Source organism: Pseudoflavonifractor phocaeensis (assembly GCF_016901955.1).
Lineage (GTDB): Bacteria > Bacillota > Clostridia > Oscillospirales > Oscillospiraceae > Flavonifractor > Flavonifractor phocaeensis_A.
Window position 1 is genome coordinate 1 of record NZ_JACJLC010000006.1, and the last position, 57,671, is coordinate 57,671.

General features: G+C 61.7%; 44 protein-coding genes and 1 pseudogene (1 of these 45 running past the window's edge). 36 read left to right on the forward strand and 9 right to left on the reverse strand.

Annotated features, from left to right (window positions below; all coding sequences use genetic code 11):
• Positions 1–297: 297 nt before the first annotated feature.
• The 6 genes and pseudogenes from miaA to metF all read right to left on the reverse strand — a co-directional run bounded on the left by miaA (position 298) and on the right by metF (position 6,401).
• The gene (miaA, locus tag H6B51_RS02430; RefSeq protein ID WP_418055053.1) at positions 298–1,182 is read right to left on the reverse strand and encodes a tRNA (adenosine(37)-N6)-dimethylallyltransferase MiaA; all 885 of its coding nucleotides are present in this window, start codon (positions 1,180–1,182) and stop codon (positions 298–300) included.
• Positions 1,183–1,206: 24 nt separating this feature from the next.
• Positions 1,207–1,650 (reverse strand): annotated as a pseudogene (locus H6B51_RS02435) (low molecular weight protein-tyrosine-phosphatase); the annotation flags it as partial.
• 336 nt (positions 1,651–1,986) lie between these two features.
• Positions 1,987–2,424 carry a hypothetical protein gene (locus H6B51_RS02440; RefSeq protein WP_204882168.1) on the reverse strand — a complete coding sequence of 146 codons (438 nt, stop codon included), beginning with the start codon at positions 2,422–2,424 and terminating at the stop codon, positions 1,987–1,989.
• A 100-nt stretch (positions 2,425–2,524) separates the two neighbouring features.
• Positions 2,525–4,903, reverse strand: coding sequence for a homocysteine S-methyltransferase family protein (locus H6B51_RS02445; RefSeq protein ID WP_204882169.1), 2,379 nt, complete (start codon positions 4,901–4,903; stop codon positions 2,525–2,527).
• Positions 4,904–4,908: 5 nt separating this feature from the next.
• Positions 4,909–5,544 (reverse strand): Vitamin B12 dependent methionine synthase activation subunit, encoded by a 636-nt coding sequence (locus tag H6B51_RS02450; RefSeq protein ID WP_204882170.1) that lies wholly within the window; start codon positions 5,542–5,544, stop codon positions 4,909–4,911.
• Positions 5,541–6,401, reverse strand: coding sequence for a methylenetetrahydrofolate reductase [NAD(P)H] (gene metF / locus H6B51_RS02455; protein WP_204882171.1), 861 nt, complete (start codon positions 6,399–6,401; stop codon positions 5,541–5,543). Before metF ends, H6B51_RS02450 begins: the two co-directional genes overlap by 4 nt.
• A gap of 223 nt (positions 6,402–6,624) precedes the next feature.
• On the opposite strand from metF, the gene H6B51_RS02460 reads away from it, so the two are divergent.
• From H6B51_RS02460 to H6B51_RS02580, 25 genes are all read left to right on the forward strand, one after another.
• Positions 6,625–8,433, forward strand: coding sequence for a hypothetical protein (locus H6B51_RS02460; protein WP_204882172.1), 1,809 nt, complete (start codon positions 6,625–6,627; stop codon positions 8,431–8,433).
• Between the two features lie 52 nt (positions 8,434–8,485).
• Positions 8,486–9,322, forward strand: a complete 837-nt coding sequence (locus H6B51_RS02465) for a hypothetical protein (RefSeq protein ID WP_204882173.1) — start codon at positions 8,486–8,488, stop codon at positions 9,320–9,322.
• A gap of 22 nt (positions 9,323–9,344) precedes the next feature.
• The gene (locus H6B51_RS02470; protein ID WP_204882174.1) at positions 9,345–11,735 is read left to right on the forward strand and encodes a HAMP domain-containing protein; all 2,391 of its coding nucleotides are present in this window, start codon (positions 9,345–9,347) and stop codon (positions 11,733–11,735) included.
• 44 nt (positions 11,736–11,779) lie between these two features.
• Entirely contained in the window at positions 11,780–13,003 is a 1,224-nt protein-coding gene (locus tag H6B51_RS02475; RefSeq protein ID WP_204882175.1) for an MORN repeat-containing protein, read from the forward strand.
• Positions 13,004–13,032: 29 nt separating this feature from the next.
• Positions 13,033–15,081, forward strand: a complete 2,049-nt coding sequence (locus tag H6B51_RS02480; RefSeq protein WP_204882176.1) for a TolC family protein — start codon at positions 13,033–13,035, stop codon at positions 15,079–15,081.
• 1 nt (position 15,082) lies between these two features.
• Entirely contained in the window at positions 15,083–17,878 is a 2,796-nt protein-coding gene (locus H6B51_RS02485; RefSeq protein WP_204882177.1) for a hypothetical protein, read from the forward strand.
• A 27-nt stretch (positions 17,879–17,905) separates the two neighbouring features.
• Complete coding sequence (locus tag H6B51_RS02490) at positions 17,906–18,502, forward strand: Pvc16 family protein (protein ID WP_204882178.1); 597 nt, start codon at positions 17,906–17,908, stop codon at positions 18,500–18,502.
• A 3-nt stretch (positions 18,503–18,505) separates the two neighbouring features.
• Positions 18,506–19,276 carry a hypothetical protein gene (locus H6B51_RS02495; RefSeq protein WP_204882179.1) on the forward strand — a complete coding sequence of 257 codons (771 nt, stop codon included), beginning with the start codon at positions 18,506–18,508 and terminating at the stop codon, positions 19,274–19,276.
• Between the two features lies 1 nt (position 19,277).
• Entirely contained in the window at positions 19,278–19,661 is a 384-nt protein-coding gene (locus tag H6B51_RS02500) for a DUF4280 domain-containing protein (RefSeq protein ID WP_204882180.1), read from the forward strand.
• 115 nt (positions 19,662–19,776) lie between these two features.
• A complete protein-coding gene (locus H6B51_RS02505) occupies positions 19,777–21,459 on the forward strand; it encodes a phage tail sheath family protein (protein WP_335342089.1) in 1,683 nt (560 codons plus the stop codon).
• Between the two features lie 49 nt (positions 21,460–21,508).
• Positions 21,509–22,000 (forward strand): phage tail protein, encoded by a 492-nt coding sequence (locus H6B51_RS02510; protein ID WP_204882182.1) that lies wholly within the window; start codon positions 21,509–21,511, stop codon positions 21,998–22,000.
• Between the two features lie 113 nt (positions 22,001–22,113).
• Positions 22,114–22,476, forward strand: a complete 363-nt coding sequence (locus H6B51_RS02515; protein ID WP_204882183.1) for a phage tail assembly protein — start codon at positions 22,114–22,116, stop codon at positions 22,474–22,476.
• A gap of 32 nt (positions 22,477–22,508) precedes the next feature.
• Positions 22,509–22,703, forward strand: coding sequence for a DUF6760 family protein (locus H6B51_RS02520; protein ID WP_204882184.1), 195 nt, complete (start codon positions 22,509–22,511; stop codon positions 22,701–22,703).
• A complete protein-coding gene (locus tag H6B51_RS02525; RefSeq protein WP_204882185.1) occupies positions 22,703–24,193 on the forward strand; it encodes a coiled-coil domain-containing protein in 1,491 nt (496 codons plus the stop codon). The genes H6B51_RS02520 and H6B51_RS02525 overlap by 1 nt, the downstream gene beginning before the upstream one ends.
• 28 nt (positions 24,194–24,221) lie before the next feature.
• Positions 24,222–26,954, forward strand: coding sequence for a hypothetical protein (locus tag H6B51_RS02530; RefSeq protein ID WP_204882186.1), 2,733 nt, complete (start codon positions 24,222–24,224; stop codon positions 26,952–26,954).
• A gap of 24 nt (positions 26,955–26,978) precedes the next feature.
• Positions 26,979–27,800, forward strand: a complete 822-nt coding sequence (locus H6B51_RS02535; protein ID WP_204882187.1) for a CIS tube protein — start codon at positions 26,979–26,981, stop codon at positions 27,798–27,800.
• Between the two features lie 16 nt (positions 27,801–27,816).
• Positions 27,817–28,641 (forward strand): CIS tube protein, encoded by an 825-nt coding sequence (locus H6B51_RS02540; protein ID WP_204882188.1) that lies wholly within the window; start codon positions 27,817–27,819, stop codon positions 28,639–28,641.
• Positions 28,642–28,669: 28 nt separating this feature from the next.
• Complete coding sequence (locus tag H6B51_RS02545; protein ID WP_204882189.1) at positions 28,670–29,977, forward strand: phage late control D family protein; 1,308 nt, start codon at positions 28,670–28,672, stop codon at positions 29,975–29,977.
• Complete coding sequence (locus H6B51_RS02550; RefSeq protein ID WP_204882190.1) at positions 29,974–30,795, forward strand: phage baseplate assembly protein V; 822 nt, start codon at positions 29,974–29,976, stop codon at positions 30,793–30,795. The genes H6B51_RS02545 and H6B51_RS02550 overlap by 4 nt, the downstream gene beginning before the upstream one ends.
• A gap of 33 nt (positions 30,796–30,828) precedes the next feature.
• Positions 30,829–31,254 carry a GPW/gp25 family protein gene (locus H6B51_RS02555; protein WP_204882191.1) on the forward strand — a complete coding sequence of 142 codons (426 nt, stop codon included), beginning with the start codon at positions 30,829–30,831 and terminating at the stop codon, positions 31,252–31,254.
• Entirely contained in the window at positions 31,241–34,261 is a 3,021-nt protein-coding gene (locus H6B51_RS02560; RefSeq protein WP_204882192.1) for a baseplate J/gp47 family protein, read from the forward strand. The genes H6B51_RS02555 and H6B51_RS02560 overlap by 14 nt, the downstream gene beginning before the upstream one ends.
• A 40-nt stretch (positions 34,262–34,301) precedes the next feature.
• Positions 34,302–36,419: a baseplate J/gp47 family protein gene (locus H6B51_RS02565; RefSeq protein WP_204882193.1), complete on the forward strand. Its 2,118-nt coding sequence runs from the start codon at positions 34,302–34,304 to the stop codon at positions 36,417–36,419.
• Between the two features lie 13 nt (positions 36,420–36,432).
• Positions 36,433–37,530 carry a phage tail protein gene (locus H6B51_RS02570; protein WP_204882194.1) on the forward strand — a complete coding sequence of 366 codons (1,098 nt, stop codon included), beginning with the start codon at positions 36,433–36,435 and terminating at the stop codon, positions 37,528–37,530.
• A gap of 24 nt (positions 37,531–37,554) precedes the next feature.
• A complete protein-coding gene (locus H6B51_RS02575) occupies positions 37,555–37,854 on the forward strand; it encodes an STAS domain-containing protein (protein WP_204882195.1) in 300 nt (99 codons plus the stop codon).
• 450 nt (positions 37,855–38,304) lie between these two features.
• Positions 38,305–38,718: a hypothetical protein gene (locus H6B51_RS02580; protein WP_204882196.1), complete on the forward strand. Its 414-nt coding sequence runs from the start codon at positions 38,305–38,307 to the stop codon at positions 38,716–38,718.
• 84 nt (positions 38,719–38,802) lie between these two features.
• Here H6B51_RS02580 and H6B51_RS02585 read toward each other — a convergent pair whose 3' ends face one another.
• From H6B51_RS02585 to H6B51_RS02595, 3 genes are all read right to left on the reverse strand, one after another.
• Positions 38,803–42,420 (reverse strand): S-layer homology domain-containing protein, encoded by a 3,618-nt coding sequence (locus H6B51_RS02585; RefSeq protein ID WP_204882197.1) that lies wholly within the window; start codon positions 42,418–42,420, stop codon positions 38,803–38,805.
• Between the two features lie 318 nt (positions 42,421–42,738).
• Positions 42,739–44,430 carry an ABC transporter ATP-binding protein gene (locus H6B51_RS02590; RefSeq protein ID WP_204882198.1) on the reverse strand — a complete coding sequence of 564 codons (1,692 nt, stop codon included), beginning with the start codon at positions 44,428–44,430 and terminating at the stop codon, positions 42,739–42,741.
• 151 nt (positions 44,431–44,581) lie between these two features.
• Complete coding sequence (locus H6B51_RS02595) at positions 44,582–44,746, reverse strand: hypothetical protein (RefSeq protein WP_204882199.1); 165 nt, start codon at positions 44,744–44,746, stop codon at positions 44,582–44,584.
• A gap of 411 nt (positions 44,747–45,157) precedes the next feature.
• On the opposite strand from H6B51_RS02595, the gene H6B51_RS02600 reads away from it, so the two are divergent.
• The 11 genes from H6B51_RS02600 to H6B51_RS02650 all read left to right on the forward strand — a co-directional run.
• The gene (locus H6B51_RS02600) at positions 45,158–45,880 is read left to right on the forward strand and encodes a sugar transferase (protein WP_243421100.1); all 723 of its coding nucleotides are present in this window, start codon (positions 45,158–45,160) and stop codon (positions 45,878–45,880) included.
• Between the two features lie 37 nt (positions 45,881–45,917).
• The gene (locus tag H6B51_RS02605) at positions 45,918–47,051 is read left to right on the forward strand and encodes a nucleotidyltransferase domain-containing protein (protein WP_204882200.1); all 1,134 of its coding nucleotides are present in this window, start codon (positions 45,918–45,920) and stop codon (positions 47,049–47,051) included.
• Positions 47,052–47,157: 106 nt separating this feature from the next.
• Positions 47,158–48,309 carry a glycosyltransferase family 4 protein gene (locus tag H6B51_RS02610; RefSeq protein ID WP_243421101.1) on the forward strand — a complete coding sequence of 384 codons (1,152 nt, stop codon included), beginning with the start codon at positions 47,158–47,160 and terminating at the stop codon, positions 48,307–48,309.
• 27 nt (positions 48,310–48,336) lie between these two features.
• Positions 48,337–49,758 carry a hypothetical protein gene (locus tag H6B51_RS02615; protein WP_204882201.1) on the forward strand — a complete coding sequence of 474 codons (1,422 nt, stop codon included), beginning with the start codon at positions 48,337–48,339 and terminating at the stop codon, positions 49,756–49,758.
• 11 nt (positions 49,759–49,769) lie between these two features.
• The gene (locus H6B51_RS02620) at positions 49,770–51,563 is read left to right on the forward strand and encodes a diguanylate cyclase domain-containing protein (protein ID WP_204882202.1); all 1,794 of its coding nucleotides are present in this window, start codon (positions 49,770–49,772) and stop codon (positions 51,561–51,563) included.
• 12 nt (positions 51,564–51,575) lie between these two features.
• Positions 51,576–52,448 (forward strand): metallophosphoesterase, encoded by an 873-nt coding sequence (locus tag H6B51_RS02625; protein WP_204882203.1) that lies wholly within the window; start codon positions 51,576–51,578, stop codon positions 52,446–52,448.
• Between the two features lie 31 nt (positions 52,449–52,479).
• Positions 52,480–53,757, forward strand: coding sequence for a hypothetical protein (locus H6B51_RS02630; RefSeq protein ID WP_204882204.1), 1,278 nt, complete (start codon positions 52,480–52,482; stop codon positions 53,755–53,757).
• A gap of 32 nt (positions 53,758–53,789) precedes the next feature.
• Positions 53,790–55,028 (forward strand): glycosyltransferase family 4 protein, encoded by a 1,239-nt coding sequence (locus tag H6B51_RS02635; RefSeq protein ID WP_204882205.1) that lies wholly within the window; start codon positions 53,790–53,792, stop codon positions 55,026–55,028.
• A gap of 4 nt (positions 55,029–55,032) precedes the next feature.
• On the forward strand, positions 55,033–56,232 hold the full coding sequence (locus tag H6B51_RS02640; protein ID WP_204882206.1) for a radical SAM protein: 1,200 nt from the start codon (positions 55,033–55,035) through the stop codon (positions 56,230–56,232).
• Positions 56,222–57,277 (forward strand): glycosyltransferase family 2 protein, encoded by a 1,056-nt coding sequence (locus H6B51_RS02645; protein WP_204882207.1) that lies wholly within the window; start codon positions 56,222–56,224, stop codon positions 57,275–57,277. The genes H6B51_RS02640 and H6B51_RS02645 overlap by 11 nt, the downstream gene beginning before the upstream one ends.
• Before the next feature lie 24 nt (positions 57,278–57,301).
• Positions 57,302–57,671, forward strand: the 5' portion of a protein-coding gene (locus H6B51_RS02650) for a polysaccharide pyruvyl transferase family protein (protein ID WP_204882208.1). 758 nt of this gene lie beyond the right edge of the window; the window shows 370 of its 1,128 coding nt (coding positions 1–370); the start codon lies at positions 57,302–57,304; its stop codon lies off the right edge, out of view.

The following is a 57,671-nucleotide window of genomic DNA, read 5'->3' on the forward strand; positions in this document are numbered from 1 at the left end:
TAAAACGCCGTAAATATTTGGAGACCTCTGATTGCAAATAAACGAACCCGGTAGGATTGCAAGTCCTACCGGGTTTTGACTGTATACGGGTGGTTATTGAGCGCTTACGATCCTTGTCCGTCATACCATTTATGCAGAACACAAAAAAGATAGGTTGGACAGCCTCAAGAGAGGTTATCCAGCCTATCTTTTTTGCGTGTGGGACAAGATATCTGGCGCTCCCGCCCAATGACAAAAGAACTCCGAGTCTGTTTAACGGAACAGAGCCCGGCCAAAGGGGAGAAGCGCCGGGCGGTGCTACGGCGCTTGTAAAAACTGCTCCACTGCCCGGGTGGCCTGAGCGAGGAAATCTCCCTCCATATCCAGCCACAGCACATCCCGGTCCCGGTTGAACCACTGGACCTGCCGCTTGGCAAACCGTTTGATGGCCCGGCCCAGCTCGTCCTTCAACTCCTCCAGGGAGGAGAGCTCTCCTTTTAAAAAGCGCAGGATATAGCGGTACTCCAATCCGAGTCCATCCAGGAACTGGTCGGTGGCTCCGGCGGCCCGGAGATTTGCCACCTCCTGGATCATCCCGGCGTCGATCCGAGCCTGGAGCCGGTCGTCGATGCGCCGGCATACGGTCTCCCGGGGAAAGTTTACTCCCAACAGAAGGCAGCGGTACCGGGGCTTGGCCTGAGGGGGCTCCCATCCCTCCGCCAGGGCTTTCTCCACCGAGCGCACCAGCCGTTGATGGTTGTGCTCCTCTCCGTTGGACAAGGTCACTCCCGTTTTTTCCCGGAGAATGGCGTATAGCTCTTCCGCCGTTTTTTCCTCCAGCTCCGCCCGGAGGGCGGGGTCGGGGGTGACGTCGGCAAAGGCGAAGCCTTCGGTCACTGCCCGCACGTATAACCCGGACCCTCCTACCAGGAAGGGCGTTTTTCTCCGGGCGATGATATCGTCAATGGCGGCATAGGCTCCCGTCTGGAAATCGGCTACCGAGTAGGGCTGATTGGGTGCTACCACATCCAGCATGTGGTGGGGGATCCCCTCCATTTCTTCTTCCGTCACCTTGCCAGTGCCCAGATCCAGTCCGGTGTACACCTGCCGGGAGTCGGCGGACACGATCTCCCCGTTAAACCGCTTGGCCAGCTCTACCCCCAGGCCGCTTTTGCCGCAGGCGGTGGTACCCAGAACTACCACCAGCTTGGGCAGGCTTTTTTGGGTGAGAGCGGCCAGCAGTCCGGCGCACCCGGCGTTCACATCCTGCCAGGTGGCCTCAAAATCCCCGGTGTACCAGGGATCGGAGATATCCCGGTCCTGTCCGGCCCAGGACAGCAGAGAGGTAACCTTGCCCTCCGGGTCGCCGCCGAAGAGCCGCCGCATGTTCCGCAGATTGGCGCTGTCCATACCCAGGAAGTAGTCCCACCGGCCGTAATCCGCCGCGGTCAGCTGCCGGGCGGCGTGTCCGGCGCAGCTGATGCCATGCTGGGCCAGCTTCCGCCGGGCGGGGGGATAGACCGGGTTGCCGATCTCCTCGGTGCTGGTAGCGGCGGAGGCGATCTCAAATTCCGCCTCCCGGCCGGCTCGCATCACCAGATCCTTCATCACATATTCTGCCATGGGGCTGCGGCAAATGTTGCCGTGGCACACAAACAGTAGTTTTGTCATCCCTTCAAAGTCCCTTCTTATTTTAAGCCTTCAAACTCCCGTCTCTTTAATGGACGTTTCGCATGGATGACTTGATTGTACCACAAACGAGGGATATTTACATCATCATTACGGGACGCTTGGGGGATGGAGCGTGTATTTGCGCAAATTATATAAAGTGGTACCAAAGTGAGGAAATCTTTTGCGGGGTTTCAAATAGATAGAAAGAAAAGTTCACATTGTTGGCCGCATGAGACCGCTGGATACTGTGATAGGGGAGTTGACACAGGGATTGCAACATATCAGGTGGAACGGAAACGAGGCGTGACCCAATCTGGAACGTAACAAGGCAGGGAGCTAAAGTCCGGTCCACCCCACTGGGTCAGCCTCGGGGCAGGTGAGGCAGTCGGGGACCAGGCAGCGGTAGGGCCGCCCGGCCCAATGTACCACGTCCCCGGGCTGGTAGCCGTCCAGATCCCCCGCCGGGCGGCTCCACAGAGGGGTGCCGTCCCTGGCCAGGCCCAGGGGTTCATACAGCTCTGGGGCGGACTCCGGGGGCCGGTCTGCCGCCGACAGATGGTCCAGAGTGACCTGGTAGAGTTGGGGATCCCCCAGGGCGTTTACCCCCCGGCGAAGATAGGTTCCGGTCTCATAGCACATGCCGGGGGCAAATTCCGGGTAAACCCAGGCTATCTCCAGGGCCTGGGCGGGGGTGAGCTGGGCGGCGAAGAGCTGTGCCACCCGGCGCAGCTGTTGGAGCTCCCGGCCCTCGGGGGCAATGACGGCCTGTTTCATGGCAGTTCCTCCCAGTGCGGGCAAACACCCTTTTATTACTGGGGGGACAGGGGCAAAAGTTGTACGAAAGCGTACATCCAGTGGGAAAAATTTTAAAAAATTACTGTTTGTACACCTCTTTGGCGAAGCGGACGGTGGCCATGGCGTCTTTGGCGTAGCAGTGGGCGCCGATCTGGTCGGCGTACTCCTGGGTGAGCACCGCGCCTCCCACCACCACCTTCACCTGAGGGCAGGCGGCCCGGAGGCGGCGGATGGTCTCCTCCATGCTCACCACGGTGGTGGTCATCAGGGCGCTGAGCCCCACCAGGGCAACCCCCGGCTGGCAGGCGGCCTCCACCACCCGCTGGGGGGGCACGTCCTTGCCCAGGTCGATGACCTCGAAGCTGTAGTTCTCCAGCAGCACCTTGACAATGTTCTTGCCGATGTCGTGGATGTCCCCCTGGACGGTGGCCAGCACCACCTTGCCCTGGCTGGGGCGATCCTCCCCGGCCATGGCGGACTGGACCACCTCAAAGGCGGCCTTGGCGGCCTCGGCGCTCATGAGCAGCTGGGGCAGGAAGAGGGTGCCCTTCTCAAACCCCTGGCCCACCTGATCCAGGGCGGGGATGAGCACCCGGTCCACCAGCTCCAGGGGGGCGGCCCCTGCCGCCAGCTGGTCCCGGGCGGCCTGGGCGGCCCCCTCCCGGATGCCCCGGAGCACACAGTCCCCCAGGGAGAGGACGGCGGCGGGGGCGGGGGCCTGGGCGGCCTGGCCGCTGTAGGCGGCGATGTAGCCGGCGCACTGGGGGTCCCTGCCGGTGAGGGCGCAGAAGGCCCGCCAGGCACCCATCATGGCTCCGCTGTTGGGGTTGAGGATGGCGCAGCTCAGGCCCCGCTGGAGGGCCATGGTGAAAAAGGCGGTGTTGACGGTCTCCCGCTGGGGCAGGCCGAAGGACACGTTGGACACCCCCAGGATGGTGGCCACCCCCAGCTCCTGTCCGATGCGCTCCACCGCCTCCAGGGTGACCAGGGCGGCCTCCGGCTCGGAGGAGATGGTGAGGGTGAGGGGGTCGATGACGATCTCCTTTTTGGGGATGCCGTACCGGGCGGCGGTTTCAACGATCTTCCGGGCCACCGCCAGCCGGCCCTCCGCCGTGGGGGGGATGCCGGTCTCGTCCAGGGCCAGGCCCACCACCACGCCGCCGTACTTCTTCACCAGAGGGAAGATGGCGGCCATGCTCTCCTCCTTGCCGCTCACCGAGTTGAGCATGGGCTTGCCGTTGTACCGGCGCATGGCCCGCTCCATGGCGGCGGGGTCGGAGGTGTCCAGCTGGAGGGGGAGGGGGAGCACCCCCTGGAGGGCCTCCGTCACCTCCACCAGCAGGGCGGGCTCGTCGATGTCGGGCAGGCCCACGTTCACGTCCAGGATCTGGGCCCCCGCTTCCTCCTGGGCGAAGGCCTGGCCCAGCACATACTCCAGGTCATGGTCCCGGAGGGCCTGCTGGAACCGCTTCTTGCCGGTGGGGTTGATCCGCTCCCCGATGACCACCGGCCTGGGGCCGATCTCCACCGCCTGGGCGTAGGAGGACACCAGGGTGCGGTCCTTGGGGGCAGGGGGCGCCCAGGGCAGATCTTTACAGGCGGTAATGAGGGCTTTGATATGCTCCGGGGTGGTGCCGCAGCAGCCCCCCAGCACCTGGACCCCCAGCCCGGCCAGGTATTCCATGTGGACGGCAAACTCTGCCGGGCTCACGGTAAAGACGGTTTTGCCGTCCTCCTGCCGGGGAAGCCCCGCGTTGGGGTTGACCACCAGGGGCAGAGAGGTGAGGGAGAGCAGCTCTTCTACAATGGGGGCCATCTGGGCGGGGCCCAGGCCGCAGTTCACCCCCAGGGCGTCCACTCCCAGACCCTCCAGCAGAGCCACGGTGGAGGCGGGGGTGCCGCCGGTGAGCAGCTTTCCGTTCTCCCCGTACACGGTGGTGACCACCACCGGCAGGTCACAGCTTTCCTTGGCGGCCAGCACGGCGGCCTTAGCCTCGTAGGAGTCGCTCATGGTCTCGATGAGCACCAGGTCGGCCCCGGCGGCGGCGCCGATGCGCACCACCTGAGCGTACAGGGCCACCGCCTCCTCAAAGTCCAGGTCCCCCATGGGCTTCAAGAGCTTGCCGGTGGGGCCCAGGTCCAGGGCGATATATACGTCCTCCCGGCCGGACACCGCCCGGGCATCCCTGGCCAGGGTGACCCCGGCGGTGACGATCTCTTCCAGGGAGAAGGGACCCCCGGCGGGAAATTTCAGGCCGTTGGCCCCAAAGGTGTTGGCGCAGAGTATATTGCTCCCCGCTTCCAAATAAGCTGTGTGGACGGCTGTAATTTCCTCCGGCCGCAGCAGGTTCCAGGTTTCGGGCAGCTCCCCGCCCTTCAGACCCCGGGCCTGGAGCAGGGTGCCGGTGCCGCCGTCGCAGAACAGCCTCCGGCTGTGGAGAGCGTCCAGAAAGGTCATAGGTATCATCTCCTGAAGGTACAGTTTTCTTTAGAACAGGTGGCGCATCCTCCGGCGTGGCATTTGCCGGGGGTGGGGGCCACCCCGATCACCGCCGTCACCGATTTGACGGGAGCCAGCAGGTGGGCGGAAGTGGCGGTAAGGCCGATCTTCCTGGGAGCGTCCAGCCGGGCCAGCAGCTCCGGCTGAGCGGACAGAGGGAAGTCTCCATACCCCGGGCTGAACCGGGGACGGAGGTATTGCCCCGGATAGCGCCCGGCCAGCTGGTGGCAGGCGTCGTCGCACACCGCCTCGATGAGGGCGGCGGCGGCCGCCTGGTCCACGGCGGCCTGGGCCACCCGGCCCGCCGCCGACCGGGCGATGAGCCGGTCCACCTCCACTCCCAGGGTGGCGGCGAAGAGAAGGGCAGAGGTACAGCCCTCCAGGTGGGTGGCCAGCTTTTGACTTTGGATCTCCCAGGTCCCCAAAACCGCCCCAGTTTGGGACAGGGCCAGGGGGAGCTCCAGGGCGGTCCACCGGGGGACGGCGGCCCCCTCCACCGCTGCCGTCCGGGCGTCAATGAGGGCTGCAACCTGTCCCTCGGGCTCCATCCCCCGGTAGCCCAGATAGCGCAGGACCTCTTGCCGGGGGGCGTGGATCACTTGAGCACCTCCGACAGGCTGGCCTGGATACCGGCGGCGATCTCCGGCTTGTTCATGGAGTAGATGTGGATGTGCCTCACCCCGTTGGCCAGCAGGTCGATGATCTGGCCGGCGGCATAGGCGATGCCCGCCTGGTGCATGGCGGCGGGGTTGTCCCCGAACTTGTCCACGATGGCCTTGAACCGCTCGGGCAGATAGGTGCCCGACAGCTTGCAGATCCGGGCGATCTGCTTGCCGTTGGTCACCGGCATGATACCAGCCACCACCGGCACGGTGATGCCCTTCTCCCGGATACGGTAGAGGAAGTTATAGAGAATGTTATTGTCGAAGAACATTTGAGTGGTGAGAAACTGACAGCCCGCCTCCACCTTCTCCTTCAAGTGGTCGATGTCGGCGTCCTTGGTGGGGGACTCGGGGTGGCCTTCGGGATAGCAGGCCCCGCCGATGCAGAAATCTCCCTGGGCCTGGATATCCCGTACCAGCTGGGCGGCGTACTGGTAGTCATGGGCTGGGGCGCCCCCCTCGGGGATATCCCCCCGGAGGGCCAGCACGTTCTGAATGCCCTTTTCCTTCAGCTGGCCCAGCACCCTGGACACGTGGGCCCGGGTGGAGGACACGCAGGTCAGGTGGGCCAGCACGTCCACCCCATAAGTCTGGGAGATACCGGCGGCGATGCCCACGGTGTAATCGCTGGTGCCGCCCCCGGCGCCGTAGGTGACGCTCATGAAGTGGGGGCGGAGGGCGGCGATCTCCTGGGTGGCCTTGGCTACCGAGTCATAGCCGGCGCTGGTTTTGGGGGGGAATACCTCAAAGGACAGGGTGGGGCCGTCCTGCTTTAGAATGTCGGTGATCTTCATGGGCTCAGCTCCTTTATTCGCGCGTAAAAATATTGAGATACGGGGATTTGCGGGACATACCGGACTTTTTCAAACCCAAAAGGCTGGAGACGATAGTTTAAACGAATCTTTAGAAAAAAGTGGGGGGTGTTATGCTATAATATCCACAATGAACGGAAATTGCAAGAGATTGCGTCGAGAAATATGCCGGCTCCGCCGGCGGAGCATATGAGATGGGGTGTACATGGTGGAGAATAATCAACTGCTTCCCTTTGAGCGCAACCGGTATTATGTGGGCAAGCTGCTGACCTCGGCGGACTTCCAGGTGGAACAGGAGTACGGCATCCAGAAGCGGCGCTTCCTGAACGAGATGATGTTCGGCGACGGCGTGGTGTGCGGCCTGGGGGTGTACAGCCTGGACGACCAGAGCGTCATGGTGGACTCCGGCGTGGCCATCGACGGCCTGGGCCGGGAGATCGCCGTGGAGTCGGCGGTGGTGCGCAAGCTGTCGGCCATCCCCGGCTTTGAGGAGCTGGAGAGCGGCCGGGTTTTGCTCTGCCTGCAGTATCAGGAGGAGAACGTCCACCCGGTGTACGCCGTCCGCAGCCAGGAGAGCGGCGACAACTACGAGTGCAACCACACCAGAGAGGGCTGGAGCTTCTTCCTCCGGGATGCCGAGGCTCCCGGCGGAGTGATGGAGCTGGAGTCCGACTTCCTGGCCACCGCCGTCCTCTTTGAAAACAGCGACTACATGGTCACCCTGTCCATGCCTGCCTCTGCCAGCTGCGGCCGCCAGGCCCGGTTGGACATACAGGTGGAGTGCCTGGCGGAGGAGGCCGCCTCCTTCAGTTTGGATATGCTGCTTCAGACCCCTGCCTTCCTCTCCGACAGCGGGGAGCACGAGGTACATATCACTATGGAGGATCTGCGCCTGACCGCCGGGGAGCGGGTGAGCAAGAGCTACTGGCTTACCGCCCAGGCTACCCCCGCTCCCGATTCGGTGCTGATTGCCGGCAGCAATATGGTGAGCGTTCTGGTAGGCGAGCAGCGGGAGAATCTGGCGGAGAACTTCCTCATGCGGGTGGCCGTGGAGGACCTGACTCCCGACGAGCTGGTGGCCCGGGCCATTGGCCGCATCAGCCTGGAGAGCCGGGAGATAGCCGGCCGGTCGGACTGCGTGCCCCTGGCGGAGATCCGCCTCCAGCGGACCAAGAGCGCCTACCTCATTGAAAAGGTCATCGAGGACGGCGTCAAGCACTACGTGCAGACCAACGCCGCCGCCGCCCTGCGTACCGAATACGGCGGCTACTACGCTCAGCCCGCCCAGCGGCCGGCCGCCGTGGCGGTGGAGCGGGAGACCGGTCCTGCCGACAACGGCGCCCGGTACAGCGAGCCCATGTACGCCACCGGTATCTGCGAGATCCCCCTTAGCGGAGCCAAGCGGGGGGATGTGGTCCGCTCCGACGAGATCCTCCACGGCCTGGGCCGGGGCAACGTGCTGGTGGAGGTGGGTTTTGAGTACCTGGCGGAGGACCCCCGTACCAACGAACAGGCCCGCAACACCATCTATGGGGACGCTACCCTGTTCAACGAGCCCGAGCTGCCCATCACCCGGGCCTCCACCGGTGTGAAGGTGCTCAGCGAGCGGGGCAGCTTCATTGCCGCTGCCCGGCTGGAGCAGGACCCGGGCCAAGCGGTGATGGTGCTGCGCTGGGTGGCCATCAAGCTGCCTGCCGGGGAGGAGAGCTCCAAGCTGCAGCGCCTGGCGGGCAAGAGCATCGCCGCCGAGCAGCCCACCGTGGTGCTGGCCACCCGGGAGAGCCACTTCTTCAATGTGAGGTTCAAGAACATGGAGCCCTGTACTCTGAGCTACGAGCTTACAGAGCCGGACTCCGGCGAGATCACCGCCGACGGCATCTACACCGCCCCCGGTAAGGAGGGCGTGTACGAGATCCGCATCTCCTGCGCGGATATGCCGCTGGTCAGCACCTATGCCTACGCGGTGGTGAAGAAGCGTACCGCCGAGCAGGAGGAGGCGGCCGCCAACAAGTAAGTCAGTGAGGGGCTGGAGGGAAGACGCCGTGATCTATCAGGGTGGAAATCTAATGCTCAGTACCATATGGGAGGTCATGAAGGGCCCGGTGAACGATGTGTATGTCTGCCGGGATCTCAACTCACCTGTGGAGCTGCGCTATACGCTGCTGGTGGTCCACGACCGGGCCTGCATCAAAAAGCTGCTGGCCATTCTGGAGCAGTCCGAGCGGGAGTGGGGAGAGCAGCAGGCGGTGCTCACCAGCTTCGCCCACAACGAGGATATGTGCTTTGCCTTTGAGTACCGGCCGGAGCGGCGGCTGCCCGCCTTCGCTCCTGGCCAGATGACAGGGCTGAAGGTGCGGGAGGAGATCTGCATCAACCTGGTGATGGAGTGCCTGTCCTCTCCCTTGCCCTATCCCCTGCTTTACCTGGTACTCACCCAGGACAACGTCCACCTGAACCAGGACAACGGGGTATACTTTACCCACTTCCTGGATCTGTCCCAGCTGGACGAGAAAAACGACGAGTCCGCCTGCGTCACCTGCTGTGCCCAGATGCTGCTGGACCTGCTGGAGGGGGGCAACAAGGGCCGCCGGAAGCTGAACAGCTACGAACTGCTGCGGAAAAAGACGGCCAAGAACGCCTACAGCGCCTTTCCTGAGCTCTATCGGGACATCAAAGTCACCGCTCTGCCCGACAAAAAGCAGGGCCTCCGGGGCCGGATCAAGGCCTTCTGGCTGCGAAACAAGGACCGCATCTTCCATCTGCTGCTGGTGCTGTGCGTTATCGCGGTGATTCTGGCGGTGGTCATGCTGATTTCTCAGCTGATCTTTGGCGATATCCCGTTGCTGCGGCTGTTTGAACGGTGCTTTGAACAGATCGGGACAGAAGATCTGACTTTACGATAGAAAAAGGGGGAGCCAACTGCATATGAGAAAGTGGATCATAAGCGCGGCGGCCCTCCTGCTGGCGGCGCTGCTGCTGGTGCTCTGCACCCCTCTGGGATTGCCTGCCACCGCGGAGCTGGAGCCGGTGGCGGCTCAGAAGGACAGCGACACCCTGTACCTGACGGAAAATCGTACCATGCAGTCCCGGATCTATACCGCTGATGAAAAGGGACGGGTCCGGGAGGTCTATCAGGAGGGACGCCGGGGCGACGGCCTGGTAACCTCTATTACCCAGCTGGCCTGCGGAAGCGACGGGGTGTATTTCATCCGCCAGACCTGCCGGGAGGGCAGCCTGGCCAGCAGCGACTGGCAGCTGTGCCTGCTGGAGGAGGACGGTACCGTGACCGAGCTGGGAGGGGGCGAGGACGCCCTCCAGATGCGGGTCACCGGCCTGGGCGTCAGCTCCGGTACCATCCGGGTGGCCGGGGTGGATTCCCCCGGGCGGGCAGTGGTGTGCGCCCTGCCCGAGAGCGGCGGAGACTGGGATATCCAGATCGTGGGGGACATGGGACGGGTGGTAGCTGCCCAGCCCGACGGAGACGCCCTGCTGGTACAGCTGGGAGAGGGCGGAGCCCTCCGCATCAGCTCCGCCGGTGCCGCCACCGTTCTGGAGGCCTATCCCCAGATCCAGTTCCCCGGTCAGATCTCCATCAGCTTTTCCGCCCGGCTGGCCTGTAAATGGGATTTTCTGGCCGCCGCGGTGATCGCGGTGGCGGTGGTGCTGGTGCTGGCCCTGGCGGTCCGGAGGAGCACCCAGGCCAAGACTCTGGCCTTGCGCACCGCCTGCCTGACGGGCGTGTGCTTGTTCATTACTCTGCTGGTGGTCACCGCCGCTCTGGTGGCCGGTACCGGCGGGCTGCGCACCGGCGAGAACATGGACGGGGCAGTCTCCCTGACCCAGTCCCGGGCCAGGCTGCTGGAGCAGGCCGGGCCGGAGGCGGTGCTTCAGGAGGACTTCTACGGTTCCGTGGAAGCTGCCGCTCTGGAACAGCTGATGGGCACCGGCGACGAGCTGTACGCCGTCTCCGGGGGCGAGGCCACGGTGGCCCTGTCCCGGCAGGCGGTGTGGGGTAGTTCCGCTGCCGAGAACCTGACGGGAGCCTCCCTGGAGCTAATGGATCAGGTGCTTCGGGAGGAAAGCGCCGGGGCGGTTACCATCCGCTCGGGTGGCCGCCAGATCATCGTATCTGCCGCCCCGGTCAGCGCCAACGGGGTGCTGGTGGGAGTGCTGGTGAGCCGCACCGCCGCCGAGCTCAGCCTGGGGGATATGGTCTCCCTGCTGGGGGTGGTGGGCAGCCTGCTGGGTGGACTTTTCCTGGTTTCCCTGCTGCTGATCTACCTCTTCCTCCGGCGGACCACCCGGCCGGTGGCTGCCATCACCGAGCAGATGAAGGCGGTGAGCGAGGGCAACCTGCGCCCCGCCCCCATTTCCAAGCGGCGGGATGAGCTGGGCGAGCTCAACCGGGCCATGCAGGAAATGTGCATGGGACTGTCCATCCGGGACTACGAGGTGGACAGCGTCATCCAGGCCTATCGCCGGTTCGTGCCCTGGGGGATGGAGCGGCTGCTGGACCGGGCCTCCGTCATGGAGGTGAGCTTTCGGGACGCCCGCACCTTGACCGGCAGCATGGGCCTGTTCAGCGTCAACAACCGGGATCGGGCCAGACAGGCCCTGGAGGACGAGGACTATGTCCAGTTTGTGAGTAACTGCTTCCGGATGCTCCGGGAGAGCGCCAAGGCCCATCAGGGGCAGATGCTGGCGGGCAGCTTTGAGCTGGACGCGGCCCCCGTGTTCTATCCCGAGGATACCGGCAGCGCCGTCCAGGCGGGGCTGGATCTGATGGGAGAGCTGGAACGCCAGCCCGCCGTTCAGGGCTGGCGGCCTGATTACTTCCTGATGCTCCACTACACCAGTTTTCTTTACGGCATCGCCGGTACAGAGGACCGGGTGTTCCCCCTGATCTCCTCTTCCGAGATGGAGTTTCTGGGCAGCTTTGCCGACCGGTTCCGGTCCGCCGGCGTGCGGATGGTTCTCACCGAGGACATCCTCAACCGGCTCACCATCGGGTGCAACACCCGGTACATCGGCTACGTGGCCTCTGCCGACGGCCGCCACAGCTTTAAGCTGTACGAGGCCCTGGATACCTACCAGGATATCGAGCGCAATCTGCGCATCCGGTATGACCAGCGGCTCCAGGAGGGCATCCGCCTGTTCTATCATAACGACTTCTACCTGGCCCGGAACCTGTTCTCCTCTCTGCTGAAGGCCTGTCCTCAGGACGGAGTGGTGCGCTGGTACCTGTTTGCCTGCGAGTACTTTTTCAACAGTGATCCCGGTCAGGTGGATTACCGCCTCTTTGGGATCGACCAGTAAACTGACCGCCCTACGGGGCAGAGGCAGGGAGGTGCGTTTCCTCTGTGAATAAACTGTTTTCCACCCTGTTTTCCTCTCTGCGCGCCAAATTCACCTCGCTGTGGACCAGGCTGCGGCTGTGGGTATCCCCCACCTTCTGGAGGACGCGGGTCTTTACCTGGCTGCGGAGGGCCTTTTCCACCCTCTTTGATGTGCGGCCCAAGCACAAAAAGGACTACTACGTACTGCTCAACTGGATGGTGAGCAAGCGATTGGCCTTTGCCATCGTTGTGGTCCTGGGGGTGCTGTGCGTGTGGTTCATCCTGTCCATGCTGCCCACCCCCGCCAGCGCCGGCAATACCGGCGTCACCATCAATACCTACCGCTACAACTCCATCCCTCTGAAGTTCCAGAACGGCACTGTGCGCATCCTGGCCGCCGACGGCCATCTGGCCTATGTGGGCCAGGTCCAGGACGCCAAATGCGAGGGCGCTGGTACCCTGTACGACAAGGACGGCAACACGGTGTACGAGGGGGCCTTTTCCGACAACATGTATAACGGCACCGGCACCACCTACTACGCCGACGGTACGGTACAGTATACCGGCAACTTCACCGACAACCTGTATAATGGGGTGGGTAAGTATTTCCGGCCCACCGGAGTGCTGGAGTACGAGGGAGACTATGTGACCGGGGTGCGCTCCGGAAAGGGCACCCTGTACAACAGCACCGGCAGCTCCATTTTTACCGGCTCCTTCCAGAAGGACCAGATTGTATTTGGAGAGCTGGTGGACAAAGCAACCACCGACGTGGCTCAGATGTATACCGGCGTTTCCCAGGTGTACAGCAGCAGCAGCGAGTATTGCGTGTACATGGAGGAAATCGGCGCGGTGTACGCCGTGGCCGATGGGACGGCCGCTCTGGATGACAGCTGGAACGTTACCGGCGTGTATGTACTGGGGAGCTCGGCCCTTATCGAGGGCGAGATCTATTCCTCTATCAATCGAATCACCCAGGTCCTGGGCGATCCGGACTACTCCGGCACCGCCTGGGTGGACCTGGCCGAGGCGGTATGCGTCAACCAGCTGGTCCAGCAGGAGGCGGATACCGTGGAGGCGGTGGATATGGAGATCGCCTCCAGCTACGAGGGGGTGTACACCGTATCCGACTATGACCGGGACGGGGAGCTGTACATCTACTCCTACCAGCGGGACGGCCTCCTCTATACCTTCTATTGCACCGGCGCCGGGATCGATCAGTTCTTCATGTACGCGATCCAGACCGCCTGATCCGGATCCCCGAAAAAGGAGGGGCGAGCATGAACCCAAATCGTTCCATTATCCAGCGCCTGGCCTGCCTGCTCCTGTGCGGGGTGGTTGTGCTTGGCCTGGCCCCCCGGGCCCGGGCCGCCCAGAGCAAGACCTTCCTGCTCCAGCAGGCACAGACCATGGCCCTGGCGGGCAGCAGCGACATCTCCAAGGTGTATAACCAGATCCTGCTGAAGAAAATGAAGTACGTGGAGGCCGTGGAGGGCATCAAAGCCAAGGTGAAGAACAAGACCTCCTTCCGCTGGTCCCCCCTGCTGAGCTTTAAATTTCCAGAGCCTCTGAACATGATCGAGGAGCATGAGCTCAACGTGAAGCCTCTCACCCTCCAGGCGGAGATCCAGACCCTCCAGCACCAGATGGACGACCTCACCTACCAGGTGCTGGCTGATGTGAACAAGCTGTACACTCAGGCCTACATCTCTCAGGAGAAGATCGCCTTTACCCAGGAGCGGCTGGACGCCGCACAGGAGCAGCTGGAGCGCAACCAGGCCCGGCTGGTCACCGGTCAGGCCACCCAGAGCGACGTGGACACCATGAGCAAAAAGGTGGAGACCCTCACCACTGAGCTGTCCAACCTGAAGCGGACCTTTGAGACAGAGAAAGCCGAACTGACCGAGATGGTGGGGCTGGATGTGACCAGTGGCTACACCTTCCGCAACTCCCTCAACGAGCTGGCCATGCCCCGGGAGATGCTGGAGAGCATTATCACCTACACCCTGGACAACGACCAGACGGTGTATGAGGCCCGTACCACCGCCTCCACCGCCCTGATGAACCTGGAAAACTATGAGTCCCTCATGCGCAGCCAGTACGGCGGCAAGATGGATACCATCCAGGGGTACATCAACATGGTTAAGCAGGGCCAGGAGGTGGACTACGCCGCTTTCCAGATGAAGTATGAGGAATTCCTCACCGCCATTGACAGACCCTGGGCCGGCAAGATTCGCATCCTCTTCTTCACCTTCACCATGGAGTGGTTCAAGGGAGAGATCGACGGCTCCCGGTACATCGAGGACGAGATGTACGCGGTGTACACCGCCTGTATGGACTACGACAGCGCCCGGGCGGAGGTGGAGAGCACCGAGGCCTCCATCCGCAGCCAGGTGGAAAGCTCCTACGAAGCCCTGGTCAGCAGTTGGAACGCCTATCAGACCCTGGCACAGACCTGTGCCGAGCAGCAGGAGGAGCTGAGCAAGGCCGCTGCCCTGAACAAGCTGGGCCAGGTGGACTTCACCCAGGTGGACGACGCACAGTCCACCTATCAGGAGACCCAGCTGGAAGCCCTGGACGCCCTGGCCAGTTACAATGAGCAGCTGTACGATTTTGACCGGCTCACCTGCGGAGCGGTCACCAAGTACATGAGCGGGGAGTCCCTGGATATGGGCGCCGGGGAAGGGGGCGACAGCTTCTCCGACATCGATACCATCGACGAGCCCTACTATTATATTTACACCACCGTGGACGATCTGGTGTTTCATATCGGCGTTTCTATCCCCGAGGACTTCGAGCCCGCCGTCAACCAGTTTGAGGTCTGGAGCGACGGATACCAGATCGGGGAGCGAACCGCCATCGGGGAGGAGATCTCCCATCTGAGCTCGGACTACGGCGGCGGGGTGGACCTGGTGATCCGCCTGTACAATAGCGACGAATATGTTACCGAGTGCGCCATCGACGCCACCGTATCCCGAGATGTGCTCAACCTCCAGTCGGAGAGTGACGACGGACCTCAGGAGCGTACCATCGGCTCCTACCGGGCCTCCACCACCAACCGTGGCGATCTGAGCACCTCGGAGCTTACCATCAATATCAACGCCAGCGAGGGCGCCAAGAGCTATGCCGTCCGATACGGCGAGGCCGGGGTCTATTCCACCGACGTGATGGATCTTTCCCAGTCCTTCCAGTACCTCACCCTGCTGATCACCAGCCTGGAGGACGTGACCCTGGAGCTGTATGACGCCGACGGGGCGCTGCTGCTGGAAGCTCGCTTCGATACCGAACTTGGCACCATTGTAACTGACGCCCAGGAAGGAGGGGCCTGAGATGAGATATCGCAAACAGATCCTGGCGGCCGTCCTGGCCCTGATCCTGGCCATCGCCCTGGGGGCCCAGCTGCTGCTGGCGGGAGCCGTGTGGAATGAAGAGGAGGCCGTTCACATCAACCCGGACGACATTGAAAACTCCACCTTGGCCATCGGTACCCACCTGATCCATCTGTCCGCCCTTACCGACAGTATTTACGCCACAGCCCAGGAGTCCGCCGACGAGTCCGGCCAGAACCGGATCTATTACAAATCGGAGCTGGCCGACGGTACCTGGTTCGACATCACCCAGGCCTCCACCCTGGAGGACATCACCACCGGGGGCACTCCGGTGGAAAAGTCGGTAATCGAGGCTCTGTTCTTTACCCACCATACCAAGTCCGACGGAATCACCTACGATCTGCGCACCAACACCGCCACCTGTATCTACGATATTCCTGATCCCTATGACCTGTCCGCGCTGGAAGAGCTCTTCCCCATGAAAAACCAGTATGAGACCTTGAAGGAGACTCAGCCCGACAACCCGGACGCCCAGGCCAACATTGCGAAGATGGATGAGATCTTCGAGCTGGACGTCCACAACGACGTGACCGACACCGCCGACCGGCAGCTGGACGCCCTCCAGCGCTACCTGGACTACCTCAACGCCAACGGCGGCACCAGCGTCCAGATCGAGGCGGTCCAGGGAGTCATGGAGGCGGTGGACGCCACCCGGCGGGCGGAGGTCATGCGCATCCTGGAGCCGGAGGTCAACGACCTGTCCATGGAGCTGATCACCTACACCGCGCCCCCTCCCTCGGAAGGGGAGGAAGGCGAGGAGGAGGCCAGCGAGCCTGAGGGCATGAGCATCGACACCACCCTTACCTCCGCGGTGAACGACAGCCTGAGCAACGTCAAGGCATCCCTCATTGAGCACGAGGGCAACATGCTTACCGAGGGCACCACCGTGCTGAGCAAAGCCTATTACACCATGGCCAACCAGCTCATCAGCGACGCCGAGGCAGACAACTACACCGCCTGCGACAGCGATGTGGAGGACCTGGTGGATTTGGGGAACATTCAGAACGGGGTGATCTCCAACAAGGAGCGGGAGCTGGCCTTGCTGGACGACACCTTGCTGGGAGAGGCGGAAAGCGCCTATCTGGACGGCCTCAGCGCCGGCCAGAACGCCTCCTACAACTCCGCCCTGGGCCAGGGCGAGGGCGACGCCCTGCTCAACGGCCTGGCCAGCGACAACACCTCCCTGCTGAACACCATGCGCAACGAGCTGGAGTTCCTCATCACCGCCCGTACCCAGCGTGTCCTGCCGGCGGATGCCGTGACCTATCTGGACGACCGGCTCCAGATCTCCAGTGGCTGGTACAGCTCCATTCCCTCCGATGCCTTCCAGAGCGGGGCTACCGCCTCCCTGGACGCCCATATCCAGTTTCTCTCCGACCTGCGCCGGGAGAACGAGCTGGCGGCCGGCGGCAACGAGCTGGACGCCCTGATAGCGGAAAAGGCAGATCTCCAGACCCAGATGATGGCCTGTCTGGATGAGAACGATCTGGCGGGGGCCAAGGCGCTGGAGGACCAGATCGCCGCCATTGACGAGCAGATCAACGGCATCGAGAAGGAGAACACCGCCCAGCTCAACCAGCTGAGCAGCGAGATCAGCGACCTGGAGGATCAGCTGGAGCAGGCCAACGCCGACGGCGACACCGACCTGGCCAGCCAGCTCAGCAACGACCTGACGCTGAAGAAGGCCCAGCTGGCCTCCCTGGAGGGCAGCATGAGCGACGGCAGCCTGGGGGCGGCCACCTCCAGCCTGAAGCAGGACGCCCTGGGGGTCATCAACGGCGGCGATCCCTCCGACGAGGACCTGTCCCAGCTGAACAGCACCATCGCCAGCCTGGAGGAGATGCTCCCCCTGGATTACGGCCTGGTGTTCCCCGCCCTCAACGAGCTCTACCAGGCCATGGCCGCCCAGAAGAACCTGAACGGTTCGGACGACTTTGACGACGCCCTGGCCGCCATTGAGGACGCCATCCTCAACAACGCCGACGCCTATGCCGCCGCCATGCGGGAGGAAAAGAATACCACCGACCTGTCCGGCATCGCCGAAGAGTTCTTCGCCGGAGAGGGGACCAGCCTGCTGAACACCGGCAACGCCATTACAGGCTCCGGTACTGGCACCGACACCGGCCTGGGCTCCGGCGCCGGAAGTGGCGCAGGCACGGGAACAGGGACCGGCAGCGGCACCGGCACCGGAACCGGCACCGGAACGGGCGCCGGCCTGAGCGCCGGCACGGATCGGGATGCCGGCCTGGGAGAGGACGGCAAGGGGGCCATCTACCTGGCAGCCCTGCAAATGTACTATGACCAGACCAAGTCGGACGACGCCCTGGCCCTGCTGCTCTCCCTGGCCCGCCGGCAGAGCGAGGTGGGCAACCCCCTGGTCTACCAGAAGTACAACGACCTGGGCAACGAGTACGTGCCCCTGTCCGCCCTGCAATATGTCACCGGGATGCGGTACGTGTGGAACGCCACCCGCAGCCTGGGCACCCTGGCCAAAGGAGCCACCTATTACGGGTTTACCGCCTACTCCGACGCCGTGGTACGCGGCCGGACGGAGGAGGACGTGGACCATATGTCTCTCACAGCCAAATACCAGAACGGTATCTATGTGTGCGAGGAGTACACGCTACAGGAATTTGGCGCCGAGGGACTCTATCTCCAGGACAGCGACTACGCGGTGCTGATCACTACGGAGATCCAGGCCCAGGCGGAGGAATTATTCGCCCGGTTCCTGGCATAGCCTCCGGATACCGGAAGGAGTGATGCAATGGCAGATTATCCAATCATTTCCGATGTCTCCACCTATATGGTACAGCTGCTGCGGGGAAAGATGTGCCCGGAGCCCATCCCCTCCCCCAACAACATCTCGGTGTGCAGTCCCGCTGAACAGGACGCGGACTACATCCTGGGGATTTACCTGTACGATATCAGGGAGGAAGGCGAGGTATCCGTGCCCTCCATGCTGGGAACCGGCCGGACCCGTCTTCAGAGACCGCCCCGGCCCTACAGTCTGTACTACATGCTCTTCATCAACGGCTCCTCTCAGATGGGCCTGAAGGCGGCGGACGTACAGAAGATCCTGGGCCGGGCGGCCCAGATCGTCACCGACGGCAACGTAGTCAACCCACGCCAGCTCCAGACCTGGCTGGAGAACGAGGAACCGCCCATCATCTTTACCCCCGCGAAACTGTCCCTGGAGGACAAGGTCAGAGTCTGGTCGGCCATCAACAAGCCGTACCAGGTCAGCCTGTTCTATAAAGCGTCCCCCGTATTCGTTTCCAGCGAGATCATCGTGGATTCCCCCCGGGTCACCGAGGCCCAGTTTACCGTGGCCATGCGGGGGATCCCCAGAGAGGAGGGGTAAGACGTGCCAGCCACCATCATACACCGGCTTGGCCTGGCCCTCCGCCTCATCGATACCACCACCGGCTTCCCGGTCCAGGACCGGTCCGTCCGCATCCTGTGGGACGGCAAGCCGGTCCACCCCATGTTCCGCACCGACGGCAGCATGATCTTCCTGAGCGACCGGCAGGAGGACTTCACCCTGGACATCTCCATGCCGGGCTTTGAACCCTGCCGCCTGGAGGTACACAGCAAGGAGCTGGACCCCCAGCTCCCGCTGCTGGAGCCCCACCTGATCCCCGCTGACGACTATCGTCTCAGCCGTTACCCCTGTTTGGGAGTGGAGGGTACCATGCCTGGTATCCAAACGCTGGACGGAGTGCGGGCGGGTGAGAGCCCCTGCCTCATCCGGGAGCAGGACCCCCGGCGGAGGCTGATCACCATCTTCAACCCCCATAAGCTGGAGCTCAACCGCACCTGGTATGCTCTGGTGGATCCGGACCGGGGGGTATATGAGCCCTTTGCTGTGACCCGTCGGGTAAACGACCAGCAATATAAGCTGGATCGCCCCCTGGAGATGGAGTTCCGCAACTATTTTCCCATCTGCCCCCTGGTCTTCGGCAGCGCCGCCCCGAATGGGAAGTACCGGCTGAAGGTGCGGGATGACGCGACCTCCGCCCGGTGGATTCTCCGCTGGGTGGCGGGGGAGCAGACCAATTTCGCAACACTGGATCTCCGTGTCCGGCACCAGCTGGAGCCCACGGTCTCCGGGGTGGAGGAAAGGAGAGATCTGTAGTATGGCCATACCGGTAGTCACCGGCGCCTCCATTATGTGCTCCATGGGCATGGGAACCGGTACTCTTACCGCCACGGCTCAGGCCATCGTCACCTATGAGGGCAAGATGGTGGCCACCACTATGGATGTCACCCCCATGGTGAACGTGTCCTCCTGCGGGATGTGTACCAGTATGGCCAATCCGGCGGTGGCCTCGGCCACGGCGGCGGCCCTGGGGGTGCTCACCCCCCAGCCCTGTGTACCGGCGCCCGCGGGCTCCTGGATGGGCTCGCCTGGCCCCACCATCGGCGGCCGGATGGCTTTGGCAAACGACGCCACCCTGACATGCAGCTACGGCGGCACCATCAAGATCGTCACTCCCGGCCAGGCCAAGGTGGTCTATTGACAACTCTGCGCAAAAAACATTTACCTATATCAGTGATTAAGTGAAAGGAGGAGGGTCAGGTCAGACACCTGATCCCGACAAAACTATGGCTGAGTATTTTTCTCCTGGCGTTTATGTGGAAGAGTTTGACTCCTCCCCCCGTGCCATTGAGGGCGTGGGCACCAGCACTGCCGGCTTTATCGGCATGACCGTCAAGGGCCCCACCATCGGCGCTCCCTCCCTGTGCACCAGCTTCGCCGACTTCCAGCGGCAGTTCGGCGGCTACCTCAGCGAGTACACCCACGGTCCCTACCGCTTCCTCCCTGCCAGTGTGGAGCAGTTCTTCGCCAACGGCGGCACCCGCTGCTTCATCGCCCGGGTGGTGCCTGAGAACGCCGCCGTGGCTACCGCCTCCGCCGGCCCCCTGTCCATGCGGGCCGCCAACGAGGGCAAGTGGGGCAACCGCATCCTGGTGAGCTTCACCACTGTCAACAAGCGCAAGCTCCAGCTCATCCGCAAGGAGGGCGACCGGGTCTACGTGGCCAAGAACGCCACCGGCTTTGCCGAGGGCGACCTGGTAGAGTTCGCCGGGGAGCTCAACCGGGTTCAGAGCATCTTTGACAACGTCATCACCTTTGAGGGTGAGTTTACCGGAGACCCCGTGGATCCCGCTCTGGTGCCCAAGGCTGTCCTTTACTCCGTGGAGATGGACGTGACCGTTCGCTGCGACGGCGAGGTGGAGACCTATGCCGGGGTCAACCTGGTACCCAACTCTCCCAATAACCTGGCTGCCCGGCTGAGCGCCAGCAAGCTGGTGGTGGTGGAGGAACTGGCCGCCGATGACGAGGTGGTCAATCCTGTCTCCGCTCTGTTGGGCAAGGGCAAGCTCTCCGGCACCGTGGCCTTTGCCGGTGGCAGCGACGGCACCATGGACGCCGTTAACGCCGGCGTGTACATCGGCCAGGACGGTGGCCCCGGCAAGCGCACCGGCATCCAGGCCTTCCTGGAGAACAACCTGGCCAGCATCATCGCTGTGCCCGGCGTCACCATCCCCGAGGTGGTGGTTTCCCTGGTGGCCCACTGCGAGAACGGACAGAACCGCTTCGCCGTGCTGGATATTCCCCAGGAGCTGGTCAAGACCAACGACATCCTGGAGTACCGCTCCATGATCGACTCCACCTACGCCGCCATGTATCACCCCTGGATCCAGGTGTTCGATCCCGTGACCAAGAAGCCCGGGTTCGTGCCCCCCTCCGGCGCGGTAGCCGGCGTGTACTCCCGCACCGACGTGACCCGGGGCGTCCACAAGGCCCCCGCCAATGAGACCGTGGCCTGCACCGGCCTGTCGGTGAACTACAACACCGGCGAGCAGGACGTGCTCAACCCCGCCGGCGTCAACCTGATCCGGGCCCTTCCCGGCCAGGGTATCCGTGTTTGGGGCGCCCGCACCGCCAGCAGCAACAGCGCCTTCAAGTATGTAAACGTGCGCCGCCTGTTCATCTATGTGGAGCAGTCCATTAAGAACGCCACCAACTGGGTGGTTTTCGAGCCCAACAATTCCTCCCTGTGGGCCAGAGTGCAGGCTACCGTGTCCTCCTTCCTGGAGAACATGTTCCGGGCCGGTATGCTCTCCGGCGAGACCCCGGCCGAGGCTTTCTATGTGGACATCGGTCCCAACACCATGAGCCGGGACGACATCATGAACGGCCGGCTGATCTGCGAGATCGGCATCGCCCCCAGCCGCCCTGCCGAGTTTGTCATTTTCCGCGTGACTCAGTTCACCGCCGAGTCCGCCGCCGCCGAGGCGTCCGCCGAATAAGATCCGCCGCCTGAGGCATCACTACCTACGAAAAGGAGAGTAAAATTATATGGCTACTACCAATTCTTCCGGCCTGTATTATCCCCTGACGAAAATGAACTTCCTGGTGTCGGTGGATGAGGTCAACGGCGTGGCCGCCTTCAACGAAGTCACCGGCATCGACGCCAGCGTGGACGTCATCGAGTTCCGCCAGGGCAACTCCTCCAGCCTGGCTCCCGTCAAGATCCAGGGCCTGGTGAAGCACGGCAACATCACCCTGAAGATGGGCTACACCAAGGACCAGGACTTCAAGACCTGGATCCAGAACTGCGTCTCCGAGCACCGGGGCGAGACTCCCCGCCGCAACGTGACCATCGAGCTTATCGACATTTCCGACGGCGCGCCCCAGGCCATCCAGGAGACCGTTACCGGTACCCTGACCTGGATCCTGAAGGACGCCTGGGTGTGCAAGTACAACGGCCCCGACCTGAACGCCTCCACCAGCGAGGTGGCCATCGAGACCGTGGAGATCGCCTACGAAGAGCTGACCATCCCCAACTAAGTCGGGATGTGATCCCGTCCGCCCTGCCGGCCTGACCGGTAGGGCGGGGGCCTGCCCCCGCTCCGGCGGAGGTGGGCCCCTGCCCTATCAAGCTGAAACTGGAGGAGCTTCCTATGACGACAGTTTATGAATTTGAATTGCCCAAGGGTTATGTGGACTCGGTGGGCGAGGTCCACAAACGGGGGAAAATGCGCCTGGCCACTGCCGGCGACGAGATCTCCGCCACACGGGACCCCCGTGTGCTGGCCAACCCCTCCTATCTCACCGTGGTGATCCTGGCCAAGGTGATCGTGGAGCTGGAGGGCATGGAGACCATCGTGCCCAACATCGTGGAGCGGTTTTTCACCGCCGACCTGGCCTTTTTGCAGGATATGTACCAGCGCATCAACGACGTGGAGCCCCCTGTTATGAAGGCGGTGTGCCCCGACTGCGGCAAGACCTTTGAGGTGCCCATAAATTTTACGCCAGAGGGATAACGCTGTACCCCCAGCAGGAGCTGTACAAGGAGATGAGCTTCATCTCCTACTACTTCCACTGGAGTCAGGAGGATGTGCTGGGCATGGATCACGCCAGCCGCCGCCGGTGGTGTGAGGAGATCTCCACCATCAACAGCAGCCTGAATCCCTCTGAAAAGAAGAAGGAAAAGAGCATCCTGGAGATGGGCCGCCAGGCGGTGCGCCGGCCTGCCGGAGGAGGTCGCTGATGAGTGTATTCAACGGAAGCCACGGGATCACCGATGGCAATATACTGGTGTGGAACCAGGGGCGCAACCCCCTGGTCAACTTCAACTTTATGCTGCGGGTAGAGCTGCTCTTTGACCTGCCCTGTAAAAGTGTAAAGGCCTTCACCCGGGAGATGGAATACGATTTCATCCAGGAGGGTGGACTCAACGATTATGTCCACATGCTGCGCAAGCCTATCAGCCGTCCCTTTACCCTGGAGGTGGAGCGGTATGTGGGCGTGGACTACGTGGACCCCATGCCCCTGGGCGGCAACCTGGCTTTGCCGGTGTTCCTCTTCGTGGGCCGGGCTCCCAATCAGTTTATCCCTGGCCTGGTGGCCCGTACCTATGTGTTCACCGGCTGCTGTGTGATGAAAAAGACCTACGGGGAGCTGTCCGGGGACCAGTCCGGCCTGCTGGTGGAGACTACCACCCTGGGCTATCGGGAGATGCTGTGCGTGGACATCCCCTGGAGCGATGTTCTTACCGATGTGGGGGCGGAATATGCCACTCCTGCCACCAACAGCGTCAGCAACGAGGCCCGGGCCAAGGACGAGCAGCTCCAGCTGGAGCGCCTGAAACAAGAGGCCGCGGAGCTGGAGAGCACTACCGGGGAGAATGCCTCCGCCGCCAGCGAGTTGAGAACCCAGGGGGACAGCCTGGTCACTGAGATCACCGGTCTGATCGACCAGTTGGAGCAGGCGGAAAAAGCGGCCCAGGATGCGGCCGGCCAGACTTCCGAATCTGCCACAACTCCCGCAGCTCCCGCGGTCAGCGGCCGGGCCGCCTCATTCCGCAGCAGGCTGGATACCCTGAAGAAAACTCTGGAGACCCAGGGCAAGGATCTGGACGACAACCAGGCCACCCAGCTGGCCACTGTTCAGAGTAAAAACCAGGAGATCCAGAACGCCACCCAGCTCAGCCCCGCCAATACCTCCCACGGCGCGATGAAGGAGTCCGCTCAGAAGATCAATGACCGCAAGACCCAGCTGGACAACGCGGTCACCGAGCTGAGGGCCCTCCAGGCGGAGGTGGACGCCATCGTCAATCCCAAGCCGGAGACAGAGACGTCCCCCGCCGGACCCTCTGCCGCCGAGATTGCCATGGAGGAGCGCCGGGCCAAGGCGGAGGCCGCCCAAAAGGAGCGGGAGGCCGAGGCCGCCCAGCGAGAGCAGGACGCCAAGGATGCCGAAGCCGCCCGGAAGGAGCGCCAGGAGAAAGCGGAAGAGGCTGAGAAGGAGCTGGAAGCCCAGCAGAAGCAGCAGGAACAGGACGCCAAGGACGCCGAAGCCGCCCGGAAGGAGCGCCAGGAGAAAACGGAAGAGGCTGAAAAGGAGCTGGAAGCCCAGAAGAAACAGCAGGAACAGGACGCCAAGGATGCCGAGGCGGCCCTTCAGGAGCGCCGGGAGAAGGCCGAGCAGGCGGTTGCTTCCCAAGCACAAGAGGAATCGGAGCGCACCCAGGAGCCGTAATCTATGAGTAAGGAGGGAGCAGACCGGTATGCTGACCCTGAGAGAACCCATCCAACTGAAAACCGGTCTGACCCTCACCGGGGGCACCGAGGCCTTCGGCCAGCGGCTCAACGGCAACTACGGCCTGATGACCGCCCGCATCGCCCCCAAGGACCTGCTGTTTCTGGTGACCACTCCGCCGGAGTTCCCCGAGGACCTGGGGGGCGTGAGCAGCCTGGAGCTGCGCAACGCCTTCACCGATATCCAGCAGACCAAGGTGGACGTGGTCAACAATGTCCTTAACCGCATCGTCCTCAACCAGGACCACCACTTTACCTATCAGGATCAGGTGTATATCACCTCGGTGCTGCGCAAGCTGGGGGTCCAGGATGTCTCCCACTTCATGGAGGAGGTGCGGCGGCTGCGGGAGGAGCAGGAAAATCTGACCACCCTCACCCGGCTGTACCGCCAGGAGACCACCCGGCGTGCTCTCACCACCCTCCGGCAGGAGGGGGAGGGCGGCAGCAAGGAAGCCGCCGCCTCCGCCGGTGAGGCGGCCGGGAAGCAGGCCCCCGCTCCCCGGTATTACCTCCACCAGGACATCTACCACCGGCTGGGCACCGGGGATATCTACCAGCAGGTGGCCGCCTTCTACCACAACGTCACCGGCCTGGGGGACACCTTCACCAACCAGGAGCTCCGCCTGTCGGAGCAGCTGCGGGTGAGCCAGTCCCTCAGGCTTCAGGAGGAGCGCCGGCACAACGTGTACGGCGGAGCGGTGGCCCTCCACCACCATGTGAACCGGTATGAGCAGGGAGATATCCTCCCCCCGCCGGAGACCCAGGAGCAGGTGCTCTCCCAGGCCGCCGAGGCCGCCCTGCTGACCACTGTGGACCATATGCTCACCCACACCCTGGAGCGGCATATGACCGACAAAGACACCTGGCTCACCCTGAACCACAGCCTGACCCAGGTGGCGGAGAACTCCCTGAGCCGCTTTGAGACCTACCACACCCAGAACACCAACCGCTTCCGGGACGGGGACAGCTACCACAGCTGGTACCGGGCCCTGGAGGAGCGGGAGATCCAGACCCTCCGGCAGCTGGGAGAGAGCTGGCACACCAGGGAGACCCTGGAACGGACGGGAGCTCCGGCGGCGGGCGAGGCATTCCCGCCCGGGCTCCAGAGCCCGGCGGAGCTCACCTATCTGGCCCCCGGCCAGGCCCCCGAGAGGGAGAAGCCGGAGGGTCCGCCCACCGAGGGCAGGACCGGGCTCACCACCCTGGAGCTCACCAACCTGACCCAGCAGATCTTGGGCCGGGAGCGCCGGCCTGACAGCCGCCCGGCCAGGCCTGAGCTCCGTCCGGAGGAGCGGGATGAGGAGACCCTGCGGACCATCCTGCGGCGGCAGCGGGAAAGCCTGATCTACCGCCAGACCGGGCAGGCCCCCGGGGAGGAGACGCCCGCCGGGGCGCCCCCCGCCGAATCTGCCGCCCAGCTGATCCGCCAGACCCTGCGGGAAACCATCCTGCCGGGCGAGGAGGGCAGGGCGGCTTCCCAGTCTCCCGCCATCCGGGAGACGGTGGAGCGGCTGCGGGAGCTGCGCCAGGAGGAGCTCTACCACACCAGCCGGCAGGCGGCCCTTACCCTGCGGGAGCTGGCGGGGATGGAGCGGGACACCGTGGTGCTGGAGCAGCAGTCCATCCCCCTGTCCGATCAGCCGGCAGCCCAGATCCCGCCTGACCGCCAGATCCGCCAGACCCTGGAGGTGCTGCGGCAGGAGGGGGAGCGCCAGACCACCCAGCATATCTATACGGAACAAAAGACCGCTGCCGCTCCAGCTCCGCCGGCGGAGCAGGTCCACCGTGAGGCTACCCTTCCGCAGGAGGAAGGGGAAGCGACCGTCTCCGCCGCCGTGCCGGCGGCCCAGGCCACCCCGGAGCAGCTCATGCGGGAGCTGCGGGAGATCGACCGGCTAAACCGGGAGCGGGTAGAGCGGATCCGGACCATGGAGCAGCCCCAGGTGCGCCAGGTGAGGCCCACCGCCGCCGACCAGGCCCGAACCCGGGCCGACGCCCTCCGGGCCCTGGAGCAGCCTGAGCTGGTGCTGCGGCAGCTGGAGGAGGCCCGTCAGGAGGAGCCGACCCAGGGGAGCGTCCCGCCCCAGGTGGAGCAGATCCTGCGGCAGGCCGACCCGATGACCCGGAAGCTGTACGAGACGGTGGTGAAATACCAGCGGGATCCCCGGGCCGCGGTGGCGGAGGGACTGGTCCACGCCAGCAATGTGGGGGCCTTCAATGCCGACACTGCCCAGCGTCAGGCAGCAGCCGAACAGCCGGGGGAGGGGGCGGCGCTCCACTTCCCGTCCCCCGCGACAGAGGAACCCCAGCTGCCCCCGGCAGGGGAGCAGGCGCTGGAGCACCTGCGGGAGGGGGCCCGCCGGAGAGGGGCTCAACCCCATCGGCCGGGCAGCTGGGAAAAACTGCCGTTTGTATTCAAGCGGGAGGACAACTCCGCCTATGAGGAGTTGATTCAGCGGCTGGAGGAGCAGCGTACCCAGCAGACCATCCAGCAGCCCGTCCACGAAGAGATCACCCGCCAGTCCACCAGCCAGACTCAGATCAATGAAATCAACCGCCAGGTGGTGGACCACACCACCGAGGATATCACCGCCCTGATCAACCGGACCATGGCGCAGCAGATGAACCAGATCACCAGCCAGGTGTACCGCCAGATGGAGCGCAGGCTCCAGACCGAGCGGAACCGTCGCGGCCGGTTTTAATTCCGGAGGAAGGAGGAAACGTCCATGGCAGGCATCGGCAATACGTTAAAAAGCGGCATCACCAGCGCGGCCAACTCCCTGTTCGGCAATCTGGAGCAGGCCATCCTGGAGATCGAGGACTACCGGGCGGCGGCGGCCGCTACCGCCAACCAGATGATGACGCAGATCAGCAATTCCAGTGCCGGCGGGCCCTTGACCCAGAGCGACACTAATATCCTGAGCAATGCGGCCCAGGCGGTGGCCGGACAGACATTTGCCGCCGGCAACTTTGAGAAAAAGACCTTCAAGGTCCAGTTCAACCCCTCGGAGATCCAGCTGGACAGTGTGGCCTTTCCCCAGAACATGGCCAACGCCCTGGACGGGGGGGCCCAGAGCCTGCTCAACGACCTGTGCAAGCCCCGGGTGGACCTGACTCTCCGGCTGTATTTCGACGCGGTCAATCTGTCTGACAGCTTCATGTGGGAGAAATTTACCTCCGGCGTGTCTGCCCAGTCTGCGGTCAATATCGCCAGCGCGGTGGCTGGGACCAAAGGCAAGGTGTGGACCGTCCAGACCCAGGTGGAAGGTCTGGTGGCCGCCCTGCGGAACATCTACACCCGGCGGATCACCTTTCACTGGGCCGACTTCTCCTTCAGCGGTCAGCTGAACACCATCATGGCCCAGTACACCATGTTTTCCACCAGCGGCAGGCCGGTGCGGGCCCAGGTGCTCATGCGCCTGCGGCAGGACAGCAGCACCGCCGCCACCAGAGGCAACTGGCAGAGCGATTTCCAAAAAGCCTTTGGCGGGACCGGGACCAGCATCGGCTCCCTGACCCAGGGTATGGGCAGCCTGCTGAATTTCTAAGGGAGGTGGAACGTCTGTGGCAAACGCGATTTTGAGCTCCATGCTCAGCGGAGCGTTAAACAGCATTTTGGGCAGCCCCAATAAGGCCATTATCACCATTGAGACGGCCACTGCTGCCGCCTCAGCTTCCCCTGCCGCAGGATTGGGCAGCGGCCTGGCCAACGCGGCGGCCAGCGCGGCCAGCACGGCGCCCAGTACCGCCCTGGGCTCAGTGAGCGGCCTGGCGGGCAGCACCACCAGCACGGTGCCCGGGGCCGCCGGCCAGAAGCGGCTGGTGGTACAGTATAACCCCTCCAGCATCTCCATTCAGGCCAACGCCGAATCGGTCCGGTTCCAGAATTTGCAGCAAAACCTGGACAACGCGGTGCCCGCCAACCTGGTGCGCCCCCCGTCGGTGGTGATGTCGGTGGAGCTGGTCTTTGACGATATGAACATTGCGGACAGCTTCATGGTAGAGAAATTTACCAGCGGCCTGTCTGCCCAGACGGTGTCCAATGTGGTAAACGCCGCCCTTGGAAGGACATTCTCAGTCCAGGCTCAGATCAACGCCTTCATCGGCCTGATGCAGAGCGACACCACCCGGAACATCAAGTTCCAGTGGGCGGATATGAGCTTTGTGGGGGAGGTCACCGAGGCACAGGCCAAGTATACCATGTTTTCCACCAGCGGCAGGCCCGTCCGTGGCACGGTGCGGCTGAACATCACCCAACAGGTAGACGATAAGACGGACGCCAGTTACTGGGATACCGCCTTCCAGAAGTTTTTCGCCAACGGGGTCAACGAGGTGGGGGCCAGGAGCGGCCTGGACAAAGTAAAAAACCTGATCAACATCGGCTTCTGACAGCCGGTACGTCCCGGGAGGATAGGATATGGGCCTGTTAGATACCGTTACCAGCTCGGCAAGTAATTTCAGCAGTATGAGCTCCAACAGCCTGGGGGGCTTGTCTGGCCTGGCCGGACCGACCACCTTCACCAACCTGACCTACAGCACCATGATGAATAAATACCAGGACCTCCAGTACCCCCGGGCGGAGATCCTGCTGGGTGGCAAGGCGCTGCTCAGCGACAGTGTCGATATGATGGTCAACGATATCCACATCGAGCTCAGCGCCGGCTTTGAGGCCTCCATCGCAACCTTCCGCATTTACAACGTGTACAAAAAAACCACCAGCGGAGGCAACTTCCGGTTTGACGAGCTGAAGAGTCAGGTGGTCATGGGCAACTCGGTGACCATCAAGCTGGGCTACCTGGGCACCCGTGAGACAGTGTTCGTGGGTTTTGTAGCGGGGGTGACCTTTGGATATGCCGAGGCCCAGCTGCCCTATATCGAGGTCAGCTGTATGGACCTGAAGGGCATGATGATGGGGGGACTCTATGCCAGACAATGTACCGCCCGCAGCTACAGCCGAGCGGTGAACGAGGTGCTTCAACGTACCGTCTATGAGACCCTGAAATCCTCCGGCGCTGTGGCCGGGGTGGAGGTGGATTCCACTCCGGATGATCCTCCGCCTACCACCGAGAGTGCGTACACCGTGGAAATGGTCAGTGAGAGCGACTATGAGTTCGTGGTGAAGGCGGCCAAAAAGTTTAATTATGAGTTTTTTGTGGATCGGGGCAAGGTGCTCTTCCGCAAGGCCAAAAAGGACACCAGCAACCTGATCACCATCGGGCCTGAGGGGTTGATGGTCAGCTTCCGGGTGGAGTACAGCCTCACCAGCCTGGTGGGCACCATTGAGGCCAGGGCTATGGACCCGGGGGCGGGCAAGGTGATCTCCGCCAAGAGCACCTTTCCATCCATGGGGGCCAGCATCTCCACCGGAAACAGCGCCAAAAAGCTGGTCAGCGGCGGCACCAAGGTGTATATCGACCCCACCATCAACAGCACCACCCAGGCCCAGTCGAGGGTGGACTCCCTGATGGAGCAGATGAGCTACCGGCTGGGCAGCCTGGAGGCTGAGTGCATCGGCACCCCGGAGATGGTCCCCGGACGGTTCATCAAGGTGGAGGGATTGGGCTCCCCCGCCGACAACAGCTTTTATCTCACCGAGGTCACCCACGACTTTACCAGCGACGGCGGATACCGCACCCGGATCACCGGCTGCGCCAACAAGCTGCAGAGCACCTTGGCCGGAGCGGGCAACCTGAGTACCGGGCTGGGAGGAATGATCAATCTATGAGCCTGTATGACATCATCAATGATATTTCCGAGCGCCAGTCCACCAAAACTGAGACGGGAGACACCCGGGTCTACGGCGTCATGGTGGGCCAGGTGGCCAGCAACTATCATCAGAGTATGAAGGGCCGGGTGTGTGTTACCATCCCCACCCGGGACGAGAAGGCAAACGAGCTCAAGTGGGCCCGGCTGGCGATGCCCTCCGGGGGCAAGAAGTGGGGACACTACTTCATGCCCGAGGTGGGGGACCAGGTGCTGCTGGCCTTCGAGGGAGGCAACATCGAGCGGCCCTACATCATCGCCTGTGTCAACAAGGATACCGACAGCTTTCTCACCGGCTCGGCCAACGAAAAGAACACCATCAAGCGCATCGTCACCAAAAACGGAAGCACCATCTGCTTTGATGACGACAGCGAGGATGAGCAGGGGTCCAAGGATAAGATCACCATCCAGACTGCCGGTAAGCAGCACACCGTCCTTATGGACAATGAGAACCAGAAGATCCTCATCAAGGATAAGGATGGGAAGAACAGCATTGAGATGAGCACCAAGGACGAGTCCGGCACCCTGACGGTAAAGATTGAGAAAAAAGTGGAGATCAAGGTGGGGGATAATATCACCCTCACTATGGACGCCAATATGGGTACCGTGAAGCTGACGGCGGACACCGTCACCGTGGAGGCCAGCAAGGGCGTCACCAACAAGACCGACGGTATGCTCAAGCTGGAGGGCAACCAGCTCAGTGGCAAGGCCAATTCGGTGCTCAAGCTGGAGAGCAGCGGGCCTGTCAATGTGAGCGGCAGCCCCATCAAGATCGGCTGACCCCAGGGAAACGGGGAGTAAGGAGGGTCCGGTATGGACGACAAGCGGTTTTTGGGTACAGGCATGAAGTTCCCCCCCCAGGTGGACGCCGGGACGGGGCGCTTCGCCCTGTCGTCCGGGGAGCAGAGCGTAAAGGAGTCGGTATACCTCATCCTCATGACCAACCGGGGGGAGCGTTGGCTGGAGCCTGGCTTTGGCGGTCAGCTCATGAGCTATACCTTTATGGACACCTCGGTGACCATGCTGTCTATCATGGCCCGGGATATCCAGGCCCTGCTGCTGGAGCAGGAGCCCCGTATCTCCCAGGTGGACGTGCGCATCGACTCTGAAAGCCAGCCTGGCTGCCTTATCGTCAACCTGGACTACACCGTTACCGCCACCAATACCCGGGACAACCTGGTATTTCCCTTTTATCTGAGCGCCGACAGAGAGGAGGCCGACCAAATTGCCCAGGGATGAACTGATCCTGGACGGGCGTACCGCGGAGGATCTACAGGAGCAGATCGCGCGGCTGGCCGCGTCCTATACGCCGGAATGGCGTTTTGACCGGGTCCGCCCCGACGTGGGCGGTGTTCTGGCCCTGATTTTTGCCAAACAGATGGCGGGCAATCTGGAGCGGCTGAACCAGGTCATCGGAAAATATCACACCGAGTTTGTTAACCTGCTGGGGGTATCCCTCCGGCCAGCCTATCCTGCCTCTGGCGTGGCGGTGGCTACCCTGGTGGCCGACACAGTGCCCGGCCTGGACCTGCCTCGGGGCACCAAGCTGGTGGGGGTGGGGGAGGACGAGACGCCGGTGATTTTTGAGACCATCGGGGACGTGTACCTCACCAGCGCCAGGCTTACCGATGTGGTGGCCCTGTCTGGCCGCTTCGGCAAGATCATTCCCCTTCTGGGAGGGCCGGAGCCCGCCAAATTCCTGCCCCTTCGGAATGAGCGGCCCCAGCCCGAGACTGAGGAGCCCCAGCTGGGTCCCATCTCCCTGTTTGACTATTCTGCTCCCGGCATCGAGCAGAATGCTTTGCTCCTCTACCACAAGAGCGCCTTTGACATCGTGGAGGGAGCGGCGGTGCGGGTGGAACTGAGCCAGCCCGACGGCGCTGACGGGGTGGACTTTGCCGATCCGGAGCAGTACAGCTGGAGCTATTTTGATGGCGAGGGACTGGTCCCCTATCAGGTAGAGCGGAAAGCAGCCGGGGTGGCTCTGCGCCGGGAGGGGGAGAGCATCCCTCTGACCCTGGATGGAGAAGAGTACCAGATGGTATGTCTCCAGCCCGTCCACAGCCCCAGCCAGACCATCAGTGTGGACCGGGTGAAGCTGGCTTCTTCCTGCGGTCCGGTACGGCCCGATTTTGTCACACACAACGACCGGGAGCTGGATCCGGAAAGCTTCCAGCCCTTCGGCAGCACCGCCTCTCTTTTTGACGAGTGCTACATTGGTCACCAGAAGATCTTTTCCCAGGCCGGGGCCATGGTGACCCTTCGGTTCAAGCTGTCCTTCGCCAAGCGGCTGGTGGACTTCACTCCCCAGCAGGAGGCGGAAGAGCTGAAGATCATCAAGCGCAAGCCAAAGGTCATCACCTATCAGACCGCCACCACCTGCGCTCAGCAGATCGCCCTGGAGTATTTCAACGGCATTGGCTGGCGGAAGCTGGTGTGCACCCAGGATTGGTCCACCCTTTTTGACGGGGAGCACCCCGGCCAGGTAGAGATCACCTTCCGCTGTCCCGAGCAATGGCAGCCCTCCCCGGTAGGGGGCTGGGACTGCCGTACCCTGCGCGTCCGGCTGCTGCGGGCGGACAACTGCTACCTCCATCCCTGCATCCACAACATGCCGGTGATGGAAGAACTCACCATCTCCTATGACTTCCAGGACAGCTGGCAGGCCCCCCAACGGCTGCGGACGGTGTGGGGCACCCGGGTGGAGGACGTGACCGCCCAGATAGCGACGGGCGGTGCTATCGCCGCCTTCAAGCCCCTGAGCCAGTCCGATCACACTCTCTGTCTGGGCTTTGACGGACCAATGGAGGGGGCTCCAGTGAGCATCCTCTTCAATGTTCAGGAGAACAACCACTTTGAGGAGGCTCCCATCGCCTTTGAATACTCCACCATCGGGGGCTGGAAGCCCCTGCGGGTCATCGACAACACCGACAACATGGCCGGGGCGGGCACCCTGGTGTTTATGCCCCCCTCCGACTTCGCCCCCATGGAGGTGGAGGGAGTGTCCCGGTGGTGGCTGCGGCTGGTGGATGAGGGCCGGGCCTTTGACGACCAGAGCCGCTACCATGCCCTCATCAACTCCATTCAGATCAACGCCGTGGAGATCCGCAATGTGGAGACCCTGCCGGAGGAGGCCTTCTATGTCCGCTCCGCCATCGCCGGCATGAGCTATCCCCTGGCGGCGGAGAACATCCTCTCCGCCGAGGTGTTTGTCAACGAGCGTGACAGTATGAGCGAGCCCGCCATGCGCCAGCTGGCTGCCCAGCGGCCGGAGGACGTGCGGGTGAGCTATGACTTCCTGGGGAGCATCCAGTCCTTCTACGTCCGGTGGACCGAGGTGGAGAATTTTGATCAGTCCAAGCCGGAGGACCGCCACTACGTCATCGACCGGATGAACAACCGCATCGTTTTTGGCGACGGGGTCCACGTCCGTATCCCCCAGGCCGGAGGCGGGGTGGCCTTCACCGTGCAGGTCCAGTGCTGCCGGGGCTCTAAGGGCAATTTGCCCGCCGGGGCGGTGAACTCTCTCTTTGACGGCATGCTCTATGTGGACAGCGTGTCCAATCCCATCGCCACTTTTGCCGGCAGCGACCTGGAGCACATCACCTCCGCTCACCGCAGGGGAGCCAACATCGTCAGCGGCCGTAACCGGCTGGTGAGCCAGCTGGACTACGTCCGGGAGGTGGAGGCCTTCTCCGACGCCATCGAGAAGGTGAAGTGCCTGGCGGGTCGGGATCTCAGCGGCCAGGAGGCCCCCGGCCAGATCACCATCGCCGTGCTCATGCGGGACTACGCCGACGGGGCCTACTCCTTCAACTCCATCAAGGACCGGCTCATGAACCGGCTGCTGGAGCGGTGCGAGGCCACCGTCACCCGGCAGGAGCTCCAGCTCACCGAGCCGGTGTATGTGGAGGTGTCGGTGGACGTGTGGGCGGTGGCTGACGACGCCCATCGCTCCTTTGACGTACAGAACCTGATCCGGGACAGCATCAAAGCCTACCTGGACCCCCTGGGCAAGGGGGACGGCCCCGGCTGGGACATCGGCCGGCTGCCCACCGAGGCCCAGATGCGCATCATGCTCCAGTCCATCCGGGGCCCCATGCACATCAAGCGCTTCATCATCACCGCCCGCTATCTGGACCGGTGGGGGAGCCACGAGTGCGCCCTGGACGAACTGCCCCACAACCCCTTTGCCATTGCAGTCAGCGGCAACCACCGCGTTTATGTGGAGCTGCCCCAGGTCTGAGGCCTGAGGCGCGCCAGGATACCGCCCGGGAGGTGTGGCCATGCTCAACAGCATTGACCTGAACAACAAAACCTATGAGGAGCTGCTGAAAGAGGCCGTTGAGCAGATCCCTCTCTACTCGGAGGAGTGGACCAACTTCAACGTCTCCGACCCCGGCATCACCGTGCTGGAGAATCTGACGGCCTTCAACCTGCTGCAGCAGCGCCGTGTCAACGAGGTCACCGACGACATCCGCCGGGCCATGCTCAAGCTGCTGGGCCATACCCCCCGGGAGAACAAGAGCGCCACCGTGCTGGTGCAGACGCCGGAGGAGCCTCCCCGGACCCTGCCGGCCCAGTACCAGCTGAAGGCGGGCTCCCTGACCTTTGAGACCGAGCAGGTCACCTCTCTGACCCCCTGGACGCTGAAGACAGTGTACGCTGTTGATCCGGAGGGAGGCTATCGGGACGTGACCTACCTGATGGACGCCAAGGTGGGCTCTGCCCTTATCTTCGGTGCCCAGCCCGAGCGGGGAGCCAGCCTGTGCCTGCTGCTGGACGGTTTTCCGGCGGAGGGGGAGACCCTGCGTATGTGGATGCAGGTGGCCGGCGAGGCTGAGCGAAACCCCTTCAACGGAGCGGAGGGGCCCATATTTGCCCGCACCCGTTGGCAGTATTACACCGCCCAGGGCTGGCAGGACGCCACCGCCGTGGATGAGACACGGGCCTTCCTGGTCAGCGGGCCGGTGACCCTCACCCTGGACAAGGGAGCTCCCGTCCCCTTTGGGGAGGCGCCTCAGGAGGGCTACGCCCTGCGCTGCCTGCTGGAGGAGGCCCGGTATGACCGGGCTCCCCGGCTCACCACCCTGGCGGTGAACCTCTTCCCGGTGGAGCAGAAGGAGACCCTGGCCAAGTGCTACCTCTTTCAGGGGAGCGCCCGGGTGGAGGTCAAAAGCCAGCTGGCCGCCCAGGGCTTCCTCTTCGTCTACTGCCGGGAAAAGAGCGGTCAACCCTACCGGCTGTATCAGCGGTACGCCGGGGTGGGGGAGAAGGGCCGCTACTACCTGCTGGAGGAGCGGGAGGACGGGGTAGTGATTACCTTTGACAAGACCCGCTTTGGCTTCGCCCCCGGCCGGGGATGGGGAGCCGTGCGGGTGGTGTGCTACAACGGCGAGATGGTCCATCACCGGGACCTGGGAGTGGTGTACGGCTATGAGGACCAGGAGATCCCTCTGGATCTTGTGCGCGACCTGCTGCCCGACCAGTTCTCCCTCATTGCCGAGACTCCCGGCGAGGACGGGGAGATGGAATACCGCTTTGTGGCCCCGGGCAATACCGATCCGGACCGGCTGTGCTATCGGGTGCAGTCCCGGCAGGGGACGGTGCGCATCGTCCACCCCGGGGTGGGAGTGGAGTACCGGCTGTACCTGTGTGACTGCGCCGTCACCCGGGGCGTGGTGGGCAACATCCGGGCGGATAACCGCCTGACCCATACCAGCGGGCCGGTGGGGATGGAGAAGCAGACCGTGTTCCACAGCCCGGCCCCCGGCCGGGGCGGCCAGAGCTGGGAGGACCCGGAGGAGCTGCGCCGCCGGTTTGTCCAGACCATGCGGCAGGTGAACACGGCGGTGCTGCCGTTGGACTATGAGCGCCTGGCCATGGAGACCCCGGGCCTGTGTATCCACAAGGTAAAAGCCCAGGCGATTCCTGAGGAAAACCTTGTCAAAGTAGTGATAAAGCCTTATACTGAAGAGAGATACCCCAAGCTCTCGGCGGAGTACCTGCGGCAGATCCGGGCTCATCTGGAGGCCCGGCGGCTGCTGACCACCCGGGTGGAGCTGGTGCAGCCCCGTTACATCCCCATCAACGTGACGGCGGTGCTGTACATCCGCCCCCACTACCGCCAGGCGGAGGGGGAGGTGCGGCAGCTTTTGGAAAAGCTGCTGGACCATGTCCACAGCGACGACAGCTTTGGCGGCTGGGTACGGTTCAGCCAGATCTACCGTCAGCTGGCCGACCTGCCCTGTGTGGCGGCGGTGGACACTCTGTATCTCTCTCCCGCCACCACGGAAGGGGCGGCCCTGGTGGGTACCGATATCCGCCTGGGGGAGGCCAGCCTGTGCTGTCCCGGAACCTTCCGGCTGGACTTCCACAACGACGTGGATGGCCGGCACAGATGAGAGGTGAGATACCATGGCCAATTACGGACAGCGTAAATTTGTATTGAATCACAGCCGGCTCAAGCGCAGCCTGCGGCAGGGCTTCAAGCTGCGGGAGGACGGGTCCCTGCTGGCCACCGAGGACACGGTGCATCGCTTCTGTATCCTGGGGCGGCTGGACAGCAATCTGCCCGACTGCAAGTGGGGGCGGCTGGCCATGCGTCTGGAGCTGGCGGGAGACATGATCCTGACCATCCGGGCCTTTGCCTCCAACCAGCCTGAGTTTATCCAGAGCGGGAAGGTGACCTCGGTGGACGATTTTCTGCTGGACGACAGCGTGCCGGCCCAGCGGAAGGAGAAGCTCTTCGGCCTGGCCAACGGGGTGCAGTACAGCGGTCAGCGGGACGTGCTGCTCTACGGCCAGGAGGGCCGCTACCTGTGGCTGTGGCTGGAGCTGGACGGGGTGGGGACGGCGAAGCTGTCCGACCTGCGGGTGTACGCCCCGGGGGACATTTTTCTGGATACCTTCCCCCAGGTCTACCAGAACGACAGCGACTTCTTCCATCGGTATCTGTCCATTTTCTCCTCCCTGTACAACGACCTGGACGAGACCATCGACAGCCTGGCCACCTACATCGACCTGGACACCGCCCCGGCGGCGGTGCTGCCGGTGCTGGCGGGCTGGATGGGTCTGGAGCTGGACGGGGACCTGCTGACGGAAAAGGAGCTGCGGCGGCTGCTGCGGGCGGCCTATCCGCTGCTCAGCGTGAAGGGTACCCGCCAGGCGGTGGAGGGGATCGTAAAGCTCTTTGTGGAGGAGCCGGTGTACATCGTGGAGCGCAACCTGCTCTCCGGCGCCCAGCAGGAGAGCGGCGGCAGCCTCTATGGGGACACCCCCTTCGACTTCACCATCCTCATCAACCGGGGTTCCGACGAGAAGCTGCGCTCCAAGCTTCAGATGATGGTGGAGCAGTTCAAACCCCTGCGCAGCCGGGCCAACATTGTGTTTATGGGCGACTGCGGCACGCTGGACGGGTTCAGCTATCTGGATGTGAACGGCGCGGTCCTGCAGAACAGTCCGGCCAGCCTGGACGAGAGCAGCGCCCTGACGGGGATGTATTATCTGCAATAACGGACCGTTGAAGGAGGATGCGATATGACCATCAACACCAAGCGGGAGGGAAGCCAGGTCACCCTGAGCATTGAGGGCCGCGTGGACACCAACACCAGCCCTCAGCTCCAGAGCAAGATCCTGGAGGCCTTCCGGTCCGCCAAAGATGTGGTGCTGGACTTCCAGAAGGTCCCTTACATCAGCAGCGCGGGCCTGCGGGCCCTGCTCATTGGCCAAAAGACGGCCGCCTCCAAGCGGGCGTCCATGGTGCTGATCAACGTATCCCCCGGCGTGATGCAGGTGCTGGAGACGGTGGGCTTCGCGGATATCCTGACCATCCGCTGACCTTGACCCGCCCGCCATTTACCGCCAGGCTGCCGTAGTACGTGTGTAGGGGCGGCCTGTGGCCGCCCGCCGACACCCCATAAGCCATACCCCATCCCCACCCGCTGCCGGGTGGGGATTTTTGCTGCGCCGGGGGAGTTTCCCCGCTGTGCAACAAAAAACCCCCGCCCATCCAGGGGCGGGGGGACAATGGCGGGGTACGGCGATCCATTCGTAGGGGCGGGTCCCAGACCCGCCCGCCCGATCACCGCCAGACCACCGCGATACGTCCGTAGGGGCGGCTATCAGCCGCCCGCCGGTCATGGCGGGGCCATGGTGGTTTGTCCATAGGGCCGCCATGCATGGCGGACGCCGGGGCCGGGTCGGTAGCCAGCACCGCACCCCTCATCCGGCCCGGCGGGCCACCTTCCCCCCACAGGGGGGAAGGTCAAAGAAAAAGGAGGATTGTTTATGGCAACGTACACACCAAACTACGGGCTGCACCAGTGGGTGCCGGAGGACGTCTTTGTGCGGACGGATTTCAACACCGATCTGTCCAAGATCGACGCCGCCATCAAGGCTGCCCAAGATACCGCAAACCAAAAGGCCGAAATCATATTTGGGACCTATACAGGCGACGGAGATAAGACCCGTACCATTCAGCTCGGCTTCTCTCCGGTTTGGATTTTGGTACTCCGGGCGGACGGAACGGCCAACTTCGGAAAGGGCGGCCTGGCATCATTGGGTCATCCTGCCATCAGAGACGACACAAAGCTGTCCGTCGTGGTGACAGAAAACGGCTTTCAGGTCGGCTATGAATTTTCCTACGGCCCCTGGACCAATGACCCGGAAACCACGTATCATTATATTGCCATGCTGCCATAATATAAAACCCGCCCCTGGACAGTTGCCCAGGGGCGGGTTTGTTGTGGGATCAATCAGGCATGGCTTGCAGTGGGTCAGCTCTTATCAGGGCTGAACAGCAGCAGTCCACTTGCCGTTCTTGTCACAGGTGTAGGTTTTGTCAGCACTACCGTCCACACCATCCACACCGGTAATGGTCGCACCCTTGGTGACCTTCAGGACGGCGCCCTCGGTACCGGTAAAGGTGCCATCGACGGTCAGAGTGCCCTTGGCAGCAATCACCACGGTGCCGTTGACAACAACCCCGGCGCCCTTAGCCACAGTCAGGCTGCTGCCGGTCTTGCTGGCAGAAGAGAGATTCAGGGTGCCATTGACAGTCAGGGTACCGCTGGCCAGGGTCATGTCGATGCCCTGAGCATTGCTGACCTCAGTGCCCTCATCGTCCTTGATGGAGCTGTCAAACATGGCCCACCAAGTCTCGCCAGCGGGAATGGTAGCGCTGCCGTTGATGGTCATCTTGTGGCGGTTATCGCTGCCATGCTTGTTAACAAACTCGATCACAACAGAGGTGCCCTTAACGGTCTGAATGCGAGCGTCAGCGGTGGGGCCCACAAAGATGACCTCCTCGCCGTTGGTAGCAGTGTTGCTGGTGTCCACGGACTTCAGAGTGCCGCCAGCATCCACGGTCAGGGTGCCGGTGGGGATGTGACCAGTGTCAGCCTCGGTGTTGGCGTCCAGCTTCACAGTGCCGCCCTTGGCAACGGTAACAATGTCCTTAAAGGCAGTGTCCACGCCGCTCAGGTCGGCGCTGCCGGCCACGGTGACCTTGTCCAGGGTGACAGCGGTAGCGCTGTCCACATCCAGGACGCCGTTGATCTGGCTGTTCTTCAGGGTAACGGTGCCGGCCACGGCCAGGGTCTTGTCTTCGGGGATGTTGACGCCATCCAGGGTCAGGCCCTCTTTCTTCGCGCTCAGAACCACGGTCTCAGCGTCGGACTTCAGGGCGTTTTTGATGTCATCATCAGTAGCGGTCTCGCCGTTCAGGTTGGCGTCCACCAGGCCGGCAGCGGGGTTGGGGGCCATGTTGTTGTTGATGTCAACCACCAGCAGATCCAGCACGGTGGAGGAGCCGTAGTAACGGACGTTGGCCTGATCGTTGGCGTCGATCACATCCGCGGCAGGATTATGGGTGTTATCGGCGATACGGATCACGCCGCCCTCGGCGCCTTCCATCTTGGAGGAATCCACGTAGATGACGGTGGTGTCGTCGTCCACCTTGGAGCTGGCCACAGCACCGTTGGCAAACTGGATCTTGCCCTCGGCCTCATTCCAGCCGCTGACCACAGCGGTGGTCACGTTCACCAGGGAGACGTTCTTGATCACGCCGTCGGAAACCACGTCATAAGTGATGACGGAGCCGCGGGGATAGTCGGAGGGAGCGTCGGTGCTCTCCATCTTGGCCACCATCAGCTCGTTGTCCTTGGTCCAGATGGAGAAGGTCAGCTCGGTCTTGTTGTCGGCGTTGGCGCTGCGGGAAGTGGCGGCCACCAGGTAGCCGTAGTAAGAACCGGTGTTAATGGTGGGGAAGTTGTCGTTGCACAGAACAGCGGTCATGCCGTAGGTGAAGCCGTCCACCTTGTTGGTGAGGACCTGACCGTTGCCGCCGAAGGCGTCGGAACCATAGGCGTTCTTCAGCTCCCGGCCGGTGTACACCTTGCCGTCGTTGTTAGCACTGGCAGTGGCAACGGCGCCCTTCAGCACGTACACCACGGCGTCGTCGGCCAGCTCGGAGGTGCCGATCTTCTCGTTGTTGTAAGCAACATCATTGTCCTCAAAGCCCTTGTGGCCGGCCAGGTTGTCCTTAGACACGTCGGTCAGCTCATAATCGCTGCCGTCCAGGCGGTAGGTCACCAGCTTGCCCACGCGGAAGGAGACGTCGTTCGCATCATCATCAGCCACATCGGGAGTCTTGCCGTTCATCTTGGAAATGGTCACAGTGCTCTTGGTACCGTCGGCAAAGAGCAGCTTGGCCTTGATGGTGTTGTTGCCCAGGTTATCAGCCTCAGGATCAACGGTATCGGCGGTGATCACCATGGCCACGTTCTTGGTGGTGGCGCCCACGTCCACGATCTTGGCATAGAAGACGGTGGAGCCCAGGGTCACGTACTCGATGGTGTCGTCAACCTCGGCGTCATTGACAGTGTAGATACCGTCGTTGTCGGTGGTCTTGCCGTACCACTTGCCGTCCAGCTGGTAGTCCACATAGGTGTCCACGTCGTTGTCGCCGCGGACGCCGTCCACCACAGCGGTCTTGAGCTCGGCCTTCTCGATGGTGTCCTGACGGGTGGTGGAGAAAGCGGAGTTGGTGTAGTACACCCAATCGCCGGCGGCATAGCCGTCATAGATCACGATGTCCTCGGTGGTGAGGTTGTTGATGTTGGCGCCAAAGTTAATGGTGCTGGTGCCAATGTAGTTCAGCTTGGCCACGCGCATGGGAGTGCGGATGACAGCGTCGATCTTGCCGTCGCCGGTGTTGTCCACCAGCTTGAAGGTGTAGGCGCTGCTGTGGTCGCCAGCCAGAGCAGTCAGCGCAGCGTCAGCGACCTGATTATTCTCGGTGTCATAGACGCCGATGCGACCGGAAACATCGCCCAGCTTATAGGTGGTGCCGTCCAGCTTGATGGTCTTGGCGGTGTTGTCAATGGCATTATCCACAATGTCGCCGGTGGCGCCGGTGGCGATGACGGAGCTGTCGTTGGCGTACACGCCATAGACGACGTCATCATCTTCCACGTTGTAGATCACCTTGACCTGCTGGCCGTAGAAACCAGTGTAGTCCACGGTGGAGTTCAGAGCGGTGCCGTTGTCAATGGCCTTCTGAGCGCTGATGGCGTTGCCGCCGTACTCATTGCCGTTGTAGAAGTAGTAGGTCCACTGGCCCTTGTTCTCGTCATAGTCGAAGCCGCCCAGATAGCCCAGCTTGATGGTGCCGTCGAACTTATCATTCAGCAGACTCCAGCCAGTGGAGATACCGGTGACAGGATTTTCCACAGTCCAGGGCACATAGGTCTCGCTGACCTCACCGGTAGCCAGATCCTGGCCCCAGGTGCGCTTCATCATGGTAGCCTGGATGGCGTTGTAAGCCAACTGGCAGGCGTCGTCACGGGAAATGGGAGCGGAGGGATCCAGGTTACCCAGATCCTTGTACAGGCCAGCCTCGTTGGCGTAGCGGTTCACGTTGGTGGACCAGCTGTTGCCTACAAAGCCAAACACATTGGCGTTGTAGCCCATGGCGGTCAGCAGCATCTTGGCAGCCTGCTCACCGGTCAGGGTGTCCTTGGGGTTGAACTTGCCGGAGCCGTCGCCGGCGATGATGCCCATGCTGGTGGCGTACTCAATGTACTTCTCAGACCAGATGCCGTCGATATCGGAGTAGGTGGGCACTTCCTTCACGCCCAGCACAGGCTCCACACCGCCGTTCATCACATAGGCGATGATCTTGGACATTTCTTCACGGGTCAGAGTTCCAGCGGGATCAAAGGTGCTGCCGTCTTCCTTACCGTTGAAGACGTTCAGCGCCACCATGACCTCCACGGCCTCGGTGTTCTTGATTTCATCGGAGTCGGTGAAATCAAGGTTCGCAGCGCTGGCGCCCACGACCATCATGCCCATGAGCATCATGGCGGCCAGAGCCAGGCTGAGAACACGCTTGAGGTTTCTCATTTGGTATTCCTCCTTAATTTTTTTAGACTTTAGGCAAGGAAACATACTCTATAAAATCGAGAAAACCGTTGGCGTGCAAGGGGTATAAGAAATACTTGCGGCTACCGGTAGCCACCGGGTAGCCAATAAAAAATGTAAAAATATAGAAAATTGGGCAATTTGCACAAAGAAAAATACCACATAATGGATCTAAATCCAAAACAGTTGGGGCAAGACGTTTTCCGAAATACTGGGCGCTTGGAAAACAAAGCAAAAGCGGGCGCTCCGGGGATGACCCCAGGGCGCCCGCCGTGGTCGGGAGGTATGATACAGATACGATCATGTGTTACCGGCGGGGGAGTCCGGCGTTTCGTACAGTTTGCCTCCCTTGAGCCGTATTTGCCGGTCGCAGATGGTAAGAGCCTGGCGATTATGGGTGATAATGAGCACCGTTCTGTCCTGAAGCCGCCGAATATTGTCCAATACCTGCCGCTCGGTATCGCCATCCAGGGCGGAGGTAGCCTCGTCCAGCAGCAGCACCGGAGCGTGGTGGTAGACGGCCCGGGCAATGGCCAGCCGCTGGAGCTGACCCTCGCTGAGGCCTGTCCCCGCCTCCCCCACCCGGGTATCATATCCGTCGGGAAGGGCCTGGATAAAGCCGTCGGCGCAGGCCACGGCGCAGGCCTGCCGGATCCTCGCCCGCTCCTCCGGAGAAAAATCCGTACGGTGGTAGGCGAAGGAGATGGCCTGATAGAGGGTGCCCGCCATGATGCTGTTGCCCTGGGGTACATAGGCGAACAGCCCACGAGTGGCGGCGGACAAAGGCCGGCGGTTTCCCTGTCCGTCCACCAGGGTAACGCTGCCGCCGGTGGGACGGTACAGAGCCAGCAGCAGCTTCAGCAGGGTGCTCTTGCCCTCCCCGGACATGCCCACAAAGGCGATGAACTCCCCCCGCTGGATGGTCAGGTCCACTCCGTCCAGTACCAGACCGTCCCCATAGGTGAAGGACAAGTCCCGAAGCTCCAGGCTGGCCATGTCCCCGTCCGACATGGGCTCCTGGGGTGGCTCCTTGGGCAGTTCGTCCAGGGCGATCAGACGCAGGGCGGAGGTCTGCATGGCGCAATAGCTGGAAAAGAGCTGGTTGATCTCCCCAAAGGGGCTTTGGAGCTGATTCACCAGTTGGAGCGCCCCCGCCAGCATTCCGTAAGACACGGTGCCGGCGATAACGCCCAGGCCGTACCAGGCCAGGCAGCCCAGGTAGCCCAGATTGATAAACAGAAGATAGCCCGTGTGGAGCAGGTTGGATACCCGGTTCTGCCGGTAGCTGGCCTGGCGCAGCCGGTCCACCCGGTCCGACCAAGTATGCATGGCGCTGCCAAAGCCCAGGAAGGAGCGCACCATCAGAGTATTGCGCAGGGTGTCCTGCTGGACGGCCTCCACCCCGTCATACTCCTGGCGCAGCTGCCGGTGGAGCGCCTGCATGGGCTTGCGGAGAAAAAACATCCCTACCGCCCCCACCAGCAGAGCCCCAGTGAAGATCAGGAAAAAGCGGGGATCCCACAGCAGCAGCACCAGAGCGGCCCCCGCGACCCGGATCAGCAGGGCGATCAGACTGGGAATCAGATTGGCCAGGCCGGAGGTAACAATATTTACGTCGTTGTTCAGATGGCTGCTCAGCTCTCCCATGCTGTGTCCCTGGAGTGAGGCGTACTCGGTATGGAGCAGACCCTGGTATAGGTATCCCTTCATGTGAGCCTCCATCCGGAAGCACACTCGATGGTTAATGTGGGTGTACAGGGCCTCCAGCAGGGTGGCCAGCAAATAGAGCCCGGCGTAGATCCCTCCATACAGCAGAAAGGAACTCAGTGCCCCAGAAGTGACGCTGTCGATGAGATTACGAAACAGCACCGGAAAGAGGACGGTATTTACCGACGCCAGCACATACAGCGCCGTAATGGCGAACACGCCATAGCGGTACCGGCCGCTGTGCCGCCAGATCCAGCGGATGGAGCCCTTCTGAGGATTCTTCATAGACCTGCCTCCCCTCCTTGGATTTACCGGCGGCCCAAACAGACCGGCCGGATACAGCTACAGTGTACAACAGCTCCGGGCAAAAGAAAAGAAGCAGCCGGGGGAATGGCTGCTTCTTTCTGTCCATAGCAGGCGCGCGGAAGCCGGGCGGTCAGCCCTTGTGGCCGCCCTTTCCGGGCTTTTCGTCAAACCAGTGGCCGTTTCCATTGCCGTTGCCGTTGTTATTCCAGCCCGCACCGCTGGTGGTGATGATATCCTCGCTCCGCAGAAGGATAAGCTCCCATTGGGGAGGCGTATAAGGTGACTTCATATTCATCTGGTAGACCTCCTTGCACAAGTCAGGGAATCTCTTGTGGTTCAAGGTTCAATTTAGCATACTGCGTTTTCCTTGTCAAGCACGCTGGAAAATCATCGGAAATTTTTTCTTTTGTGGCAAATTCCGCAGGTTTATTTGAATAATTTGCAGGCAACGTTTGATCAAATCATGATACAATAAAATGGAGTATGCCAAAGGTGGAATATAGGCTGGATAGAAATTCGAATTCCACGGGCAGAAAATAATTTGTTTCTTTACAGTCACGGACAGACGACATATAATAAGTATAGAATAGAGAAATTTGCATATTTTTGGGGCCTGTACATAAGGATGAGGAGAAGACTGTCCGTGCCCCATTGCCGCAACCTAGAGAGGAGCCATCTACCTTACATGGAAATGGTGGAGTGTGTCATGAAATATGCCACGCAGGATGACGGGATACGGATGGGTGACGTAGACCGTATCAAATTGCAGGAGGATCTAAAGCACCGGCAGGAATATCTGGACCGGTTGTATACAAAGGACCGCAGATGGTACTGGCGGGGAAAACGGGTATTTGACATAGTGTTTTCCACTCTGGCCCTTACTCTGCTCTCCCCGGTTTTTCTGGGAATCTCCCTGTTTATCGTGATCAGTGATCCCCACGCCGGGCCTATCTACAAGCAGGTCCGCCTGGGCCGCCACGCCAAGCCCTTTATCGTCTACAAGTTCCGCACCATGGTAGCCAATGCCGACGAGCTTCTGGAGCAGCTGAAGGACCAAAACGAGATGAACGGACCGGTATTCAAGATCGCCGACGATCCCCGGATCATCCGGGGCGGGCGGTTTCTGCGCCGGACCGGCCTGGACGAGCTGCCCCAGTTTGTCAACGTGCTCATGGGCAATATGACTGTGGTGGGTCCCCGGCCCCCTCTGCCTCAGGAGGTGGCCCATTACAGCGAGTTTGACAAGCTGCGGCTGATGGTCACCCCGGGGCTCACCTGCGCCTGGCAGATCCAGCCCAGGCGCAATGACCTGAGCTTTGAGGAATGGATGGATCTGGATATATCCTACATCTGCGACCGGAATTTCTGGGGGGATATCAAGATCATCCTGGCTACGGTGCGCACCATGCTGCGGCGGGACGGGCGGTAGGCCTTCTCCACGCCGGCTCACCCGAGAAGGAGTTATCATGGATCAATTTGGTATCATGGCCGACCTGCTGCCAGCGGGAGACTATTTGATCCTGCTGCTGTCCGCCGCCCTGCATGAGACAGACCCGCCGGATCTGCCTCCGGGGCTCACCTGGCGGCAGGTTTACCATATGGCCAGAAGGCACAGCGTGGAGCAGTTGGCCTTTTATCGGATCAAAGACCGAGTGGCCCGGGAGGACCCAGACACCTGCCGGGAATGGGAACGCCAGTGTATGCAGTATCTGGTCCTGAGCCTGACCCAGGAGACGGAGCATCAGGCCATCTCCGCCCGGTTTCGGGAGGCTGGTATTCCTCTGGTGTCTCTGAAGGGAGCCCAGCTGGCGGAGCTCTACCCCCAGGGAAGCTTCCGGCAGATGGCGGATCTGGACTATCTGATCCCCCCGGAGGCCCGGCAGTTGGGAGCCAATCTGATGGAGGCGCTGGGCTACCAGGATAGCCCGGAAGAGGATCAGGCCGACTTTCATGCCGTTTACCATAAGCCGCCCTATATGACAGTGGAGCTTCATCCTTGGTTGGTGCCCCCCTGGGACCCGGGGGCGCGGTATCTGGGTGGAGCCTGGGACCACACTGTCCCGGATGGCGCCGGTGGTTTCCGCCTGTCACGGGAATTCAGTTATTTGTTCCTGGTGGCTCACATGGCCAAGCACTTTTTCATGGTAGGCTGCGGGATCCGGTCGGTGCTGGATATCTACCTGGCCCGGACGGCCTGGGAAGACGGCATGGACTGGGGCGGAGTGGAGAGCGGATTGCGGCAGATGGGGCTGCTCTCCTTTGCCCGACAAGTGGAGGCGCTGGGCCGGGACTGGTTTGGTCCCCATCCGGTGGTCCCCCACAGGAGCAGGGCCCGGATCATGGAGCAGGAGATCTATGCCGCCGGCACCCACGGCTCCAAGCTGGCCCGGATCGCCCATGCGGTGCCTCCGGATTTCCAGCGCCGCCCCATGCTCTGGAACAGAACGGTCTTTGCCTGGCGGCGGTTGTTTATTGGCAGAGCCTATATGGTGCGAGACTACCCTGGCTTGGAACAGTATCCCGTCCTGCTGCCAGTATGCTGGCTCCGCCGCCTGTTCCGCCAGCTGGTGCGCCGCCGCTCCCCGTTCCATGAGACGTAGGAAAGAACCCTACCCAGCGGCATAGTTCCCTTTTGCCGGACATTTACCTGAGAGATGAGGGGCAGCGTCCCCCAGAAGAGGCTGAAGCACAAGGAGGGCTGTCCCTATGAAAATCGCCATGATCGGCCACAAACGGGTCCCCTCCCGCGTTGGGGGCATTGAGGTGGTGGTGGGGGAACTGGCCAGCCGGATGGCCGCCCTGGGCCACCAGGTCACCATTTACAACCGGCGGGTTAAGGAACCCAAACTCCGTCAGTGGCAGGACTGCCGGGTGGTGGAGGTAAGGACCTTCGCCAATGAGAAGCTCAACGCCTTTGTGTATTCTTTTTTCGCCACCCTGCGGGCCATTGCCGGTGGCTATGATGTGCTCCACTTTCACGCCGAGGGTCCCAGCTGCATGATCGCCCTGGCCAAGCTGTTTCGGAAGCGGTGCGTGTCCACCATCCACGGTCTGGACTGGCAGCGGGCCAAGTGGGGCAGGTTTGCCTCCGCCTATCTGATGATGGGGGAGCGTCAGGCCGCCCGTCGGGCCGACCGGCTCATCGTGCTGTCGGCGGAGATGAGCCGGTATTTTCAAAGGACCTATGGCCGGCAGGCCGATTTCATCCCCAACGGGATTACCCGACCCCAGCCCCGTCCGGCGAAGGTGATCGGTGAGAAATACGGCTTGACCGCAAATGGCTATCTGCTCTTTTTGGCCCGGCTCACCCCGGAGAAGGGGCTGCACTACCTGCTGGAGGCATACCGGGAGCTGGACACCGATCTGCCTCTGGTGGTGGCGGGAGGGCTGGAACCCGAGACCCCCTACATCAAGGAGATCCGGGCCATGGCTGCCCTTGACCCCCGGGTGAAGCTGACAGGCTTTGTGGAGGGGGCGGCGCTGGAGGAGCTCTATGCCAACTGCCTGCTGTACATATTGCCCAGCGACGTGGAGGGCATGGCCATGAGCCTGCTGGAGGCGGTGAGCTATGGGGCGCCCTGCCTGGCCAGCGATATCCCGGAGAACCAGGATATCGCCCCCGGGCTGATCCGCTATTTCCGCCGGGGGGATGTGGACTCCCTCCGGGCAGAGCTGGCGGCAGTGCTGGCCGCTCCCGCGCTGCGGGGGCAGATATTTGACCCCAATTTGACTGCGGAAGAGGTCTGCCGGCGGCGGGAAACGTTTTTCCAGATCCACGACTGGGATGAGATCACCCGGCGTACCCTGGAACTGTACCAGGAAGCCCGCCCCAAGCGGGGCGAGGGTTCCGTGAAATAAGAGCCACAGGATAGAAGGTGTAGCGCTATGGCGAAATTCAAGAGAAGAAAAACCATTGCCGAGCAGATTGCCGACGAGCGGAAGCAGGACAGCTGGGCCTATGCCGTTTCCCCGGAAGAGGATATCAAATTCTTTTCCATCAAGAAGCTGATCCAAGTTCTGGTCTCCCGATGGCTCATCCTGCTGCTGGCGGTGGTGACGGTATTTTTTGACTGCTGCCTCTATTTTTACTTCCAGAATGACCGGGAGGCGGTGGCGGTGCTCTCCCTGAACTATGAGCAGTCCACCAAGGGGCTCACCCCCAACAACACCCGGTTCTCCATCAGTGAGGTGCGCAGCGAGAAGGTGGCCGAGCTGGCCATTCAATACGCCGGTGTGGAGGGGCTGGTTGAGCCGGACGACCTGATCGACCACATCTCGGTGGGCACCTACACCGACCGGGGCTATTATGATGAGGACGCTTATATCGCCACCTCCTTTTACATCCACCTGTCCAGCGGGTACGGGCTGGACGGAGGCGACGGGGGCTGCGTCCCCAGCGAGATGTTAAAAATGGTGGTCAAAGCCTATAAGGATGTGTTTTTTGGCAGCTATACCCGGAATACCGTGGCCTTTGAGGATGAGGCGGCAGACTATGGAGCTATGGAGTACCTGGATATTGTCTCCTACATCAACCTCCGTCTTGAGCGGGTAAGCGCTTTCCTGTCCGAGCGGGTCAACGAGGGTGTGGCCTTCTCCTCGTCGGAGACCGGCCAGACCTTCCAGAACCTCCAGGAGATCCTGAACAACATCCGCGATTTGTCCTATGGGCAGTTCAAAGCCTATGTGTGGGAAAACGGACTGGCCAAGAACGACGTGCTCACCGTGGCCACCCTGGAGTATAAGAACGAAAACCTGCAAAAGCAATATGACCAGGCCATGGACGAGTACCAGATCCGTACCGATATCATCGAGGAGTACGAGAACGCCATGATCGACTCGGTGCTCATCCCCACCTATGATGATTTGGGCGAGTACTATATGGCCCGCACCAAGACCGGCATCGACGAGCTGGCCAACGAGGCGGAGGACTATCTCCAGCAGGCCAAGGAGTATCAGGTGCAGATCGACCAGAATATTGATATCATCGCCAATATCCAGGCCGACAACGGCCAGGCCAGCGCCGCCCGGGCGGACCAGATGATCCAGTCCCTGGACGATCAGATTGGAGAGCTGGAGGAGTTGGCTACCGACCTGAACTGGGAGTACCAGAACGAGCTGACCCACAACTATGTGAGCTTCCAGTATCCCAACGCCGGCCTGCTGTCCAAGCTGAACGTAAAGGTGGGCCTGGTGCTGGCGGGCGTGGCCGGACTGGTGGTGCTGGCGGCCTTCTACCTGGAGAACCGCCGGCGGGAGCTGCCCGGCCAGTCCACTGGGGAAGCCCCCCACGATCAGAACGGAAAGTGAGGTGACAGGATATGAAAGATTTTCAGCTGCTGCGCTACATCAAGACCTTTGGCTATCTGATTATCCTGATCACCGTAGTTGGCTGTATCCTGGTATACCAGTTTGCCCGGCAGAACCAGAGCTATACCGCCACCGTTATTCTGAAATATGTCAATGCCAACGCATCCGAGGGCCTTACCCCCGCGGGCACCGAGATTGACGTCAGCGAGATCTACAGCGCCTCGGTGGTCACCCAGGCGATCCAGGAGCTGGGCTTGTCCACCAGCGTGGAGAGCATCCGCTCCGGGGTCACGGTGGAGGAGATTATCCCTGAGGATGAGCTCATCCGGAAGGAGGCCCTGCTGGAGGAGGGCGAGGAGTACGAGTACTTCCCCACCCAGTATCAGGTGAGCTTTACGGGGGACAGCGACACCAACCTGGACTATGCCACCGACGTGCTCAACGCCATCATCGACGCCTATCTGATCCAGTACAGCACCAAATACATTGACGACGTATCCTTCCCCCAGAACGCCGCCAACGTGTCGGTGGAGAAGTATGACTACATCGAGTGCGTGGATCTGCTCCAGGAGAGCTGCAACCAGATTGTAGGCTACCTCAGCCAGAAGGACGAGAACTATCCCGGCTTTCGCAGCACCCAGACCGGTTACGCCCTTTCCGACCTCCAGGACGAGTACGAATACATCCGGGACACCGAGCTGCAAAAGCTGTACGCCATGATCCTGAACAACCAGATTGCCCAGGACCGGGACGTACTGCTCACCAATTATGCAAACAAGCTGACGCTGGATCGGATCAACCTGACCAATACCAGCAGCACCCTGGAAAAAACCCGGGCCCTGATTCAGCAGTTCGGCACCAAGACCCTGGACGGCTCCAACTACAGCTTTTCCGGTACGGACGTGACCAGCAGCGGCCTGATCCTGGCGGACGTGGAGCTGGACAACAACCGCATCACCAATACCATCACCACCTATGACAAGCTCATCAATCAGTACCTCACGCTCCACTCTGAGCAGGCATTCCTGGAGCGGTCCATCCTAAACTACCAAAAGATGTACGACACCTTCAGCCAGGAGGCCACCGGGACTTACATCCCCCAGGGCACCGCCGCCTATGTGTCCCAGGAGATCACCGAAATTGCCGCCGACATGAGCCAGCTGTACGATGTGGTATGTGACACCATGGATGAGTACAACGGAGTAGTCAGCGCCCGCAACATCAATGTGCTTACCAGTGTGGCCGCCTACAGCAACCTGAGCCTGCCCATTTACACCGGCCTGGCCATGCTCATCTTCCTGTTTATGGGCTGCTGTGCCGCCATCGCCTTGGGGCGGCTGGGAGACTTTATGAACTACTTCCTGTACATCGACCGGAAAACCAACCTACCCAACCGGGGCCGGTGCGATTTGCAGGTGGAAAAGTACAGCGCCCACCTGCTGCCTGACTGGTTTGCCTGCCTGTATATCCAGTTCCGCTTTGACGGAGTGAACCAGGCCGGCGTTACCCGGAAAAGCGGGGACAACGCCCTGAAAAAGCTGGGTAAGATCCTGGGAGATGCGCTTTCCAGCGAGGGCTTTGTGGGCTACAACAACAGCGGCCAGTTCATCGGTCTGTTTGAGCACTGTAACGAGGATAAGGTGCAGACCATGGTGGATCGGATCACCGCAGAGATCGAATACGCCAACAGCCTGGAGCCCGCCGAGTCCATCACCATCAACGTGGGCCATGCCATTTCCAATATGGAGTCGATTTACGATGTGCGTAAGCTGCTCCAGGCGGCCATCAAAAACTCAAAGCAGTAAGGGGGGATTGCCGTGAATCGCATCGCAAACAAACAACGGACGCCCCCGTCTGCCGTAAAAAAGTGGGTAGCTTTCCTGACCCTACTCTGTCTGGCGGTGGCGGTGGTCTCCACTCTCATCTTCGGTTTCAGCAACGGACAGTTTGAGACTACCTTCTATCAGGCGCGCAGCGATCAGCTGTCAGAGAACGTGCGGGTGGTCCAGCTCTCTGACCTGCATCTGAACCAGTTTGGCGACAACAACAGCCAGCTGGTGGAACGCATTCGCACCCTGGAGCCCGATCTCATTGCCATTACCGGAGACATGACCATCGCAAAGAACACCAGCCTCTCCCCGGTGGTGGATCTGTGCCGGCAGCTGGGGGAGATTGCCCCGGTGTACTATGCCTGGGGCAATCACGAGTACGGGGACATCATGAACGGGGTGAATACCACCCTACCTGACCAGCTGGAGGCCGTAGGGGTCCATATTCTGGATTACCAGTCCGAGCTGGTGGAGATCAACGGCAATCAACTCTCCATCGGCGGCATGTATGCCGACACTGGTACATTTTACCGGGACGCCCCTGCCTTTTTGGAGGAATTCTGCCGGCAGGAGTGCTTTACCCTGCTACTGACCCACCATCCGGAGCTTTTTGATGAGCTGATGGAGGGCTATCCCGTGGATTTGGCCCTATGTGGCCATGCCCACGGGGGGCTGATCAAACTGCCGGGCATCGGGGCCTTGTACGCCCCGGGCCAGGGCTTTTTCCCCGAACTGACCCAGGGGTGTATGAAGCGGCTGGGCTCCACCGTGGTCATTAGCCGGGGGTTGGGGACCTCCAGCATCTTCCCCAGATTCAATAACAGGCCGGAGCTGGTGGTGGTGGATATCGACTGCTACTGAACACGGCTAGAGGCCAGCGGAGGACGGCTCCATGGGAAAAAGGGCGCTCTTTACAACCGAACATCTGGGCAAGGCTCTGTTCATGGTTCTGGCTTTGTTGGCCAACCTTTGCGCCTGCTATTACTTCAATGTGGGCCTGAAATACATTGTGGGCCTTGTGATCATGGGCTGGGCCGCCCTGGCCTTTGCTATCAATCCAGATTTTCAACTTATCAAGCGGTATATCAAGTATTTTTTGCTCTTTTATTTCCCTTTCCTGCTGTTTTGGATCTGGTCCCTGGTCATTTGGATCAGCAGCTTCCAGACAGTGGATTATATCATCCGAGGCTCCCTAAACACCATCTACATGATCACCGCCGTGGGCTATGTAGTGGGGTCCTATTATCTGTTCGGGGAATCGGCGGTCTATCTGAACTTCTATACCATGTGTATAGCCAACACGGTAAAGCTGGTGCAGACCATCCTGGCCAGCAGCGTGGGCCAGGTATTTTCCGAGTACATTGCCCTGGTTACCTCCTTTGCCTCGGAAACCGGCCAGGCGATCAGCGCCATGGAGCTCCACGACATGGCCTTTGGGTTTGGCCCCTACATCCTCTTTTTCCTGCTCTACCGGAAAAACGGCAAACTCCGGCTGGGCCATCTGCTGCTGGCCATTTTCTACTTCTCCCTGGCCATGAAGCGCATCGCCATCGCCGCCGTCATCCTGCCGCTGGTGCTCATTCTGCCCTACCTGAAAATGGGAGACAAGGCCCGGCGGGTGTATGGGGCGGTGCTGGGCTACGGCGGCATCCTGCTGGCGTTTCTTTACCTCTGGTCCATTAAAGCGGGCGTCTTTTACGACATCGTGGACGCCCTGGGCATCAATGTAATGAGCCGGGACGCTTTTTACGCCCGCTACAGCAGCTTCTATGAGCTTGCCCCCTCCTTCCTGGGCCTGGGAGTCCGGTTTGTCTACCGCTACGAAGAGGCGGTGGAGGGCGTGGTTCATCAGCTCCACAACATCTTTCTGCAAATGTACATCGAAGTGGGCTTCTGGACCTGGTTTGCCTGGCTGTGGTACGAGATCCGCTTCCGGATCTATGCCATCGGCAAGCGGGTGGGTTTCCAGGGGGCAATCTTCCTGCTGGTGAGTACCATCTATATGTGGACTACCTTTACAACCGACAACACCCTGTACTACTGGCCCCCCAACGTGGCCTATATGTATCTGTCCCTGCTCTGGGTGGAAAAGACCATCCGGGAAAAGAGCCGGAAGGAGGGGCAGAATCTGCCCCTGGTGGGGCGTAGGCGGCTCCGGATCACCTTCTAGGACTGCCGGTTTTGGGAGGAGGCGCGACCCTGGTGAAGGTATTGCTGGTCAACAAATTTCATTATCGCAAGGGTGGCAGCGAGACCTATTACTTCACCCTGGCGGAAACCCTGGAGGCCATGGGCCACCAGGCGGTGTTCTTCTCCATGGAGGACGAACGCAACCTGCCCTGCCCCCAGGCCCACTACTTCGTGTCCCATGTGTCCACCGAGGGCGGGCTGAAAAACAAGCTGGCACTGGTGCGCCGGATGTACTACTCCAAAGAGGCCTATGTGAAGCTGTCTGCCCTGCTGCTGAAGGAGCGGCCCGATCTGGTGGTCCTCAATCTGGTACATAAGCACCTCACGCTGTCGGTCATTGACGCTATCCGGCAGTACGATCCCCATCTGCCCATCTTCTGGACCATGCACGATCTCATTGCCGTCTGTCCCGCCTACTCCATGCTGGACGGAAAGGGCCGGGTGTGCCGCAAATGTCTGGACGGTGATTTTCGCCACTGTGTAAGGGAGAAATGCATCCGGGGTTCCAGGCTGATGAGCGTTTTGTCCGCACAGGAGGCAGAATTCATCCGCAAAAAGGGTTGGTATCGCCAGGTGGATCTGTTTATCTGCCCCTCTGAGTTCCATCGGGACCTGCTGGCCGGGGCCGGATTCACCTCCGCCCCCATCCTGACCCTCCGCAACCCCCTGCCCCTGGACACGTCCTATGAGTGCAACGACGGGGACGACGGATATGTGCTCTACTTCGGCCGGTTGGTGGCACAGAAGGGAGTGGCCACCCTGATCCGGGCGGCTCAAAAGACAAACTTCCCCCTGGTGATCTGCGGCACCGGCCCCGACGAGGAGGCCTTTCGCCATCTGGCGGCCAAGGGTGGGCGCATTACCTTCAAGGGGTTCCAGACTGGTCAGGTCCTGCTGGACATCATCCGCCGCAGCCGGTGCGTTGTGCTCTCCTCAGAGGGCTATGAAAACGGCCCCTACAGCGCCATGGAGGCTATGGCCCTGGGCAAGCCCCTGGTGGTGTCCGACCTGGGGGGACTGCCCGAGCTGGTGGAACCGGGAGAAAACGGCTATGTGTACCCGGCGGCGGAGGGGGCCGAAGCCCTGGCCGCCGCGCTGGAGCAGGTCTTTGCCCTGACCCCGGCGGACTACTCCGCCATGTGCCGGGCCTCCCTGGCAAGGGCCCGGGCCATGTTCGATCCCCGGCGCTATGTGGAGCGGCTGATGGAATACTATGAAGCCTGTACCGGCAGGCCCAAAGTGGAGGTGTGAGGCTATGGCGGAAAAGAAGCTCAACGGCACCGTGATCGTCACCTATCGGTGCAACGCCCGCTGCTCCATGTGCAGCCGCTACAAGGCCCCCTCCAAGCCGGAGGAGGAGCTCACCCTGGACACCATCCGCAAGCTTCCCCCCATGTATTTCACCAACATCACCGGTGGGGAGCCCTTCATCCGCACCGACCTGAAGGACATCGTCCGGGAGCTGTACAAAAAGAGCGACCGCATCGTCATCTCCACCAACGGTTTTTTTACCGACCGCATTCTGGATCTGTGCCGGGCGTTTCCCCAGGTAGGCATCCGCATCTCCATCGAAGGGCTCCAGGAGACCAACGACTCCATCCGGGGCCTGCCCGACGGGTTTCAACGGGGCTATACCACCCTGGAGAAGCTGGTAAAAATGGGGATGAAGGACGTGGGCTTCGGTATGACGGTGCAGGATTGCAACGCCCCCGACCTGGTGCCCCTGTACCGGCTCAGCGACCGGATGGGCATGGAGTTTGCCACCGCCTCCCTCCACAACAGTTTCTACTTTGTGGAGAACAAGAACATCATCCATGACCGGCCCATGGTGGCCGCCCACTTTGAGGCCCTCATCAATGAGCTGCTCCGCTCCCCCAGCCCCAAGAAATGGTTCCGGGCCTACTTCAACCACGGGCTCATCAACTACATCTACGGCCAGCAGCGGCTTCTCCCCTGCGACATGAGCTTCGACACCTTCTTTATTGACCCCTACGGGGACGTGATGCCCTGCAACGGCACCAAGGACAAGGAGGTCATGGGCAACCTGAACACCCAGAGCTGGGAGGAGCTGTGGCACAGTCCCCAGGCGGAGGCGGTGCGGGCCAAGGTCCGGGGATGTCGGCGGAACTGCTGGATGATCGGCTCGGTGTCCCCCGCCATGCACAAGTACATCTGGACCCCCGCCTGGTGGGTGATCCGCCACAAATTCCTCCGGTTCTGGAAGCGGGACAAGTATTCCATGTACGAGCTGCCCGCCGTCCGGGCCCTGCGGGACGGGAAGGTGACCAAAGCGGAGCTGGACGCCCGCTCCACCTGCGACCGGAGCGTCCCGGTGAACGACGGCCTGTCCCAGGCCAGCCGGGAGCAGCTGCGCCACCGCAGCGGCCAGGATATCGTAGACGCCGACGTGGCCGCCCAGCTGGCCCAAGAGGGGAGGAGCTCCCATGGCGGCTGAGACCCCTCTGGTCAGCGTCATTGTGCCGGTGTACAATGGGAAGGAATATTTATCCTCCTGTGTCAGCTCCATCCAGGCGCAGACAGAAAACAATATTGAGATCATCCTGGTGGACGACGGCTCCACCGACGGTTCGGGCGTCATGTGCGACGCATTTGCCGCCGGAGACAAGCGGATTGTGGCGGTCCACCAGAAAAACGGCGGGGTGTCGGCCGCCCGGAACAAGGGGTTGGAAATCGCTCGGGGAAAGTACATCATGTTCTGCGACTGTGACGACGAGGTGCTTCCCCGGTACTGTCAGGCCCATGCGGAGGCAATGGCCCGGCCAGGCGTGGCCCTTACCATCTCTTCCACCCAGGGCCTGCCCTCCGGCATAGCCGCTTTGCCCTGCAAGGAGGGAGTCTATTTCCCCAGTTACGACCAGCTGCTCCAGCTCTGGGGTGCGGGATGGCTGTGGTGCTGTTGGGGCAAATGCTATGACGGCGGCGTCGTCCGCCGCCATGGGCTTCGGTTCCATGGAGAGATCGCCCACGGGGAGGACTCTATCTTCGTGGTGGAGTATATCACCTGCCTGCTGGACCGGTCGGGACAGATCTGCCTGTGGCAGGAGCATTTATACCGATACTTCGACACCCCCGGCAGCCTGTCCAAAATCACATCCGCCATGGCCGACTCCATGCGGTGCAAGCTGGAGGCCATCCACCGGATGGACGAGCTGGTGGGCTTTGACCGGCGGGAGATGGAGGATCTGCTCACTGCCGACCGGATCAAGCTGACGGACATGGCCTTTCAGGACAGCCTGCGTCGGTACCGGGCCTGGCAGGTCTGGAGGGGCAGTCGGGCGGTAAAGGCTGCCCTGACTAAGCCGGATATGGCGGAGGTGCGGGCGGAAGGCCAGCGCCTGGAGGTGTTCGGCCATCTGTACCGGCGGATGCTCCGGTTGGGCAGCCCCCTGCTTCTCTACCTCTTCCTGCGCCTGCGCTGGATCATCCTGGAGGGGCCTATGGTTAGGCTGCTCCACCGCCGCAGGCTGCGTAAATTCTGAGACCGGAAAGGACGGGAGCAGCCAATGAAGCGTGTTGGCGTCATTACCATACTGGATGAGATCAACTATGGAAACCGTCTTCAGAATCTTGCTATGCAGGCGTTGCTCTCCGGCTTGGGATGGGAGCCGGTTACCTTGCGCTTTTGTCCGGAAAAACGAGTGCCTGTGAAACGGCGGCTGGCCCAGGTCAAGCTCTTGCGGTGGGTTAACAGTACATGCAGGGCGGCTCTGGGAAAAGATGAGCATTCCGAGACCTTGAAAAAACGTCGAAAAGAGGCTGTGTTAGCCTTTAACCGCAGATATCTCTCCATGACGCCTCATTTGATTCCGGCGTGCAGTGCATCACAGAAGCCTTTCGGGGACTGCCGTTGGTTTGTGGCGGGCAGCGACCAGA

Excerpts from the sequence above, each read along its gene's own strand:
- H6B51_RS02440 (WP_204882168.1), bottom strand. The coding sequence starts at position 2,424 with ATGAAACAGGCCGTCATTGCCCCCGAGGGCCGGGAGCTCCAACAGCTG.
- H6B51_RS02445 (WP_204882169.1), bottom strand. The coding sequence starts at position 4,903 with ATGACCTTTCTGGACGCTCTCCACAGCCGGAGGCTGTTCTGCGACGGC.
- metF (WP_204882171.1), bottom strand. The coding sequence starts at position 6,401 with ATGAAGATCACCGACATTCTAAAGCAGGACGGCCCCACCCTGTCCTTT.
- H6B51_RS02460 (WP_204882172.1), top strand. The coding sequence starts at position 6,625 with ATGGTGGAGAATAATCAACTGCTTCCCTTTGAGCGCAACCGGTATTAT.
- H6B51_RS02465 (WP_204882173.1), top strand. The coding sequence starts at position 8,486 with ATGCTCAGTACCATATGGGAGGTCATGAAGGGCCCGGTGAACGATGTG.
- H6B51_RS02470 (WP_204882174.1), top strand. The coding sequence starts at position 9,345 with ATGAGAAAGTGGATCATAAGCGCGGCGGCCCTCCTGCTGGCGGCGCTG.
- H6B51_RS02480 (WP_204882176.1), top strand. The coding sequence starts at position 13,033 with ATGAACCCAAATCGTTCCATTATCCAGCGCCTGGCCTGCCTGCTCCTG.
- H6B51_RS02485 (WP_204882177.1), top strand. The coding sequence starts at position 15,083 with ATGAGATATCGCAAACAGATCCTGGCGGCCGTCCTGGCCCTGATCCTG.
- H6B51_RS02490 (WP_204882178.1), top strand. The coding sequence starts at position 17,906 with ATGGCAGATTATCCAATCATTTCCGATGTCTCCACCTATATGGTACAG.
- H6B51_RS02500 (WP_204882180.1), top strand. The coding sequence starts at position 19,278 with ATGGCCATACCGGTAGTCACCGGCGCCTCCATTATGTGCTCCATGGGC.
- H6B51_RS02510 (WP_204882182.1), top strand. The coding sequence starts at position 21,509 with ATGGCTACTACCAATTCTTCCGGCCTGTATTATCCCCTGACGAAAATG.
- H6B51_RS02515 (WP_204882183.1), top strand. The coding sequence starts at position 22,114 with ATGACGACAGTTTATGAATTTGAATTGCCCAAGGGTTATGTGGACTCG.
- H6B51_RS02520 (WP_204882184.1), top strand. The coding sequence starts at position 22,509 with ATGAGCTTCATCTCCTACTACTTCCACTGGAGTCAGGAGGATGTGCTG.
- H6B51_RS02525 (WP_204882185.1), top strand. The coding sequence starts at position 22,703 with ATGAGTGTATTCAACGGAAGCCACGGGATCACCGATGGCAATATACTG.
- H6B51_RS02530 (WP_204882186.1), top strand. The coding sequence starts at position 24,222 with ATGCTGACCCTGAGAGAACCCATCCAACTGAAAACCGGTCTGACCCTC.
- H6B51_RS02535 (WP_204882187.1), top strand. The coding sequence starts at position 26,979 with ATGGCAGGCATCGGCAATACGTTAAAAAGCGGCATCACCAGCGCGGCC.
- H6B51_RS02545 (WP_204882189.1), top strand. The coding sequence starts at position 28,670 with ATGGGCCTGTTAGATACCGTTACCAGCTCGGCAAGTAATTTCAGCAGT.
- H6B51_RS02550 (WP_204882190.1), top strand. The coding sequence starts at position 29,974 with ATGAGCCTGTATGACATCATCAATGATATTTCCGAGCGCCAGTCCACC.
- H6B51_RS02555 (WP_204882191.1), top strand. The coding sequence starts at position 30,829 with ATGGACGACAAGCGGTTTTTGGGTACAGGCATGAAGTTCCCCCCCCAG.
- H6B51_RS02565 (WP_204882193.1), top strand. The coding sequence starts at position 34,302 with ATGCTCAACAGCATTGACCTGAACAACAAAACCTATGAGGAGCTGCTG.
- H6B51_RS02570 (WP_204882194.1), top strand. The coding sequence starts at position 36,433 with ATGGCCAATTACGGACAGCGTAAATTTGTATTGAATCACAGCCGGCTC.
- H6B51_RS02575 (WP_204882195.1), top strand. The coding sequence starts at position 37,555 with ATGACCATCAACACCAAGCGGGAGGGAAGCCAGGTCACCCTGAGCATT.
- H6B51_RS02580 (WP_204882196.1), top strand. The coding sequence starts at position 38,305 with ATGGCAACGTACACACCAAACTACGGGCTGCACCAGTGGGTGCCGGAG.
- H6B51_RS02585 (WP_204882197.1), bottom strand. The coding sequence starts at position 42,420 with ATGAGAAACCTCAAGCGTGTTCTCAGCCTGGCTCTGGCCGCCATGATG.
- H6B51_RS02590 (WP_204882198.1), bottom strand. The coding sequence starts at position 44,430 with ATGAAGAATCCTCAGAAGGGCTCCATCCGCTGGATCTGGCGGCACAGC.
- H6B51_RS02595 (WP_204882199.1), bottom strand. The coding sequence starts at position 44,746 with ATGAATATGAAGTCACCTTATACGCCTCCCCAATGGGAGCTTATCCTT.
- H6B51_RS02600 (WP_243421100.1), top strand. The coding sequence starts at position 45,158 with ATGAAATATGCCACGCAGGATGACGGGATACGGATGGGTGACGTAGAC.
- H6B51_RS02605 (WP_204882200.1), top strand. The coding sequence starts at position 45,918 with ATGGATCAATTTGGTATCATGGCCGACCTGCTGCCAGCGGGAGACTAT.
- H6B51_RS02610 (WP_243421101.1), top strand. The coding sequence starts at position 47,158 with ATGAAAATCGCCATGATCGGCCACAAACGGGTCCCCTCCCGCGTTGGG.
- H6B51_RS02615 (WP_204882201.1), top strand. The coding sequence starts at position 48,337 with ATGGCGAAATTCAAGAGAAGAAAAACCATTGCCGAGCAGATTGCCGAC.
- H6B51_RS02620 (WP_204882202.1), top strand. The coding sequence starts at position 49,770 with ATGAAAGATTTTCAGCTGCTGCGCTACATCAAGACCTTTGGCTATCTG.
- H6B51_RS02630 (WP_204882204.1), top strand. The coding sequence starts at position 52,480 with ATGGGAAAAAGGGCGCTCTTTACAACCGAACATCTGGGCAAGGCTCTG.
- H6B51_RS02640 (WP_204882206.1), top strand. The coding sequence starts at position 55,033 with ATGGCGGAAAAGAAGCTCAACGGCACCGTGATCGTCACCTATCGGTGC.
- H6B51_RS02645 (WP_204882207.1), top strand. The coding sequence starts at position 56,222 with ATGGCGGCTGAGACCCCTCTGGTCAGCGTCATTGTGCCGGTGTACAAT.